This window comes from Microbacterium sp. Marseille-Q6648, assembly GCF_943181415.1.
Lineage (GTDB): Bacteria > Actinomycetota > Actinomycetes > Actinomycetales > Microbacteriaceae > Microbacterium.
In genome coordinates this window covers 1255169-1311957 of sequence record NZ_CALPBZ010000001.1, presented here as the reverse complement: position 1 = coordinate 1311957, position 56789 = coordinate 1255169, and the positions used below count along the sequence as shown (strand labels likewise).

52 protein-coding genes, 1 tRNA gene, 1 other RNA gene and 1 pseudogene (2 of these 55 running past the window's edge) are annotated in these 56789 nt (G+C 67.0%); 34 read left to right on the top strand and 21 right to left on the bottom strand.

Annotated features, from left to right (window positions below; all coding sequences use genetic code 11):
* The 4 genes from NFR93_RS06250 to dinB all read right to left on the bottom strand — a co-directional run.
* Positions 1-294, bottom strand: partial view of a hypothetical protein gene (locus NFR93_RS06250; RefSeq protein WP_251450920.1) — the start only. It extends 369 nt beyond the left edge of the window; only the first 294 of its 663 coding nucleotides appear in the window; the start codon lies at positions 292-294; its stop codon lies beyond the left edge, outside the window.
* Positions 278-742 (bottom strand): MarR family winged helix-turn-helix transcriptional regulator, encoded by a 465-nt coding sequence (locus NFR93_RS06245; RefSeq protein WP_251450918.1) that lies wholly within the window; start codon positions 740-742, stop codon positions 278-280. The genes NFR93_RS06250 and NFR93_RS06245 overlap by 17 nt, the downstream gene beginning before the upstream one ends.
* Positions 743-762: 20 nt before the next feature.
* Positions 763-1125 (bottom strand): hypothetical protein, encoded by a 363-nt coding sequence (locus NFR93_RS06240; protein ID WP_251450916.1) that lies wholly within the window; start codon positions 1123-1125, stop codon positions 763-765.
* Positions 1126-1186: 61 nt separating this feature from the next.
* The gene (gene dinB, locus NFR93_RS06235; protein WP_251450914.1) at positions 1187-2383 is read right to left on the bottom strand and encodes a DNA polymerase IV; all 1197 of its coding nucleotides are present in this window, start codon (positions 2381-2383) and stop codon (positions 1187-1189) included.
* 69 nt (positions 2384-2452) lie between these two features.
* On the opposite strand from dinB, the gene NFR93_RS15980 reads away from it, so the two are divergent.
* Complete coding sequence (locus NFR93_RS15980) at positions 2453-2578, top strand: hypothetical protein (RefSeq protein WP_285814545.1); 126 nt, start codon at positions 2453-2455, stop codon at positions 2576-2578.
* On the opposite strand, the gene NFR93_RS06230 is transcribed toward NFR93_RS15980, so the two are convergent.
* On the bottom strand, positions 2541-3764 hold the full coding sequence (locus NFR93_RS06230; protein WP_251450912.1) for an MFS transporter: 1224 nt from the start codon (positions 3762-3764) through the stop codon (positions 2541-2543). The two genes, NFR93_RS15980 and NFR93_RS06230, sit on opposite strands and share 38 nt — an antisense overlap.
* A gap of 116 nt (positions 3765-3880) precedes the next feature.
* On the opposite strand from NFR93_RS06230, the gene arsA reads away from it, so the two are divergent.
* The gene (arsA, locus tag NFR93_RS06225; protein ID WP_251450910.1) at positions 3881-5659 is read left to right on the top strand and encodes an arsenical pump-driving ATPase; all 1779 of its coding nucleotides are present in this window, start codon (positions 3881-3883) and stop codon (positions 5657-5659) included.
* A gap of 65 nt (positions 5660-5724) precedes the next feature.
* Here the strand turns inward: arsA and NFR93_RS06220 are convergent, their stop codons facing one another.
* Positions 5725-6654 carry a helix-turn-helix transcriptional regulator gene (locus tag NFR93_RS06220; RefSeq protein ID WP_251450908.1) on the bottom strand — a complete coding sequence of 310 codons (930 nt, stop codon included), beginning with the start codon at positions 6652-6654 and terminating at the stop codon, positions 5725-5727.
* Between the two features lie 126 nt (positions 6655-6780).
* Between NFR93_RS06220 and NFR93_RS06215 the strand changes: the two genes are divergently transcribed.
* Positions 6781-7767 (top strand): aldo/keto reductase, encoded by a 987-nt coding sequence (locus tag NFR93_RS06215; RefSeq protein ID WP_251450906.1) that lies wholly within the window; start codon positions 6781-6783, stop codon positions 7765-7767.
* 52 nt (positions 7768-7819) lie between these two features.
* Complete coding sequence (locus NFR93_RS06210) at positions 7820-8692, top strand: aldo/keto reductase (RefSeq protein ID WP_251450904.1); 873 nt, start codon at positions 7820-7822, stop codon at positions 8690-8692.
* Between the two features lie 141 nt (positions 8693-8833).
* On the opposite strand, the gene NFR93_RS06205 is transcribed toward NFR93_RS06210, so the two are convergent.
* Positions 8834-9385: a GNAT family N-acetyltransferase gene (locus NFR93_RS06205; RefSeq protein WP_285814544.1), complete on the bottom strand. Its 552-nt coding sequence runs from the start codon at positions 9383-9385 to the stop codon at positions 8834-8836.
* Between the two features lie 598 nt (positions 9386-9983).
* Here NFR93_RS06205 and NFR93_RS06200 point away from each other — a divergent pair.
* The 6 genes from NFR93_RS06200 to NFR93_RS06175 all read left to right on the top strand — a co-directional run bounded on the left by NFR93_RS06200 (position 9984) and on the right by NFR93_RS06175 (position 18882).
* On the top strand, positions 9984-11693 hold the full coding sequence (locus NFR93_RS06200) for a DUF349 domain-containing protein (protein ID WP_251450902.1): 1710 nt from the start codon (positions 9984-9986) through the stop codon (positions 11691-11693).
* A gap of 587 nt (positions 11694-12280) precedes the next feature.
* The gene (locus NFR93_RS06195; protein ID WP_251450900.1) at positions 12281-13336 is read left to right on the top strand and encodes a hypothetical protein; all 1056 of its coding nucleotides are present in this window, start codon (positions 12281-12283) and stop codon (positions 13334-13336) included.
* Between the two features lie 593 nt (positions 13337-13929).
* A complete protein-coding gene (locus tag NFR93_RS06190) occupies positions 13930-14742 on the top strand; it encodes a hypothetical protein (protein ID WP_251450898.1) in 813 nt (270 codons plus the stop codon).
* 317 nt (positions 14743-15059) lie between these two features.
* The gene (locus NFR93_RS06185) at positions 15060-17213 is read left to right on the top strand and encodes an exonuclease domain-containing protein (RefSeq protein WP_251450896.1); all 2154 of its coding nucleotides are present in this window, start codon (positions 15060-15062) and stop codon (positions 17211-17213) included.
* Between the two features lie 137 nt (positions 17214-17350).
* Entirely contained in the window at positions 17351-17758 is a 408-nt protein-coding gene (locus NFR93_RS06180) for a hypothetical protein (protein WP_251450895.1), read from the top strand.
* Positions 17755-18882: a hypothetical protein gene (locus NFR93_RS06175; protein WP_251450893.1), complete on the top strand. Its 1128-nt coding sequence runs from the start codon at positions 17755-17757 to the stop codon at positions 18880-18882. The genes NFR93_RS06180 and NFR93_RS06175 overlap by 4 nt, the downstream gene beginning before the upstream one ends.
* Before the next feature lie 505 nt (positions 18883-19387).
* Here the strand turns inward: NFR93_RS06175 and NFR93_RS06170 are convergent.
* The 3 genes from NFR93_RS06170 to NFR93_RS06160 are packed head-to-tail and all read right to left on the bottom strand — an operon-like array spanning position 19388 to position 21561.
* Positions 19388-20257: a hypothetical protein gene (locus tag NFR93_RS06170; RefSeq protein ID WP_251450892.1), complete on the bottom strand. Its 870-nt coding sequence runs from the start codon at positions 20255-20257 to the stop codon at positions 19388-19390.
* 9 nt (positions 20258-20266) lie between these two features.
* The gene (locus NFR93_RS06165) at positions 20267-20785 is read right to left on the bottom strand and encodes a hypothetical protein (protein WP_251450890.1); all 519 of its coding nucleotides are present in this window, start codon (positions 20783-20785) and stop codon (positions 20267-20269) included.
* On the bottom strand, positions 20782-21561 hold the full coding sequence (locus NFR93_RS06160; protein ID WP_251450888.1) for a TIGR04255 family protein: 780 nt from the start codon (positions 21559-21561) through the stop codon (positions 20782-20784). The genes NFR93_RS06165 and NFR93_RS06160 overlap by 4 nt, the downstream gene beginning before the upstream one ends.
* 299 nt (positions 21562-21860) lie before the next feature.
* Here NFR93_RS06160 and NFR93_RS06155 point away from each other — a divergent pair, with 299 nt between their 5' ends.
* From NFR93_RS06155 to NFR93_RS06140, 4 genes are all read left to right on the top strand, one after another.
* Positions 21861-22160, top strand: coding sequence for a hypothetical protein (locus NFR93_RS06155; RefSeq protein WP_251450886.1), 300 nt, complete (start codon positions 21861-21863; stop codon positions 22158-22160).
* 196 nt (positions 22161-22356) lie between these two features.
* The gene (locus NFR93_RS06150) at positions 22357-23034 is read left to right on the top strand and encodes a hypothetical protein (RefSeq protein ID WP_251450884.1); all 678 of its coding nucleotides are present in this window, start codon (positions 22357-22359) and stop codon (positions 23032-23034) included.
* Positions 23035-23356: 322 nt separating this feature from the next.
* Positions 23357-23971, top strand: a complete 615-nt coding sequence (locus NFR93_RS06145; protein WP_251450882.1) for a hypothetical protein — start codon at positions 23357-23359, stop codon at positions 23969-23971.
* A 209-nt stretch (positions 23972-24180) separates the two neighbouring features.
* Positions 24181-24663, top strand: a complete 483-nt coding sequence (locus NFR93_RS06140) for a hypothetical protein (protein WP_251450881.1) — start codon at positions 24181-24183, stop codon at positions 24661-24663.
* Positions 24664-24905: 242 nt separating this feature from the next.
* Here NFR93_RS06140 and NFR93_RS06135 read toward each other — a convergent pair whose 3' ends face one another.
* On the bottom strand, positions 24906-25550 hold the full coding sequence (locus NFR93_RS06135) for a hypothetical protein (protein WP_251450879.1): 645 nt from the start codon (positions 25548-25550) through the stop codon (positions 24906-24908).
* Positions 25551-25704: 154 nt separating this feature from the next.
* On the opposite strand from NFR93_RS06135, the gene NFR93_RS06130 reads away from it, so the two are divergent.
* From NFR93_RS06130 to NFR93_RS06120, 3 genes are all read left to right on the top strand, one after another.
* Positions 25705-26640: a pentapeptide repeat-containing protein gene (locus NFR93_RS06130; protein WP_251450877.1), complete on the top strand. Its 936-nt coding sequence runs from the start codon at positions 25705-25707 to the stop codon at positions 26638-26640.
* 104 nt (positions 26641-26744) lie between these two features.
* A complete protein-coding gene (locus tag NFR93_RS06125) occupies positions 26745-26996 on the top strand; it encodes a type II toxin-antitoxin system Phd/YefM family antitoxin (RefSeq protein ID WP_251450875.1) in 252 nt (83 codons plus the stop codon).
* Positions 26993-27253 carry a Txe/YoeB family addiction module toxin gene (locus tag NFR93_RS06120; RefSeq protein WP_251450873.1) on the top strand — a complete coding sequence of 87 codons (261 nt, stop codon included), beginning with the start codon at positions 26993-26995 and terminating at the stop codon, positions 27251-27253. The genes NFR93_RS06125 and NFR93_RS06120 overlap by 4 nt, the downstream gene beginning before the upstream one ends.
* A 163-nt stretch (positions 27254-27416) precedes the next feature.
* Here the strand turns inward: NFR93_RS06120 and NFR93_RS06115 are convergent, their stop codons facing one another.
* The gene (locus NFR93_RS06115) at positions 27417-30158 is read right to left on the bottom strand and encodes an AAA family ATPase (protein ID WP_251450871.1); all 2742 of its coding nucleotides are present in this window, start codon (positions 30156-30158) and stop codon (positions 27417-27419) included.
* A gap of 458 nt (positions 30159-30616) precedes the next feature.
* Here NFR93_RS06115 and NFR93_RS06110 point away from each other — a divergent pair, with 458 nt between their 5' ends.
* The gene (locus NFR93_RS06110; RefSeq protein ID WP_251450869.1) at positions 30617-30997 is read left to right on the top strand and encodes a hypothetical protein; all 381 of its coding nucleotides are present in this window, start codon (positions 30617-30619) and stop codon (positions 30995-30997) included.
* Here the strand turns inward: NFR93_RS06110 and NFR93_RS06105 are convergent.
* On the bottom strand, positions 30979-31488 hold the full coding sequence (locus tag NFR93_RS06105; protein ID WP_251450867.1) for a DUF4166 domain-containing protein: 510 nt from the start codon (positions 31486-31488) through the stop codon (positions 30979-30981). The genes NFR93_RS06110 and NFR93_RS06105 overlap by 19 nt on opposite strands.
* 62 nt (positions 31489-31550) lie before the next feature.
* On the opposite strand from NFR93_RS06105, the pseudogene NFR93_RS16055 reads away from it, so the two are divergent.
* Positions 31551-31931 (top strand): annotated as a pseudogene (locus NFR93_RS16055) (SRPBCC family protein); the annotation flags it as partial.
* A 250-nt stretch (positions 31932-32181) separates the two neighbouring features.
* Positions 32182-32850, top strand: a complete 669-nt coding sequence (locus tag NFR93_RS06100; protein WP_251450865.1) for a DUF4166 domain-containing protein — start codon at positions 32182-32184, stop codon at positions 32848-32850.
* 68 nt (positions 32851-32918) lie between these two features.
* Here NFR93_RS06100 and NFR93_RS06095 read toward each other — a convergent pair whose 3' ends face one another.
* The gene (locus NFR93_RS06095) at positions 32919-33563 is read right to left on the bottom strand and encodes a GNAT family N-acetyltransferase (RefSeq protein ID WP_251450863.1); all 645 of its coding nucleotides are present in this window, start codon (positions 33561-33563) and stop codon (positions 32919-32921) included.
* On the opposite strand from NFR93_RS06095, the gene NFR93_RS06090 reads away from it, so the two are divergent.
* The gene (locus NFR93_RS06090) at positions 33562-34014 is read left to right on the top strand and encodes an NUDIX domain-containing protein (RefSeq protein ID WP_251450862.1); all 453 of its coding nucleotides are present in this window, start codon (positions 33562-33564) and stop codon (positions 34012-34014) included. The genes NFR93_RS06095 and NFR93_RS06090 overlap by 2 nt on opposite strands.
* 321 nt (positions 34015-34335) lie before the next feature.
* Complete coding sequence (locus NFR93_RS06085) at positions 34336-35451, top strand: Fic family protein (RefSeq protein ID WP_251450860.1); 1116 nt, start codon at positions 34336-34338, stop codon at positions 35449-35451.
* 87 nt (positions 35452-35538) lie between these two features.
* Here the strand turns inward: NFR93_RS06085 and NFR93_RS06080 are convergent, their stop codons facing one another.
* On the bottom strand, positions 35539-35769 hold the full coding sequence (locus NFR93_RS06080) for a hypothetical protein (RefSeq protein ID WP_251450858.1): 231 nt from the start codon (positions 35767-35769) through the stop codon (positions 35539-35541).
* A 367-nt stretch (positions 35770-36136) separates the two neighbouring features.
* Positions 36137-36331 carry a helix-turn-helix domain-containing protein gene (locus tag NFR93_RS06075; protein ID WP_251450856.1) on the bottom strand — a complete coding sequence of 65 codons (195 nt, stop codon included), beginning with the start codon at positions 36329-36331 and terminating at the stop codon, positions 36137-36139.
* 93 nt (positions 36332-36424) lie between these two features.
* Here NFR93_RS06075 and NFR93_RS06070 point away from each other — a divergent pair, with 93 nt between their 5' ends.
* Genes NFR93_RS06070 through NFR93_RS06060 form a run of 3 tightly spaced genes read left to right on the top strand, consistent with a single transcriptional unit; the run spans position 36425 to position 38903 of the window.
* Complete coding sequence (locus tag NFR93_RS06070; RefSeq protein ID WP_251450854.1) at positions 36425-37045, top strand: hypothetical protein; 621 nt, start codon at positions 36425-36427, stop codon at positions 37043-37045.
* An 8-nt stretch (positions 37046-37053) separates the two neighbouring features.
* On the top strand, positions 37054-38274 hold the full coding sequence (locus NFR93_RS06065; protein WP_353049900.1) for a site-specific integrase: 1221 nt from the start codon (positions 37054-37056) through the stop codon (positions 38272-38274).
* Positions 38271-38903, top strand: coding sequence for a hypothetical protein (locus NFR93_RS06060; protein ID WP_251450850.1), 633 nt, complete (start codon positions 38271-38273; stop codon positions 38901-38903). The genes NFR93_RS06065 and NFR93_RS06060 overlap by 4 nt, the downstream gene beginning before the upstream one ends.
* Before the next feature lie 299 nt (positions 38904-39202).
* Here NFR93_RS06060 and NFR93_RS06055 read toward each other — a convergent pair.
* Positions 39203-39287 (bottom strand) — tRNA-Ser (locus NFR93_RS06055).
* Positions 39288-39488: 201 nt separating this feature from the next.
* Between NFR93_RS06055 and NFR93_RS06050 the strand changes: the two genes are divergently transcribed.
* Both NFR93_RS06050 and NFR93_RS06045 read left to right on the top strand, forming a co-directional pair.
* Positions 39489-40940, top strand: a complete 1452-nt coding sequence (locus NFR93_RS06050; protein ID WP_251450848.1) for a dicarboxylate/amino acid:cation symporter — start codon at positions 39489-39491, stop codon at positions 40938-40940.
* A 130-nt stretch (positions 40941-41070) separates the two neighbouring features.
* Complete coding sequence (locus NFR93_RS06045; RefSeq protein WP_251450846.1) at positions 41071-41805, top strand: hypothetical protein; 735 nt, start codon at positions 41071-41073, stop codon at positions 41803-41805.
* 39 nt (positions 41806-41844) lie between these two features.
* Here NFR93_RS06045 and NFR93_RS06040 read toward each other — a convergent pair whose 3' ends face one another.
* From NFR93_RS06040 to NFR93_RS06030, 3 genes are read right to left on the bottom strand one after another with little or no spacing between them, the layout of a single operon-like run.
* Positions 41845-44127 carry a transglutaminase TgpA family protein gene (locus tag NFR93_RS06040; RefSeq protein ID WP_251450844.1) on the bottom strand — a complete coding sequence of 761 codons (2283 nt, stop codon included), beginning with the start codon at positions 44125-44127 and terminating at the stop codon, positions 41845-41847.
* Positions 44114-45421, bottom strand: a complete 1308-nt coding sequence (locus NFR93_RS06035; RefSeq protein WP_251450842.1) for a DUF58 domain-containing protein — start codon at positions 45419-45421, stop codon at positions 44114-44116. The genes NFR93_RS06040 and NFR93_RS06035 overlap by 14 nt, the downstream gene beginning before the upstream one ends.
* Positions 45422-45428: 7 nt before the next feature.
* Positions 45429-46439, bottom strand: coding sequence for an AAA family ATPase (locus tag NFR93_RS06030; RefSeq protein ID WP_502846259.1), 1011 nt, complete (start codon positions 46437-46439; stop codon positions 45429-45431).
* Between the two features lie 253 nt (positions 46440-46692).
* Here NFR93_RS06030 and NFR93_RS06025 point away from each other — a divergent pair, with 253 nt between their 5' ends.
* From NFR93_RS06025 to NFR93_RS05995, 7 genes are all read left to right on the top strand, one after another.
* On the top strand, positions 46693-47151 hold the full coding sequence (locus NFR93_RS06025; RefSeq protein ID WP_251450840.1) for an LpqB family beta-propeller domain-containing protein: 459 nt from the start codon (positions 46693-46695) through the stop codon (positions 47149-47151).
* Positions 47151-48833 (top strand): DUF5671 domain-containing protein, encoded by a 1683-nt coding sequence (locus tag NFR93_RS06020; RefSeq protein ID WP_251450838.1) that lies wholly within the window; start codon positions 47151-47153, stop codon positions 48831-48833. The genes NFR93_RS06025 and NFR93_RS06020 overlap by 1 nt, the downstream gene beginning before the upstream one ends.
* A 23-nt stretch (positions 48834-48856) precedes the next feature.
* An RNA gene (gene ffs / locus NFR93_RS06015) (signal recognition particle sRNA small type) lies at positions 48857-48953 on the top strand.
* Positions 48954-49025: 72 nt separating this feature from the next.
* Positions 49026-51158: a phosphate acetyltransferase gene (gene pta / locus NFR93_RS06010; protein ID WP_251450836.1), complete on the top strand. Its 2133-nt coding sequence runs from the start codon at positions 49026-49028 to the stop codon at positions 51156-51158.
* Positions 51155-52375, top strand: coding sequence for an acetate/propionate family kinase (locus tag NFR93_RS06005; protein ID WP_251450834.1), 1221 nt, complete (start codon positions 51155-51157; stop codon positions 52373-52375). Before pta ends, NFR93_RS06005 begins: the two co-directional genes overlap by 4 nt.
* Positions 52376-52477: 102 nt before the next feature.
* Complete coding sequence (locus tag NFR93_RS06000; protein WP_251450832.1) at positions 52478-53263, top strand: HAD family hydrolase; 786 nt, start codon at positions 52478-52480, stop codon at positions 53261-53263.
* Positions 53260-55773: a glycoside hydrolase family 65 protein gene (locus tag NFR93_RS05995; RefSeq protein ID WP_251450830.1), complete on the top strand. Its 2514-nt coding sequence runs from the start codon at positions 53260-53262 to the stop codon at positions 55771-55773. Before NFR93_RS06000 ends, NFR93_RS05995 begins: the two co-directional genes overlap by 4 nt.
* On the opposite strand, the gene thiD is transcribed toward NFR93_RS05995, so the two are convergent.
* A protein-coding gene (gene thiD / locus NFR93_RS05990) for a bifunctional hydroxymethylpyrimidine kinase/phosphomethylpyrimidine kinase (RefSeq protein ID WP_251450828.1) crosses the window boundary here: on the bottom strand, positions 55656-56789 show its 3' portion. It continues 432 nt past the right edge of the window; the window shows 1134 of its 1566 coding nt (coding positions 433-1566); the start codon falls outside the window, past its right edge — the gene reads right to left on this strand; it ends in the stop codon at positions 55656-55658. The two genes, NFR93_RS05995 and thiD, sit on opposite strands and share 118 nt — an antisense overlap.

The following is a 56789-nucleotide window of genomic DNA, read 5'->3' as shown; positions in this document are numbered from 1 at the left end:
CCCCCAGATCCCCAGGATGAGGAAGGCGATGCGCACGGTCGGCCACCGGTGGACGATGAGGTCGATGATGGGGATCTCGACCGCAGACAGCACGATGAAGATGATGAGGATGGTCTGCACGGGGCGGTGGTAGGAGTACCCCATCGCGCCCGGCGCGATCGCCGGCCGCCGCGCGATCGCCCGGCCGATGCTCGCGTAGATGCGCAGCTCCACCGCCAGAGCTCTGCGTGCGAAGGACAGAAGCCGGCGAGTGTGGTTCGGTGCGAGGTCCTGGCTGTCAGCGGTGCGGGTCATGCGGCACCTCCTCGCGCTGCTCCTCGATCAGCTGTCGCAGGCGTGCGGTGACCGCGTCGAGTGCGCGGTCCAGGGTCTCGCGATCTGCCGGATCGACGGCCGCGGACAGTGCCGCGCTGAGGTGCGCGTGCTCGCGCGCGGTGGTCCGCATCAGTTCGGTTCCGGCCTCGGTGAGCTCCACGAGATGCGCGCGGCGGTCGGTGGGGTGTGACACCCGATTCACGTGCCCGGATTCCTCAAGGGCGTCGACGAGTCCAGTGATGTTGCGCGGCGACACCCCCAGTGCGGACGCCAGTGCCTGCTGCGTGCTCGGGCCGTCGTGATGGAGCGTCCAGAGCACGGCCATTCGGGCGGGCGACAGGGGCGTGCCGGCGAAGGCGCGAGCCATGTCGCGCTGGAACAGCTCACTGACGAGAAGCAGTCGATCGAGGAGGAGCGGTTCGGGCATACTGTTACCCTACTTCACTATTACCTCGGTTCAGTAGGTCGTTCGAAGGTCGCGGCTTCGGCGGGCTCGTGGGGAAAGGCTGGAGTGAGCGTCCAGTCGGTCGCGTCGGCGAGACGTCGCATCAGCTCGATCGCTTCCCGCCGGGCTGCGGCGAGACCGGCGACGGCGTGCACGTCGATCGCGAGAGGCGGCGGCTCGCCGAACTTCGGAATGTCGATCTGGATCCAGAGGCCGTCGGCGACGGCGATGGTCGGACTGGCTGTTCCGCCACCCCGGACGGGCGCCCCGAGAGTCCGCGAGATGACGGCGAGCGCATCGAGCTTGTCGACGGCGTCGGCCGCGACGATCGTGGCCACGGCAGCGGAGGGCGGGTCGGGGGTCATGCGCTCAGTCAACCACCGGATGCCGCCGGCGGGGGTCGCCCCGGTCGATACCGACCACGCGTCACTCGTGCTCGGGCAAGAGGGGAGTCGACCACCCCGGATCGCGGCCGAGCTGCGTGGCGCGCGCGACCGACGCCGGTCCGAAGCGATCGCGGACCGCATCGAGGACGGTGTCGAGGCGCACGCCCTCGTCCCAGTCGATCGGAAGCTCGGGCTGCATGCTGTCGGCACGGCCGAGTTGCGAGAACGAGACCCCGATGAGGGTGATGCCTCGTTGCGCTATCTCGTCCCGGGCGCCGTCGAGCAGACGCCGTGCGACCGCGAGCAGCACCGACGTGCGGTCGGAAGCGGCCCGGATCGAGTGCGACCGGGTGGCCTTGGTGAAATCGCCGAAGCGCAGGCGCAGCACGACCGTGCGGCACACCCGGTCGTGCTCGCGCAGGCGCCGGCCCAGGCGATCGACGAGCTGCGTCAGGATCACGTCCAGCTCATCCTCGGAACGGGGCCGGCTGCCGAGAGCGCGTTGCGAGCCGATGGAGCCGCGACGCCGTGTGCCGTCGACGGGCCTCGGATCCCGCAGACGGGCGAGGGCGTGCAGGTGCGCGCCGGTCGCTTTGCCCAGCAGCCGTTCTGCGGCGGCCTCCTCGAGCTCCGACAGCTGACCGACGGTGCGGATGCCGAGCCGATGCAGCTTCTCGGCCGTCACCGCACCGACGCCCCAGAGGCGCTCGACCGGCAACGGCAAGAGGAATGCCTCCTCGCGATCGGGCTCCACGACCAGCAGCCCATCGGGCTTGCTGACCGCGCTGGCCACCTTCGCGAGGAACTTGGTTCGAGCGACGCCGACCGAGATCGCCAGCCCCACTTCGTCGCGCACCCGCTCGCGCAGTCGCACCGCGATCTGCTCGGGGGTGCCTGAGATGCGGCGGAGACCCCCGACCTCGAGGAACGCCTCATCGATCGAGAGGCCCTCCACGAGCGGCGTCGTATCGCGGAAGATCGCGAACACATCGCGGCTCGCGGCCGAGTACGCCTCCATGCGTGGAGGCACGACGAAGGCATCCGGACACAGCTCGCGCGCCTGCCGCCCGCCCATCGCCGTCCGCACTCCGCGGGCCTTCGCCTCGTAACTGGCCGCCAGGACGACCCCGCCGCCGACGATCACCGGACGCCCCCGCAGCTCGGGGGCATCGCGCTGTTCCACGGACGCGTAGAAGGCGTCGAGATCCGCGTGCAGCACGGTCGCCTCTCCCCGCATCGCGCCTCCCGCCGATCGCCCATCCGTGGGGAGCCTCGCACCAACGGACGACATCGGGAAGGCACCGCCGTGAGGCAGCAGCGCTTCCTGCTGACGCGGGAGCGATGGGAGGAGCGGCGGCAGGACCACCTGCGACTTCTCGGCGCCCCCGTGGAGCTCACCGGATTCGAGGCGCTGCGCGCTCACCTCGACTGACGAATGCGGCGCCGACAGCCCCGGCGGCGGCGACCGCGGCGAGGACGCCCACCGCGGCGGTAAGGCTGATCGCGCCGATCCATCCTGCGAGCGGGTACGTGATCAGGAAGCAGGCATGGGATGCCGCGAACTGCGCGGTGTAGACGAGGTTGCGGTTCGCGGGTGTGGAGGCATCGGCCAGCAGCCGGGAGGTGGGGGTGTTGATGAGCGAGGTGCCCGCGCCCAGGGCCGCCCAGGTGAGAAGCACCATCCACCACCCGACGCCGCTGGCGACTGTGAAGACCGTCACGCCGATGGCGAGACCGAGCCCGGTCATCACGACGACGACCCCGGCGGTCATGGTGCGGGTGACGCCGAACCGTTCGACCAGCCGGGGAATGTTCACGGCGATCAGCAGGGAGCCCACGCCGTACGCGCCGAGGGTCACCGCGACCGCCGCGTCGTCGAGGTCGAGCACGCTCTTGGCGTAGACGACCGAGTTGACCAGGACGAGCGCGGTCGCTGCGGCGACGACGATGTTGGTGAACAGCACGAACCGCAGGCTCGGAGTGCGGGCGAAGACCTTCGCGCCGACGGGCAGGCGTTGCCAGAACGTCGACGTCGCGGCATCCGAGGATCGGGGAGGGAGCCGGGCGATCAGCACGAGGAGGGCGGAGCCGGCGAAGCCGAGGGCGGTGCCGATGAACAGGTTGCTGTAGCTGATGAGCGTCAGCAGCGCCGCCGCGATGACGGGGGACAGCAGCGCCTCGAGGTCGTAGGCCAGGCGCGACAGGGCGAGGGCCCGGGTGTAGTCGTTCGGCTCCGGCAGGACGCTGGGGATCAGGGACTGGAACGCGGGCGTGAACGTCGCCGACGCGGACTGCAGCACGAAGACGAGGGCGTAGATCTGCCAGGTCTCCGACACGAACGGCAGGATCGCGGCGATGGCCAGCCGGATCAGGTCGGCGCCGATGAGCACCGCCTTCTTCGGCAGACGATCCACCAGCGCCGCCACCAGGGGCGCGACGCCGACGTACGCGACCATCTTGATCGTCAGCGCCGTCCCGAGCACCAAGCCCGCCGCATCCCCCGCGAGATCGAACGCGAGCAGCCCCAGAGCCACCGTCAACAGACCCGTGCCGACCAAGGCGATCACCTGAGCGCTGAACAGCGCGCGATACGTCGGATTTCGCAGAACCTGGATCATCGAGCGCCGCCTGTCCGCCCGACGGTCGCCGGGCGTGCGTCATCTCGTCCCGAGGTGCGCGACGAGGGACGTTCGGCCTGGCCGGCCGGCGGTGGGGAGGAGAGGATGGCCATGAGATGAACTTCCTCGAGAATGTACCCCGATTTCTCTTCTTCACAGGCAAGGGCGGCGTCGGCAAGACCTCGGTGGCCTGCGCGTCGGCGGTCCGGCTGGCGACCCGTGGACGACGGATCCTGCTCGTCAGCACCGACCCCGCATCCAATATCGGCCAGGTCTTCGGCATCGCGACCGGCAACGCCGTGACGGCGATCCCCTCGGTCGAAGGCTTGTCCGCCCTGGAGATCGATCCCGAGCAGGCGGTCGAGGCCTATCGCGAGCGCATCATCGGTCCGGTCCGGGGGCTGCTGCCCGAGACGGAGATCGCGGGCATCACCGAGAGTCTGTCGGGGTCGTGCACCACCGAGATCGCATCGTTCGACGAGTTCACCCAGCTCCTGACCGACGACGCGGCGTACGGCGAGTACGACCACATCATCTTCGACACCGCTCCGACCGGGCATACGATCCGGCTCCTGCAGCTTCCGGGATCGTGGACCGAGTTCCTCGCCGGCGGCGGGGACGCCTCATGTCTCGGGCCGCTCTCGGGTCTCGACAAGCACCGCGCCACGTACGCCGCGGCGGTGGCGGCGCTCACCGACGCGGCTCGCACGCGGTTGATCCTCGTCACCCGTCCCCAGGCCTCGGCGCTCACCGAGATCGCGCGCACCTTCTCTGAATTGACCGCGATCGGTATGACCGGCGGTTTCGTCGTCGTCAACGGGGTCCTCCCCGCACGTGCTGGCGAGGAGCCGATCGCCGCCGCGGTACGCCGTCGCGAGACCGTCGCGATGGCGGCGATGCCCGCCGCAATCGCCGATCTGCCGCGGGACGTGCTGGAGCTCAAAGCCGGCAACGTCGTCGGGATCGACGCGGTTCGCGCCTTCTTCGAGCCGGGGTCCTCGCTGAGCAGTGCCGGGGACGCGGAGCACGGGAGCGAAGACGTGCCGGATGCTCCGCTGGTGACGCTCGTCGACGAGATCGAGCGCGACGGGCACGGGCTCGTGATGTGCATGGGCAAGGGCGGTGTGGGGAAGACGACGATCGCCGCCGCCGTCGCGCTCGCCCTTGCCGCGCGAGGGCACGACGTGCTCCTGACCACGACGGATCCGGCGGCCCATCTCACCGAGACGCTGGGTGGAGCCGTCGACCGACTCACGGTGGCGCGGATCGACCCCGACACCGCGCTCGAGCAGTACCGCGCCCGGGTGATGGCCGCCAAGGGCAAGGACCTCGACGAGGAAGGCCGCGCAGCCCTGGCTGAGGACCTCATGTCGCCGTGCACCGCCGAGGTCGCCGTCTTCCAGCAGTTCTCGCGCGCCGTCCACGACTCCCGGCGCACCTTCGTCGTCATGGACACCGCGCCGACGGGGCACACGCTGCTGCTGCTGGATGCCGCAGGCTCGTACCATCGCGAAATCGCGCGCCAGATGGGCGCGGCGAGCATGGCCTACTCCACGCCGCTTATGCGCCTCCAGGATCCGGCGCAGACCAAAGTGATCCTCGTCACGCTCGCCGAGACGACGCCCGTCCTCGAGGCTGCCGATCTGCAGGACGATCTGGAGCGCGCCGGGATCCACCCGTGGGCGTGGGTCGTGAACAACTCGATCGTCGCGGCGCACCCGGAGTCGGCGTTCCTGCGTACCCGTGCGCGGAACGAGGTCGCTCAGATCGCCCGCGTCCGTGAGCTGGAGGATCGGGTAGCCATCGTCCCGCTGCTGGCTGAAGAGCCGGTCGGCGTCGCTCGGCTGGCCGCGCTCACCGAACACCGGGCGGCGGATGAGCGTTACGGGGGCTGAGCCGAGTTGCGATCCCCATGGAAACGGGGGATCGCGCTGGTCGGATGCCGGGCGGGGTGGCGCTGCTACCCGCGTGGTTCCGCTGGTCGCGGGTCAGGTGCCGTTCCGGTGTCTTCGGCGGTGACGTCATGTCGGGGTGCGGGCGGGTCGGTGGTCGCGGCCCAGCTGGCGAGCATCTTGAGCGCGTCGTCGGAGGGTGATCCGGGTTCGGCCGTGAAGGTCGACAGCTGCAGTCCGGGGTCGGCGGGGAGCTCGAAGGCTTCGTAGGTGAGATCGAGGTCGCCGACGACGGGGTGGTGGATCCGTTTGATGCCGGTTCGGTGATAGCGCACGTCGTGCGCCGCCCAGAGGGTGCGGAAGGTCTGGGATCGGGTGGAGAGCTCGCCGATGAGGTCGGTGAGGCGCTTGTCGTAGGGGTTGCGTCCGGCGTCGCCGCGCATGGTGGCGACGAACTCCTGGACGACCTTGTCCCAGTCGGGGTAGAACTCTTGCGCTGCGGGGTTGAAGAATGCGAACCGGGCGCTGTTGGGGATGGGTTCGTCGAACACCGGCGCGTAGAGTGCGCGGCCGAGGCGATTGGCGGCGACATAGTCGTAGTAGTTGTTGCGGATGATCGCCGGGGCTTCGGTGATCGCGTCCAGGAGCCGTTGGATACTGGGCCGGAGCGTATCGCCGCCGGCTCGGCTGCGCGGCTTCCGGGTGACGGGGGAGGCGTTCGCGGCGCGGGCGAGATCGTGCAGATGAGCGGTCTCGGCGTCGTCGAGTTGAAGGGCGCGTGCCAGGGAGTCCAGGACGCTGTCCGAGACGCCGGAGAGATCGCCTCGTTCGAGGCGGGTGTAGTAGTCGACGCTCATTCCGGACAGCAGGGAGACTTCTTCGCGGCGGAGTCCCGGGACGCGGCGGTTGCCGCCGAAGGCGGGGAGGCCGGCCTGGTCGGGAGTGATGCGCGCGCGACGTGTGGTCAGGAACTCGCGCACGTCGTTGCGGTTGTCCATGCCCTCGACCGTACGCCGCCCCCGGCCGATGAGGGAGGTACTGGCGGTACCGGGCACATCGCCCACTGTCATCCGGGAGGCGGATGGCGTTGGCTGGGATCACCGACAGGAAAGTGAGGACGGGCGATGCATACGAGGACTCTGGGTCAGGGGCTGCAGGTCTCGGCGATCGGGTTGGGCGCGATGGGCATGTCGATGTCGTACGGTCCGAACCCGGGTGACCGCGACGACATGATCGGCGTGCTGCGATACGCGGTTGATCAGGGTGTGACGTTCATCGACACCGCGGAGGTGTACGGCCCGTACGTCAACGAGGAGCTCGTGGGGGAGGCGATCGCTCCGATCCGCGACCAGGTCGTGGTCGCCACGAAGTTCGGGTGGGACATCGCAGACGGCCAGATGCGGGGCACCGACTCCCGTCCCGAGCAGATCCGCCGCGTCGCCGACGCGTCGCTGCGGCGGCTGGGGGTGGAGGCGATCGATCTCTTCTACCAGCACCGGGTGGACCCTGCTGTTCCGATCGAGGATGTCGCCGGCGCGGTCGGCGAGCTTGTCGCGGCAGGCAAGGTGAAGCACTTCGGGCTGTCCGAGGCCGGTCCCGGCACCATCCGTCGCGCGCACGCGGTGTTCCCGGTGACCGCGGTGCAGAGCGAGTACTCGCTCTGGACTCGCGACCCCGAAAACGGTGTTCTGCAAGCGTGCGACGAGCTCGGCATCGGCTTCGTGCCGTTCAGCCCTCTCGGGAAGGGCTTCTTCACCGGCACCCTAACCCCGGATGCCACCTTCGCGCCCGGCGAGATCCGCGCACGTGTGCCGCGGTTCGAGGCGGAGAATCTGGCCGCCAACCAGGCGCTCATCGACCATGTCACCGCCCTCTCCGCCACCCGGGGTGCCACCCCCGGCCAGGTCGCGCTCGCGTGGCTGCTCGCTCAGCGCCCCTACGTGGTCCCGATCCCCGGCACCCGACGGCGCGAGCGGATCGACGAGAACGCCGCCGCGACGAGCGTCGGTCTGTCCGCCGACGACCTCGCCGACCTGAACGCCATCATCGACCGGCTGGGCGTCGCCGGCAACCGCTACGACGACTCCGGCATGGCCATGGTCGGACGATGACCGGGAACGACACCGTGCCGCCAGGCGCCATCACCACTCAGGAGGCATCTTCATGGAACTGACACTCAACAACGGCATCCGGATGCCCGCCCTGGGTTTCGGAGTATTCCAAACCCCGCCCGACGAGACCATCGGGGCGGTGCAGACCGCGCTGGAGGCCGGGTACCGGCACATCGACACCGCCGCCGCGTACGGCAACGAACGCGAAGTCGGCGAAGCCCTGCGACGGTCGGGGCTCGACCGTGGCGACGTGTTCATCGAGACCAAGGTCTGGATCAGCGACTTCGGGTACGACCAGACCCTGCACGCGTTCGACAAAAGCGCCGGCAAGCTCGGCGTCGACACCCTCGACCTGTTCATCCTGCACCAGGCGCTCCCCTCCCGATTCGACCTCACGATCGACGCCTACAAGGCTCTCGAGACACTCCTCGCCGACGGACGCGTCCGCGCGATCGGGGTCAGCAACTTCATGTCCGATCACCTCGCCGCGCTCCTCGAGCATTCCGGCGTCGTGCCCGCGGTGAATCAGATCGAAGTGCATCCCTACTTCGCACAGCGCGACGTGCAGGACGCGGATGCCGCTGCAGGGATCCTCACCCAGGCATGGTCCCCGATCGGCGGGATCACCGCCTACCGCGAGGGCGGAGCCAACGCCCTTCAGGACCCCACCATCGCCCGAATCGGGGCGGCTCACGGCAAGACGCCTGCGCAGGTCATGCTGCGTTGGCACCTGCAGCAGGGCCGCTCCGCGATCCCCAAGTCGGTTCGACCCGATCGCATCCGCGAGAACTACACCGTGTTCGATTTCGCTCTCACCGAGGCAGAACTCGCAGCGATCGACGCGCTCGACACCGGCATCCGTCGCGGCCCCGAACCCAACCAGATCACACTCGAAACCTACGGACGGGAGATTCCCGAAGCATGACCGCGACCCAGTCAGACGGAACACGCGCGATGACGAGTCCGCTGGCCAAACAGACCACCATGCGCGTTCACCCGCGATAGGCCCGAGCGCGATCGTCATCGCGTCGTCCGCGGACATGGTGTGGGCCACGTCGGCACGGGCTCAGCCCGCGAGGACAAGGTCCTTTCGGTAGAAGAGCGAGTCCCCGTGCTCGGCATCGGACTGGACGCGCGATGTCTGAACGAAGTCGAGCTTCGCCATGACACGTCGCGAGGGTGCGTTCCACTCACGGACCGTCGCCCACAGTCGGGTGTACCCGAGCGACCCGGCCCAGGCGATGATCTCTCTCCCGGCCTCGGTCGCCAGCCCCTGTCCCCACTCCTTGCGGAGGAACTCGTATGCGAGCTCGGGCTCGCCATCCTGGCCGTGGACGTTCGCGATGAGACCGCAGTAGCCGATCGCCTCGCCGCTGTCCTTGCGGACGGCAGCCAGCAGGCCCAAGGAAGCTGACCGGTCGTCACGCCGGATCCGGTCTTCAAGGTCCTCGATGCTCGGGCGGCCGTCGGATGAGATTCGGCGGTGCGGGGGAACACGAGCGTCACGCTCCATCCACAACTGCCGTTGCATGGCGGCGTCGGCTGGCAACCACCGACGCAGCACCAGCCGGTCTGTCTCGAGCACCGTCGTCCCAGACGGCACCCTCGGAGAAGTCATGCCGCCCATGGTGCCCCATCGGGCTTTCGGACGCACGGAGACCTGTGCCGTTTCGGCTACGTCCGAAGTGGCATTGAGTCGCGATCCCTTGGAAACAGGGGTTCGCAGGAGCGGAGGATAGGGGATTCGAACTCTCATTTTCTGAGGCACGAATGGGCCGTTTTGCCGCGTAATTCCGCCGTTCTCAGCTCCCGCGCTCGCGGCACAGTTGCATGAATCTGCCTTCGAAAACACGGCGTGTCGCGAGTAAATGTGCCTTAACTGTGCCACGAGCGGGTGGAGCCTCCGGCGCCGGGTATCACTCTTCCCGCGACGGCAAGGGGCCAGGGCGGTGCTGTGAGCCGCGTCCGGTGACAGTGTCTAGCAGGCCACGCGGGACCCCGCGTCGGGTCTCGCTGGGGATCCGTAAACGCGCATTGCCCGCGAACGGGACCCATCCGTGCGTCATGTGAGCTCCTATCCGGCCGCCGTCTCGATTCCGTTGTGCACGACGGATCGGAGGACCACGGTGGACGCCGCGACATGATCGCGTCGCGCGGACGTACGCATCTGTGACGCAACAGTTGACGACTTCGCTTTTCGTCGCCACGATCTGCTCATGGGGAATGGGGAACGCGATCCAGCTGACGTAAATGATGCTTCGGGAAAACTGATCTGGGGATTCGACGAACACGGGCAGCGGGTGACTCATAAGACCTCATCTCGTCCACGAGAAGGGTTCGTCGCGCCCGGACATGTGAGCAGCAAGACGGTCGACGAAGACCATGCGCACTATTACGAACGCCGCGAGGATGGCCAGCCGGGACATCACGACATGCGCCGAGGGCCGCGTCTATACCCGGGCGTAGAAGACGACTGGCAGGCGAACGCCGCGGCGTTCCAGAGGATCGTGAGCGAGGCTCGTGCCTTGGGGTCGTCGACGGACTGGCGATCGACAAACGCACGGCTCCGCGAACTACGCGAACAGATGAAGAACGTCGGTCCGGTGAAGTCTCGCGCGGAGAAGGATGGCTACTGGGATTCCTTCAACGCGGCGCAGAGCCAATTCCGTGATGCACAGACGCGTCACCGTGAGGAACGAGAGCGCAATGAAGCTATCGGGCAACGTGAGAAGGAGCGCATCGTCTCGCGTGCCGAGGACCTTGCTACGTCGAGCGACGTCCGTGCTGCGAGCCAGGAGATGCGGCAACTCGGCGACCAATGGAAGGCGGCTCCGCGAGCGTCGCGCGAAGTCGAGGATCGTCTCTGGAAGCGGTTCAACGACGCAAGGACTCGACTCAGAACCAAGAGTGACGATGAGAGACGGCAGCGCGAGTATGCACAGGGTCAGGCCAAGGCTGCGAAGGAGCGGATTGTCTCGCGCGCGATGGGTCTCGTTCACTCGTCCGACCTGCGCGAGGCTAGCCAGCAGATGCGGGCTCTGACCGAGGAGTGGAAGAAGGCTGGTCGAGCGTCCCGAGATGACGAGGATCGCCTGTGGCGTGACTTCTCGAAAGCGAAGGATGCTCTGTTTGCCAAGTCGAAAGCGGAACGAGACAAGCGCGACCGCGACGCTGCTCAAGCGAAAGCCACGAAGGAGCGGATTGTCTCGCGCGCGATGGGTCTCGTTCACTCGTCCGACCTCCGCGAGGCTAGCCAGCAGATGCGGGCTCTGACCGAGGAGTGGAAGAAGGCTGGTCGAGCGTCCCGAGATGACGAGGATCGCCTGTGGCGTGACTTCTCGAAAGCGAAGGATGCTCTGTTTGCCAAGTCGAAAGCGGAACGAGACAAGCGCGACCGCGAGGCCGCTCAAGCCAAGAGCGCCAAGGAGAGTCTGATCGCGCAGATGCGAGCGCTGGGAAGCACGTCGGACTTCAAGAGCGCTCGCGACCAGGCGCGTGCGCTCTCAGACGCGTTCTTCGCGGCGGGCTCAGCAGGAAGGGAAGACAACCAGCGCCTCAAGGAGCAGTTCGCGTCGGCGAAGCAAGCGCTATTTGACGCGATCAACCGTGACCGAGAACGCAAGCAAGCCGAGTGGCAGCAGCGCAAACGGGAGAAGATCCAGAACGTGGAGGAAGCGATTCGACGCACCAACGAGTCGATCTGGCGGACCGACGACGCGATTCGAAGCTCATACTCGCGACTCCAGCAGCAAAGCACGCGACCCCAGCCGTCCTTTACTCACCCGCACTACTGGGACATTGTCCGCAGACAGTCTGAAGCGCGCGACCGGATCGAATCGAAGATTCGCAGTATGGAGATGAAGCGCTCGTCGCTGCAGCAGAAACTGATCTCCCTGAGTCAACGACGCGACGAGCTTCTGCGGTAGCCGACGGCAGCGAACCGCGTCCTTATCTCACAGATGTCGGCGGCGACTCGAAGGCTCTGGGGTTATCGCAATCGTCGTGTCGGATCGCTAAACGAGCACTGCCCTCTGAGCGAACCTTGACGTCCGTCATCGATCCGCGCACGCGCAGTCGACGCCAGAGGACCGATGCGCGCTGGGACGAGGCGCGCCCGCCGCCAGATGCCGACATCGCACACGAAAGCTATGTGAGCCGCATCCGATAGATTGCGACAAGTGATGACTGGTTGTCTAGCGCGCGATACGCCGCTCATTCGAGCCTGGGAGGCAGCTTGGCCATCTATGTGACGACGGACACTCCTCTCAATATCGGGCCGAGCGACCCGCGAGTGCAAGATCTTTGAGAAGGACGTCGCGAACTTCGTGGCGCGCCTCGACTCATCGAACAACTCCGTCCACCCGTAATCACTTGGCAGCAAAAAGAGCCCCACGAAGCTCGACGTCGCCGCAACGAATGCGAGGGAGTCGCACCCGTTCAAGTGGATATGGCGTCGTGTGCTAAGGGCGAGGCAGCGGTGAAGGAACCGGGATGAGTCCCATAGCGTAGTGCCATGTCAGCGGATCGGAACGTCAGAGCAACGTCGTGGATTGCCGCTGTGGCGGCGGTCGCTGTCGTGCTCCTAACTGCGATGAGCCGCTCCAGGACCGACTCTGCTTTGACGACCGGACCGCGGGCCAAAGGCACGACAGCAACAGCCGTTGAGAGGGCGTCTCTGCAATCGGACGTAGGAGCGTCGGCCCCGAAAGACGGCTTCGAAACTCAAGACCGTCTACCGAGAATGTTCCCTTGGCTCTCGCTTGGATGTGCTGTCGTGCTCACCCTTGTCGGTTTGGGCGTTCTGGCTGTCCCAGCGTGGCCGGCCGCATCGCCGGCCAGCGCTGTGACTCCCATTACCGTATCGCTCGACGGCGATTACACGTCTGCCCAAGTTGCATATCTCTCCGGGGTGCCCTGGGTCAGCCAAGGAAGCGGCGTTACGTACACGGACGAACTCAGAGTCAACGTCGTAGGTGCCGCTGAGCTCGTGGAAGTGACCGTAACGCTCGGTCCTGAGGCGCGTCCGTTCCTAAAGAACTTCAAACGGGGTGTCACCTTTGCACCGGATGGAACAGCAACGCTCACGAGGGCTCTCTCGACGGCTGTCGAAGGTCAGCACAACCTGGCTGTTTTCGACATCGAGCCGCAGTTCTCCCGTGCCCGCGAGTTCGGGCAGATACGAGTTCAGATACCTGCGATCGATGTGGAGGCGACGAGGGTGGGTTGTCCTCGATACGCGATCTTCGCCGATCAGTCAGCAAGTTGGGAAGCGCCGGTTGGGGATTTGAACAATACGCCCGTCAACTCCGCCTGGTTCAGCTTCACCACGTCCGAGGAGAAACGGTTGGATGCCCTACCGTGCTTGGCCCGAACGGTAGTCGGACAGTCCGAGAATGCAGCGGCCTTCACCACGATGGAGCGAGTCATTCCAATTGAGGGTGAGCGGATTACCGGCGGTAGGCTCAACACAATCGGCGGGATCCTGCTGGGCGCGGGTCTCGGTTTCCTCGCAGCGGTATTCGGCTATTTTGACGTTCGGCGTCGGAGCGATCGCCCGACCCGGATCTAAAGCATTTCGTGCCGCGTCGACCAGTTCCTCTTGCATGCCGGGCTACTCACTCCGATGTGTCTCCAGGAATTTGCTACGCCGGCAGCGGTCCTCCAGCGGTGCCAATGTGGTCCCGATGTATAACCGGGAATCAGTGATCCGCATTCGTCCAGCGCGCGGATTGGGTGGCTCCCGGTCGGTCGCGAACGCGCGGTTGGCATGGCAGTGGAACGGGCTAACAGCCGCCCGCGACCGCCCCCATGCGCGGGGTGCGCGAATAGGGATCCCTGTACGCAGCTGTGCCCCAATAGGGGGACAGCTGCGTACGTTTGGTCAGAGAGCCAACGCTAATGCGATTGGCCTGCTGAGACTCAGTCGGAAACTCAAGCTGGGAGTGCTTGCGGGCATCGCCCAGGAGTACCCGGGACGCGAAGACTCTGATGCCTCGACCGATCGTCTCGGATGCGGTGGGAGGGCGGGATCGACCGCACCGACCGGTCCTCGCGCGACGTTACGATCTGATTATGACGGGAGCTAGTTCGACGGGCACACCCCAAAGCCGTGCAGCGCAAGGGAAGGCACTTCGGCACGCCAGGAGGACGGCGCGGATATTTATGGCCGCGATTCTCGTTATCTTTCCGCTCCTGTGCGTTCTACTGGTGAACAACGTCCCGACCGTCGAACTTCTCTTCGCAGTTCTTGGCGCCGAGGCTCTTCTCGCTTTCGTTCTGTTCTTGGCGGCGCGTACATGGCATCAGTGGCGGAGCAGCTGGGGTCTGCTGGCAGCGGCTGCCGTAGCCGTACTATTGCCCCCTTTGTTTATTGACGCGACCAAGAGCACGTTTCTGTCGAGCCAGACCCTGATGCGCATAAACCTTCTCCTGATATGGGCTGTTGTTGCGATCACTGCCTGGACGCTACTGGACCGCTGGCGCCGCAGAGCAGTAGCAACGGACCGGGGCACCTTCGTTGCGGTCGCTATCGGCGTTGTCGCAGCAGTCATTGCAATTGGTCCGCCGCTTCCGGCAATGGCGACGGTGGGGAGCGCAGAGGATTTCGTCATGACCTATCGCGTGAAATGCGACCGTGTCACGACCATCATGGATGATCGCTTGTTCGAGCTAGAAACGGGCGTCGGCACCCGCTACGTTGGCAAGATCGACGCCAATACGGTGACCTTTTCCGATGTGCCGAGCCACGTGATGTTCCGAGTGCAGATCTATAACACGACTGAGTACACCGTTAAGCTCAACGGCGAAGTGATGGATTCGGCTAGACCGATTCTCGACGCTGGCAACACCGGTTGGATCGATCGGAGTCTCGGTCAGGGCTATGGTTCTATCCTGTCCGAGCTTCTGACGGCCGGGATCGTTCAATCGAAAGGTGTGACACTAGCGTTCGAGGAGAAGTGCCCGGACATTTCTTGAACCAGCACAGTCACTCGCTAGTCCGGCTTCCGAGATCCTGACAGATCGGACTGTACAGCCTGGCGCCCGTCGCAAACCCAACCGAAACGGCTGCCGCCCGTCCGCTGACCAACGATCCACATACGCGCATTGCGCGATAGCGAGGCAATTGCGCGCATCGATTCGGCGACGGGCGGTAAGTCGTGTCTCCGCGCGGCGCCGTAGCACCCGGGCTATAACGAGGAGCGTCGCCGGCATCAGGCAGGATGTGAGCAGGCCCGAACTCACTCTGGGTCTCCGTCTGGGGGCGGAAGTGGACTGAGATCGGATGAGGACGTATGGGGTTGTTCGACTGGTTGTTCGGCAAGCGGGAGACATCTGGGGCTACTACCAGCGCGCCCGCGCGGCTGGCGGATCCACCGCAGAATGGTGTGCCGCATTTCGCGATTATCGATGTGGAGACGACCGGGCTCTCGCCTCGCCAGGACCGCATCGTTGAGCTCGCGGTGGTCCGCGTGGACAGCGAGGGCCAGGTTGTCGATGAGTGGTCGACGCGGTTCAATCCGGAAGGTCCTGTCGGTGCGACCCACATCCACGGCATCACCCACAACGACGTCGCCGGTGCGCCTGTCTTTCGTGACGTCGCGCCGCACCTGATTCCCTTCGTCGCAGGCGTGCCGATCGCGGCGCATAACGCCAACTTCGACCTTGCGTTCCTGCGTGCGGAATTTCAACGAGCGGGCTGGGATGCGCCGTGGCTTCCGGCGTTCTGCACGCTGGACGGCAGTCGCGACTATCTTCCCGAGTTGGATCGGCGCCGGCTGGCCGATTGTTGCTGGGCGGCGGGGGTCCCTCTTGAGCATGCCCACTCCGCGCTGGGCGACGCACGTGCGACGGCCGGGCTGCTTCGCTTCTACCTCACCCAGACAGGTCGCCGTCAGAGCCAAGCGCTGATCGCGCTCCGCAACGAAGCCCGTGGCGTCACGTGGCCTGCTGGTCCCTCACGCGCCCCCGACACAGCCTTGTTTGACCGGTCCGACAGTTCGCGGGATCGTCCGAAAAGGATCACTCCTGCCAAACCAAAGCATCCGCCTCTACTGCGGCAGATGACCGCTGTCAGTCTTCTCGAGGCTGTGGAGGAGGGTGCGCCGGAGGGCACGCTTGCGTACCTCGAGACCCTTCTCGACGCGCTTGAAGACGGTGAAATCAGCGACGAGGAAGCCGGCGATCTGGGTGAGCTGATCGGTGTCTACCGACTCACCGATTCCGACCTCCGCGCGGCCCACCGGGCATTCATCCTTGCGCTCGCCCATAAGGCGGTCGACGACGGCCACGTCTCCGCAGACGAGCGCGAGGAGCTGCATACCCTGTGTGATGCGCTCGACGTGCCTCGTGCAACCGTGAATGAGTTGATCGCGCACGCGTCTTCGGCGCGTGCCGCGAGAATGAGCGCTGGGCTACGCCCTCTCCCCGATGACTGGAGCTTCGGGGTGCCTCTGCGAGTTGGCGACAAGGTCGCCTTCACCGGTTGCGACGACCGGCAGCGGGACCGATTGGAACGTCGCGCCACCGAACTCGGCGTTCGCGTCATGAACAACGTGTCCAGGCTCACATCCATGCTCGTCACGGACGGGAGCATGGACGGCACGAAACTCGCCAAGGCCCGAGAAGTCGGGACGCGAATCGTTCACCCCGACACCTTCGAAACCCTCCTCGCACACCTTCAGCCCGCAGCCCCCGCCGAAGACCGCCCGCGGACCACCGCGCCAACTCGACCTGCTGGCACCGCAGCCGGGACGCCCTCGCGCAAGACGGAACGATCAACGAGCGCGGCATCTCCCAGTGTCGTGCGCACCTGGGCACTCGCCAACGGGTTCCCCGTAGGTGTCCGCGGCCGGATCTCCAGTGAGATCTGGGACGCCTTCGCAGCAGCCCACGCCACGGACACCACCCCTGTGAACGACAATCGCATAGACGCGCGGATCGACGCGTTCGAGTTCCAGGGCGAGCCCATGGCACCTTTCGGTGAATGGGCGTACGCACCTATCGTCCCAACTCAGGCGATGGGACTCACCGGTGGCGACGACATGCAACTTAGTCGCACACGCGAGTACCAGGCGAAGGTGCGGGACGCTCTCAACAAGTGGGAGGAGGCCGAAGACGGGGAGCTCATGGCCCTACTCGTCGCCGAACCCCACCACCCACTCATCGTCCACGCAGTGCGAGCAGATCTCTTGGTAGGTCGCGAACGCACCATCGCGGGATACCTCCCGGAACCTCAGTCAGCGATCTTCCACGAGTTGGTCAAGTCAGCGATGGACATCGGCGCGATTCCCCTCATGAAGGTCTATGCATCTGGAGGAACAGTCGAGCAGCCAGAACTCGACCTTCGGCTCATTCATCTCACCGACGACCCCGAGACTCCGTCCGTCACCGACGAAATAATCGCCCGCACAAACGAGAGACGCGCAAGCGAACTCGACAGGGCGTAAGCAAGCGCTGATCTTGGGCATGTGCCGAACGCGACGCGTTCGATGTCACAATCTGTGATGCCTGATGCGATGGCCCCTGCACGCGGCTCGGCCACCTCCTTCGATCAGATGTCGGCGAGGCCGGATAGGTTCGGCGCGTGGGGCAGTCGAAGGATCAGCAGATCAAGACCGTCGTCGTGGGCATGGCGCTTGGCGTGCTCGCCCAGGATGTCGATGCTGTCACCAGCGCGAAGATGAAGCTTGAGTTCGCTTTCAATCACGCGTGGAGGCGATGGTCAAAGGCGCTCCACTTCCCGAGCATCAAAGGTCACGACCCTGGCAACCTGTTCTGGATTGGGCTGGGCAAGTCCGAGAGGCGTCAGGGCGTGTGCGCTGCGTGGGCGAGTGGCCGCTGGTGTCAGCCGTACGTCACGTATGAAAGTTGGACCGTCGATGAGGCGCTCGACCTGATTGCAGACTCCCGCGTCACGGCCGAGGACTGGATCGAACTTGGCAGGCTCTTCGTTGAGGGCTTCAGGCCCGAGGAAGTGCGTCGATCCGAATGAGCGCGCACCCGGCCTACCTGACGTTCGAGCTCGCCGAGCGATCCGACGGCTTCAACTATGACTACCGGATGCGGTGCGCGTGCGGCGAGACGTCCGCGCTCGCGGCCGACGACTATCTCGCGGAGGCACGGAGCGCGCGGATGAACTGCGCGCATTGTGGCAGGGAGATCCACTTCGGTCGGGCCGTAGCCGCGCTGCGGGAGGAGAACGACCCGGCGCTCCAGGACAATCTCGTCTCTACTTTCGCCTGGTATCACACCAGCACGTCACCCGATTGGCCCTCGCCGGACTATGCGGCCCAGTTCGAGAATCAGCTGAAGTGGGTCGAACGCGATTTTGGCATCAGCCGAGACAACTACCTCGCGCGGCAAACGTCCAAGGCGTTGCATGTCGGAACATACGAGGCCGGGATCGAAAACATGCTTCGCCGCATGGAGTACCAGAACGACGGTACGAAGCAGTTCTACCTTTACCGCGTCGCCCTTAGGCTCACGCCGGGGCGCATTAGCGCCGGCTACCGCGACGAGAATCACGCTGTCGCGTCGGACATCAGCGTGGCGGAGATCAGTGATGCCGGACTCGATGCAGTTCGCTATCTCAACGTGCATGAAGCCATGGGTACGTTGTCTCTCGCCGTGGTGCCGAGCGCCATCGCCGCAGTGCAGTGCATCCCCATCCCCATCGCCACGTCAGAAGTGATCACCGATGATCAGCCGGCGGCGGTGCGAGCAACCGTCGAAGACGTGAGGAACGCCACCCGCAAGCTTCGTACCGCCGAGGAGGCGCTCTCCTCGATCGAACCTCGCGTCCAACGGATGATGGTTCTTGGAATGCGACCTGATCCGGACGGCGCTGCCAAACGAATCGGCAAGCTCGAGCAGAAGTACTACCGGACCTGGCACGACCTTCAGGAGCGGCTAGCGACCGAGTACCTGCCCAATGTCTCTGCCGTCATTCGCCGAGACTTCAACGATGCCGTCGCGGGGTGGCGTGACGAAAACGCGGAAGTCTTCGTACAGCGGTACCGGCCGCTCGCTTCGCTGTTGGAACGCCCGTCCGAGGCGATCGCGGAGGTGTCGACCCAGGCGTGGAGGTTCGTGGGAGGCGCGCAAGCCTCGCTGTAGTCGTCAGCCCGAATGAGTGATGCACTGGACTCCGCTAGTCGCGATGAGCCGCCGCCGTAAATGCAACTCAACGCCGAGGTTTGATAATCGTGAGTGCTTGGTTTTCTCGTTGACGCTCAGCTCCGTAGCCACCTGTGCCAGAGACCGTCAAGTACCACGTTGTCAGCTTCGCGCGGGTCAACCGCGGACTGCGGGGATCACCAGAGCTGCGGTCGGTCCTGACGGAACATGGCTGGCACGTACGCGGGAGGCTGGAAGGCTAGCTCGACGGCGCGCAGAGCCTCTCAGAGGGTGCGCTGCGGGGTGAAGGTGACATCACTACGCTTGGCCGATGACCGCCGCGTTCTCCTGAGTAGACCTTGCGGCCTTGGTTGTAGCCGTCGCCGCGCTCGTCGTCAGGAGTTCGTGGGAGAGCTCGTCCGCAGTGGGTTCAAGGCCGATCCCTGATCGAGCTTCTCGCGGACCGCGAACGAGGCGTGAGCGATCACAGCAGACCTAATGGTTTTCAATATGGCGTTGGCTCCGAGAGGAAGTCGATGTCGAGTTGCTCGGATCGTCGAGCTTTCGAAAGCGGGAACTCATCATCGGAACTGACCTCGCCAACGATCTCCCGAACGGCGTCGCGGACTGAAGCATCCTCGGCATCCTTGACCCGGGGCACGCACCTCGATGCCAGGACTTCAGCGAGGGTTGGCCACAGCACCGCAAGCCGAACAGCGTCGTTCTCGACGAGAATCGCCGAGCACAACTCGTCGAGCTGCGACGGAAGCCTCCCCACGTTTGACAGGTCTGCATCCTCCGAGACGGTTGGGAGGCAACCAGCCTTCACAATCACGTGGAGGGTGAGCGACACGGGCAGGACGCTCCAGTCCACCGCCTCAACACGGACCTCGGCTACGCGCTGCATGACCTGGCCCAGCGGACTGTTGGGGTTGTCATACTTCGATCGAATTAGGTTCTGAACGGGCGCTAGCCAGGGTTGAACCTCATCCGGGACGGCGAAGCGGCCGAACCAGCGTCCAACTGCGAGGCCGAATTCTCGAGCCTCCCGCAAATCTTCCGGCCCTTGGCGGACCGGCTCGAGTGTGGCAGCGAAGTAGCTCTTTGGGACGGACACGATCTGAGCGAGGTCTGCAAACGCACCCCCCTCCGATGCAGGTACGAGAGCAAATCTGGGGTTCTCCTTCTTCAGAGCTCCCCGGAGCACTACTTCGTCCAAGAGCTGAACGACGGGCGCGAGTTGGATGAACTCGCGCTTGGGTTGAACGATGTCACAGCTCTGCGAAACGATTACATACTTCCCGCTGAGCCCCGCGACTTCGTGGATATCGAGTATGTGCCCTTGGCGGAGCAGACGAAAATGATTGCTTTCCATGCGTACTGATCAGGCACCCGCCGCGTAGATGGATGCGGGGCGATTGATGTCGTCGTCGGATGACGCTCGACCGTAACGTTCGCGATCCAACATCGCGAGCAGTTGTAGACGCTCATCTGGCGCGCCAGCGGCTCGAATACTACGAACCTCACGAAGGAGCTCGGCCAGGTGCTCCTCATTCTGGGAAGCCATGTTGCCCCCGGCAGCCCAGAGATGCACCGTCCGACGCGATACGCCGAACAGCTTCGCCGTTTGCTCCCAGGTGAATGAGCTGCTGGCTCGCAACTCGGCGATGAGCTGAGCGTGTGATGAGGACGCGACTGCAGCAACCGTCTCAGCTGGTTGGCTAGCCGCGATCATGCCGTCGGTGGCGTTCGACGAGGAGCCTGAGGGAGAGAGAAAGGGTCGGACAACGACCGAATCTGACCCTCTCGCCACTGGGACTGACGTACCCAACAGGGCGAGAGCGGTCAGCCCGATCGCTGACAGCGTGAAGACGCGGGGACTGAGTTCGACCACCCCGTTCATGCATACCTCTTCGTGAACTCTTCAGTGGTTAGCGCATGGAATTGGCCGCTGGCAATGCCTGAGAGATGCTCGGCGCGTTCGCAAATCGAGTCGACGGCAAACGCGACTCTCGACTCGTCGTATGCGTCGAGATCCAGAATCCAGCTCATTTCTTTCACCGGCGCCAACGTAGGGTCTATCGACTCATTAGCACCCACCTGCGCCGATCGAACCAATAACGACGTGTTGTCAAAGCGGTAGACGGACTCCGTGATGGTATGCACCAAGACCGAGCCCTTGGGTGCGTCTCCCAAGCCGCCGAGCACTGACGGAGCAAAACGCTCACTCAAGCGTGCAAGGTCATCGGCGCCCACAATTCGATTCGTGTACCTGTATCCGATTCGCGTGATTACGGGAATCTTGGCCGACTCGTTGAGCGCTAATAGCGCACTGCGCAGACGAGCAACAAAAGCACCGTGTCCTTGATAGGCGCTCGTCTCCAGCGCGATGAAGCTTGCACCTAGCGAGATCGTCCAATCGTCAGCCGCCGAGGTGAGCCTGTGGACAAAGCCGTTGGCCTGTTGCTGAGGTCCAGCCGGTGTGAAGACGAGCTGCACTTCGGGCTCCCGACGCTTCAGAGGAAATGAGTCGCTGAGCTGGCGCGCCATCGCAGTGGCGACGCTCTCCAGGTCAAAACTCGATAGCTCGGGCCATCGAACTTGAACTAGGACTCGGGCCAGCGGTGCCTGCGTGAGAAGGGCCGGGACGTCTGAGGGTGATTCATTCCGGTTGGTCACGCTTCACACTCTACTTCACACGCCCTGAGCGCGGCGACGGGCACTCCGAGCCGGGGTTGAGATCGAGTGGGAAGTCGACGATCGCGGGGAAGCGGCTGGGCGGCAACTCGTTCGTCGGTGGCAAGTAGTCACGTGCCTCAGTCACCGCAGCTGCAATCGTCCGCGCGATCTGAGGCGAACGGAGTTATTCGCGGCGCACTACCCTCCGAAGTAGCCCGATTGCGGGTCGTTGATTGCGCACGCGCAACCTCGCTTTGCGTTGCTTCAGCATCGTTCTCGAGAACGGGTACCCTCAGGTCATGACTGACGTAGGTGCCAGTGGTCGCTCTGTGCCAGCTCCCCTCGACGACGCGGCGCGCACGCAAGTCTTGAACTCGGTGGTCGCGCAATATGCGCGTGACGGGTGGTCAGTCGAGACGAATGCTGGATTCCAGGCAGTCGTGACAAAACTCGTCCGTATGGGGTGGTTCTGGAATACCGTCCTCGTGATCGTCACCGGTGGGCTGTGGCTCATCTACCTGATCTACCGGGCGTTGAACCGCAAACGGGCGACCGTGGTGCTGACAGTTGATCAGTACGGGAACATCAGTCGCGCGTAGGGCGGTGCCGCATCGAGCGGCGCCCGCTTGGAGAGAGTCGAGCGGTTATCCGCACTCTCGTGTAGGGCATCGTTGACCTCGTCTGGGTCGTGGTTTGGAATCGCCAGCGACGGTCTCGTCCGCCCACAGATGCATCCGCCCTTCACGCAGAAAAGACCTTTGGCCGTAGTTCCCATCGGACACTAAGGTGAACGGCATGCGGAATGCCCTTCCCGCGACCGTCGGCGTCGCGGCGCTAATACTCCTGATGTCGGGTTGCGCGGGGCCGACCTCCGACTTAGCGGAGTCGGTACCACCTACACTCGCGGCGATTCCACCTTCTACGCCCACGGCGATTCCGTCTCCAACACCCACCATAGATGTGGGGCCAGTTGAGCTATCCACTGAGGAAGCTGGTCAGCGATACCTCGGAATTGTCTGCCAGCGCAACGTCGCCGGCACCGGTCTAAACGAGGCTTTCGCCGCGCAAGAGGACACTTTTCTGAACGGTGGAGAGGCAGATGCAACAGCGGTCAAGGCCGCCGCTGCCGAGGCTCTACGCGTGGGGCGTTTGTCAGTGGAACTTCTTGACGACTCGTACTACATGTGGCCAGCAGAAATTCAGGACGACCTGATCGCGATCCGGGACGCTCAAATAGCTGAGGCAGCTACTTTGAGCGCCATTGTCAACGCTGGTCGGTTCGAAGACGCGTACTACGCCACATGGCCCATCGACCCTCGTCCGGGGGCAGCACAGGAGATCCGATATCAGCTCGGGCTTTCAGCGGATACTGCGGCGAGTTGCCAGGGCTTCGAGACAGCCACGGATTCTCTCCACGCCGAGATGACCAACCGCCTGGAGTACCTTGCAGGCTTTGAGACGGCGGAGGACTGACGCGCGAGTCGACTCACCGAACCGAGACCCGGCGGGCGAGTGCGGGCGGTTTGAGCGCGCAGATTGGGGACATGTCCACGTCGTGACCGGGCGCATTCATGGACTTTCGGTCCCGCCCGGTCCCAAGAGCTACCCTCGATCAACGTCGCGCGTCTCAGATCCCTTAGGTCGAAAGGGGCGGGGGCGGCTGGCCAACCCCAACCGAGCGCACACCGTTCGGAAGCCGGTCCTCGTGCGTTCGCGGCCAGAGCGCCCTCGTCGACGTGGACGAGGACGTTCCGCTTGATCACGCACAGGTCGTTCACCATGGTGGAATGGCCGCGTGAGTGCTCTCCCTTCAGAACTCGATGGCGATGTCTTGGAGCGCAACCCGGCATATCGGGCTGCGCTCCTCGGCTTGACCACGAAGGTCCTTCCCAACGGCGCGCCAGACTTGGTTCGGATCTACCGCGACAGTAAGGACCTCGCCTACCGCAACAAGATCCTCACGCTCCTCGCTGACTGTGACCGCGTCGACCTGGCGTATTTCTTCGCGGAGGCCTATGCGCGGGAGAGATATCACTCGATGAAGCTGTTCGCGTTGCGGGGATTGGCGCAGTTCGCGACCGAGGCTGAGATCGACGCGCGTCTCGCCCGCCTCCGCCCGTCGATCGCGAAGGTTGGGGAGTCCACGCCCCTCAATTTTGTCGAGTACGAGATCCTGCTCGGCCCTTTCTGCCTTCCCTACTTGGTCGACAGATACGGATACTCGTCGCTGCGCGCGACCATGTCGCAGGTGCAGGCTCAGTACAACGAGATGCCCGAAGCCGTGAAGGGACTTATCACGACCGACGATGCCGGGAACGTCATCGAGCTTGTCGCCCACGACGAATACCGACTGCGCATTGATGCGGCGATCTCCGAGGTGCAAGAGCGCGGGCGGGATATCGGTGGGTGAGACGGCGGAGGGGCCGCTCAGATTCCCGCAAGCCGGTGCACGATTCCCGGTCCCTCAGCGGACGGTCGCCGACCCGCGTGGGTTCGCAAAGGAATCCGTGTGCGCATGATTGCCGGGCCGGGCCGGCGCTGGCCACACCGAGAACGACGGGATCGGACCCGTGCCCGGCACGGCAACCTCGAAGGCGCGAGCCCTCGTAGTCTGTCGTCATGAAGCAGTCGACGATGAGGCTGTACTGGAAGGTGATCGCCTGGGGCGCGGTGATCGGCATCGCGCTGGCGACCGGACTCCTCACCGTCTACTACCTCACGTTCGCTGGCGAGTTCACGTGGGCCACGTTCGCCGCCGCTGTCAAGTGGGGCACGGTACTCGGTCTGCTCACGACAGGGATGGTGATCGCGGGCACCATCGCGACAGCGCGACGTCTGGACAGGTCGTACGGGAAGGCGCTGTTCCTTCTCACAAATTTCCTCAGCCCGCTTGTCGGATGGGTTCTGTTTGGGGCGGTGAATGGCCTTCTGGTCGGGTTGGACTTCTTCTTCGGATTCCCAGTGATCGCAGGCGTGTCCAGCGTTATCGCACTTGTTGTCGCTGCACTCGCCACCTTCTTCATGCCATCGAAGCGACTCGATGAGGACACCGCCGGTGACGGCTCGGACATCCTGCCGCAGCTTCAGCGGCACGAGCAATGATCCCCACGTGAGACGGCCCGGCTGAGCAGCCGATCCCTGAGATCAGCGACTCTGCCAGCGCGGGCGCAGGCGCGTCTGCGTGACTCGTGATCTCTGTTCCGGTTCCCGAGCGCCAGTCCGGAGGGAGTAACGGGACTTGAAACCGCGACCTCCGCTCGAGTGCCGGTCCTTCACCGCTCTTCGCGCGGGAGCCGTACCTAGCGACCGCGTCTGAGCGCGTGCGGATGGGGCCCGTTGAGGGGTCAGCGGAATGCGTCGAGGGCGCGCCGGTAGCTGTCGTTGTCGTCGCGGGTGGCGTCGGTCATCAGCAACGCGTTGTTGGTGAGCTTGCGCGAGTACTCGCCCTCGCAAGGGATGGTCACGACTTTGGTCAGCCCGGCACGCCAAGCCCGGATGAGCGCATCGAGGTCTCGGTGCTCCGGCGAATGCGTCATCCTCTCCCGCATCGACGAGAGGTGAACGTCCATGCTGCGGCGAGACCAGTCCTGATAGCCGTCGTCGTCGAGGACCGCGTCGTCGAATTCGTCCCGCCATGAGGGCCCGACAATCTCGTGGAGGATCCTCTCGTGTTCGGGTGATCCGTGCGCGGTCTGCTGGAGATGTTCGAACTGACGGGGATCTTGGTCACGGCCGGCGTGCTCCGCCGCAGCGTGCCACAGGCGCGGCCACGCCCGCTCCCACTCGACCCGTTCGGCAGCGGACGGACCAGATCCACTCGCGCGAGCAGGCGCATCTACGAGCAGAGGAGGGAGGTCTGTCCCTTGCAGGTGCATGTCGTGGGCCTCGCGGATCCACAGCAACTCGAGCAGTGCGTGGGGTCTGTCCTCGACGGTGATCCCCATGTCGTGCGGCCACGGGTTGCCAGGGATCGGTCCGCTCGATCGCATCAACGCTCCTGTCCAGTCACGGCAATCATGCCCAAACCTCCGACCCGCCCGCATCCGGTCCATAAGCGGGCCGACAGTCCGGTCGATCGAGGTCGCGTGCGGCTCTCTAATGGTTTGGGTCGTCGTAGTCTTCGTTCGGAGGATTGGGGGGCGGATGCGCCGGGTGGACGCGTTGCGCTATTGGCGGGAGCGGTGGAAACAGCCGGAAGCCCGGGCGGCCGCTCGTCAGATAGCCAGCGAGCTTCAAGTGGGCCACCTACGGACGGTTTCCCCGTTCGGCCGTGTGGAAGGTCGCGTCGATCTCCGGGGCCTGCAGGTGGACCTGTTGGCTGCGACGCACAACTCGATGCTGGAGCGGGTCACCGCGCGCGACGGCGAATGGTCTGCTCTCGACCTCACGGGTGCCGGCCTGTCGGGGATGAACTGGTTCAACCTTCAGGTCGCGGATTGCGTGCTCGACGACGCACAGCTGGACGACCTGCGCTGCTGGGGCGTCGAGGTGTCGGATTGTTCCGCCCATCGTGCGTCGCTGCGGTCGGCACAGATCGGCAGCACAGTCGGCGCGTATAGGCGTTCGCGATGGCACCGCATCGAGATGCCGGGCGCCGATGTCCGTGGCCTAATCGGCGACGTCGCGCTGACGGACGTCGACCTGAGCCGCGCGAAGGTCAGCGCCACCGACCTCGGCCGGTCCGATCTCATCCGGGTGCGTTTCGCCGGGCGCGTCGGCAGCCTGACGATTGGTGCGCGTCGCGTCGAGGAGGGGTCTGGTCCCTGGGCACTCAGTGGTGTTGATCTCTCAGGCGCTGACCCCATCGGCCTGCAACTAGTGGGCGTTGACTACGGAACACCCGCCGTCGATATTCACCTTCCCGATGACGACCGGCACTGGATCATCCGCGACTGGCGGGAATTCCTCACGCTCGTGGCATCCAACGCGCCGGGCGACCTTCAACGAGAGGTTGAGATCTGGGTGGACTTCGCACGAGGATGCCTTGGACCGCGGCAACGATGGGGCTTCACGACTGTCGCCGACGCCGCAGCGTACGGCGGAGAGCCGTTCGCGGAATACCTCGATTCCTGCCGATAGCCACGAACTCTCATCCCGCCAATGTGGCACGCCACTGCGCGACTGCGGGTCCCCTGGCGTACGTGGAGTGGTACGCTATCCGGTACTACTTAGGGGGTTTGTGCGTGTCTGCCATCACCGCGTCTGAAGCACGGAAGAGCCTGTTTGGTCTGATCCAGCAGGTCAACGACGATCACACGCCTGTCGAGGTGGTGTCTCGGCGCGGCAACGCGGTGATCATGTCGAAGGATGATTTCGACGCCTTGACCGAGACCGCGTACTTGCTGCGCAACCCGGCGAACGCGGAGCGACTGCTCGAGGCCATCGAGCGTGCGCGCAGCGGAGAGTTCGAGTCGCACGACCTGCTCGACGCGTGACGCGCGCGCTCGCCTTCGACCCGAACGGGTGGGAGGACTATGTGTACTGGCAGACTCAGGACCGCAAGACGCTGAAGCGGATCAATCTCCTCATCGCCGACGTGCTCCGAGATCCCTTCGAGGGGATCGGCAAGCCAGAGCCGCTGCGCCACGTCTTGTCCGGCGCGTGGTCCCGCCGCATCGACGAGAAGCATCGCCTCGTCTACTACGTCACCGATGGCCACATCGTGATTCTTCAGGCTCGTGACCACTACTGACTGAGCGCCGCAGCCTTTCACCGCGGGGTCGGCAACGGTGGGCACGTGGGGGGCGTCAGGTGCGAAGTATCCATGGCTCTGCCCGCGCTCGGTGATCGCCGACCTCGACCGCTCATATGACCGGCCCGAAGGCATGCGCGATGACCGGGCGTGTAACGCGACGCTATATCCCCACCCCACCCGCTGGCGCTGGCGCCGCGACGACGGGCCCGGTCTGGCTCGGCGGGGCGGGACTGCGTGCCGCACGCCACAACTCCGCCTCGGCCGCACGCACGGCATCCTGCAGAGTCAGTTCGGGTGTGCCGCGCAGCATCGTTTCTGCGGCCCTCAGCCGGGCGGCAGGCTCGGTTCCGGCCACGACGACCGCAACGTTGTGCATGCGTCCGCGGGTGAGTCCGACGTAGAGTCCGGCGGCGTCGACACCGGGCCCCACGATCGACGCGTCGGCAGTCTCGCCCTGCACGCCATGGACAGTTGAGGCGTAGGCAAGCTGCAGGTGCTCGAGGGCATACTCCGTCGTCACGCGCCGCCATTCGCCGCTGTCGGTCGTTGACATGAGGTCGACGCCGTGGTCGTGGACGGCGCGCACGATCCACTGGGCGCGGTTCTCGACGCCCGCTCGCTGGTCGTTGCGGCGGGTTTGGACGGTGTCGCCGACGAGGATTCGTTGCTCGTCCATGCCCCACGCGACGGTGCGGGGGTCGAGCTCGCCCAGGTCGACGCGACGCTGCTGAATAGCATCGTTGATCGCGTCGGCCTCGGCGTTGGTGCCGGTCACCAGGGTTGCTCGAAGGCCGCGGGCGTGCCAGTGGAAGTACGCCTCGACCATGCGCTCCCGCGCGGCGTCATGATGGTCGGCCCGTTCGAGATGACCGGACTCGGCGAGGTCGTTGGCGACATCGAGTGCGTCGTCGTGATCGCGGGCATGGCGCAGCCGCAGGGTGAGCGCAGCGTAGTCCGGGTCGCGGAACCGGTGCACCGTGTCGAGTTCGACGGATGCTGTGGCGTGCCGTATCGCGGACGCCATCGCCCCTGCATGGCCGACCGGGAGTGCCTGATGGGGATCTCCGACGAACGCCACGCCCGCGCGCAGCTCGAGCGCGAGCTCGGTGAGGAGGTTCGCGGTTCGCAGATCCACCATGCCGGCTTCGTCGACGACGATCCGGTCGCCAGGACGCAGCGCGTGTCGAGTCGGACCGGTGTAGACCTTGCCTGTTGCGTGGTCCGTGTCGCCGACTCGCAACCGCGTCCACACCGTCGCCCCGGCCTCATCCGCGCCCCACCGGTATCCGTGGTCGGCGAGCAGGGCATGGATGCTGGAGGCCGCCGCCCCGACTTCGCGTGAGGCCACGGATGCCGCCTTCCGGGTAGGGGCGACCACCAGCATCCGCCGCTGTTGCGCGGCCAACGCTCGCGACGCCGCACGCAGCATGGTCGTCTTGCCCGTACCCGCGGGCCCGATCACCGTGACGAGCCCACCGAGTCCGGCGATGGCGCAGGCGGCGACTCCCTGGGAGTGATCCAGCGGCGGGATCTGCTCTGCCGCCATGACTGCGAGTAGTTCGTGGGGAAGCAGCGACCGGCCCGGTTGTGCGAGCGCGTCGAGGCGGCTTCCCAGTCGGATCTTGTCCCGCACGGTGTTGTTGGCCATGAACGCCTTGACGTGCGGGGGAGTGGCCTCGGCGACCAGCCTCGTCGCAAGCTCCTGAGCCCTGGAGGTAATGGCTTCGATCACCTCGTCGAGCTCACGCCGCGCGGCGACGACACCCGTGCGTGAGAGCGCGCGAATGGCTCCCGCCCGGATGTCGTAGGCGCTGAACCGCCCGCCGCGTGCCGCCGAACGCTTGTCAGCGTCGACGATCGCGGCCGCGGCGAGCAGCTCCGGATCGAGAGCCTCGATCCCCATCGCGGGCAGCGAGACGGGTGCGCGGTCCGCGACCAGCTCCGGGTCGATCGTGGCGATCTCGTCCCGCACGCGCGATGCCCACGCCGCCTCGTCCAGATCCGTCGGCTTGTTGGGGCGCGACAGTGCCCACGCGTGTCGATCGATCTGGTTCAGCACCTCCACGCTGGGGGACGCGCCGGCGTTGGCCGCGATCCATTCCTCGACGAGTCGGGCGCGGTTCGCTTCGATCTGAGCGGAGCGACGCGACAGAGGCCGTACAGCGCCGGCAAGTTCTGAGATCTCGCCCGCCCCATCGAGGGTGTAACCATGGCGGGCCAGAGCGGCGAGCCACATGGGGTCGGTGCGGGAGGCGAGTTCACCCTCCGCGTTGACGACGGTGTGCAGTTTCATCGCGACGCGAGAGTCGAGATTCGACCACTTCCCGTCCTCGCCCAGCACCTTTACGTTGAGCCACAGGTGGCGGTGGACGTGTGGGTCGAGTGCCCGTGAGCGACGGTGCTGCAGTTCAACGACCTCGAGCCGTGCGATGTCCTCTCGGATGGCACCGCCGTGTCCGCGGCGAGCGTTGAGCTCGGTCTGCCAGGTGGCCAGGATGCGGTCCCGGAGCCGGTCCTGCAGCGCCTCGAACTCCGCGGCGAGTTCCGGATGCAGCAACGCGGCGACGCTGAAGGACTTCGGATGGTTGATCGTTCCGTCGAGCACCAGGTCAGCGTCGGGACTGAGCCGCAGGCGGCCACGGTCCTCACCGCTCACCGGGTCATGGCCGGTGAGCCAGACGCGCAGGCCACCCGCGGTGAGGTCGTCGGTCGTGATGACGCCGTGTTCGACGACGAAGCGCTGAACGGTCGAATCGGATGCCGCACCGTACGCCTCAAACGCCTCGAGCCCGGCGGAGTGACGAACGTGTGAGTCGCAGGTTCCCTCGAGCGCGTACGCGATCGCCTGCCGTACCCCACGCGATCCGGCCCCTCGTTTCCACCGCTCCAACCCGCCCCGCATGCCGCCAAGCTAGGTTGGTTTTTCGTGCTTGTCCAGGTATTTTTGCTGTCTGCAGGTATCTGTGCCGAAGTGCTCCGATAGGGCGTTCGCCACCTCTGGTGCCTGCGTGCATTGCAGTTGTCCTCTACCTCTTCGGTCCACACAGTTCTCGTCACGTAGCTGTTGAGCGCGAGACGTGCGTCGCTTCGCCACGCGCGTGTCCTGGCGTTTGTCTCGCATCCGTTTCGAGCGCCGTCCTTGTCCCGTATGACGCACCTGAACGCGAAGGCCAGCGCGGGCAGGTCATACGGACATCGGCCACTCCGAGCGTGCCGAGTGTTGCGGATGGCTGACATAGAAGGTCTGGCGTCGCTCTGGCCGACCGGCTTACGCGGAGAGCTGTCGACCTGGACGGCGGCGTCGCGGGCGAGTCAGGAACGACGGCAAGCTGACTCAGACTCGCCGGGCATACTGTCGTCATGACGAACCGCGAAACGGCTGTGAGGCGCCCGACGGCTCTCCGGTTCGATCTCGCGATTGTCTCAGCGCTGCTGGGTGGCGCACTGGCCATATACGGAGCGTTCAGCGGGGTCGCACCCATGCTGCAGCGGCGCGCACCATGTTTTTACGCGATCACCCCTCCCGCAGAGTTCGACAGGTACTACGAAGGCGTCAGCGCGGCCGGGCCGCAACTATCTCTGCTCCCGTTCGGCGCGCAGTGCTCGTATGTCGTGAACGCTACCGGTGAGTCCGCCATGTCAGCGATCCCGCTGTGGCCCTCGTTGATGATCATCGGCGGCTTCGCGCTGTTCGTCGTCGGCGTCACGATCGCGATCTTCCGCTATCGCCGTTCTGACTGAAGGATCCGTTTGCGGGCTGACGCTGGAGCTGCGATGACGGCTAGTTGAAGGCTGGCCTCGAGTCCGCGTCGCTTACCCAGGCGGTCACGAAGTTCACCGTCGACGACCGTCAGGGTGTCTTCCATGACCCGGGTCCGGCGGGCATAGTCGAAGGTGCGCACGGCGCTGAGGCTGCCGTCCGCGCGGGGTCTGTTCGTGACGGTGAAGGGGACGTTCTGTTCGAGTTCGGGAAAGAGGATGTGGCGCCAGGCCATCAGCGCGAGCACGGGGCAAAGCGCTCGGTGTCGGGATCCTGCCACCGTATAGAGGCCGGATGCGCTTCCAACCCATCCGTGAGGGATCGGGCCGAAGTACTTCTGCAGGTTCGGATCGAGGAGGTGAAACTCCGCACCCAGTGCCTGCTGGTAGACAGACTGACGGGGCTCGACGGATGGAGCGCCGACGTGGGGGGGCGTCGCGCCCGTCGTGGGCTCCTGCCCTTCGACCGTCACCAACCCGACGCTAGTCACCTTCTGTAGCGGGGCCCACTGCACGCACGGGTTAGCCTCGAGGGGTGGCGCGCCGGGGCATCTTCGTGGAGATCGATATCGATGCCACCGTTGAGCAGGTATGGGCGCTGACCCAGGATGCGCACCGGCACGGGAGGTGGGATCTGCGGTTCTCCCGCATTGAGCCCACCGGTCTGGATGAGTCCGGCGCGAGCCGTTTCACTTACACGCGCCGTGTTCCGTTCCACACGGTCGCAGGGGTCGGCATCAGCCTCGGCGAGCGATCGCGACCAGACGGGACCCGGACCTCGGCGTTGCGATTCTGGACCGCGGATCCGCTCTCGCCGATCCGCGCCGGCCGTGGATACTGGCGCTACGCGCCCATCGGCGCTGCGACAACGCGATTCACCACCGGCTACGACTACGACCCCGGATGGGCGCGAGTCTTCGACCTCGTGGCGCGACCGATGCTGGGGTGGGCGACGGCGTGGAGCTTCGACCGTCTTCGCATCTGGGTCGAGCGTGGTGAAGAACCGGAGAGGTGGCCGGTGCACAGTGTGCTCTTCTTCTGGAACCGCGCCGGCCCCGCGCATCCCGCTGTCGCCGAGCGCCCATCGGCGGAACCCGACGAGACGACCACCTCCGGGACGCACCCGCTACCCTCGCCACACTCGCCGACCCGGCCGCGGCAATCCGATGACGTCCATCTTCGAACAAGCCATGGGCGCCGACTTCGCGCGTTTGCATCCCATGCTGCAACGCCGCTTCAGCGTCGGGTTGGACCGAGGCGAGGCGTGCATCGGCCATGGCGTGATGACCCAGATCCGCCGTGGACCCTGGTGGACCGTCCCGTTCCTGCAGATCGGACGTCTCCGCAACATCCTCATTCCCGACACAGGAATCAACGTTCCGTTCGTCATTGAGAACTATCCCTACCGCGACCCCCTCGGCCGTGAGACAGTCACCTTCGTCCGCGAGTACACCGTCCGTGACCATCGGCGCCGGTTCGACGCCACCATGGTGCTCGACGCAGGGCGCATCGTCGATTACCTCGGCACCCACCAGCACCTCGCCGTCGACCTGGATCTGACTGTCGATGACACCGGCGCCCTCATCCTCACCTCCGACGCACAACGCTTCTACGAAGGACCGATCGCGTTCCGGTTCCCGATGCTGTTCAGCGGCCGCGCACGCCTCCGCGAATCGTTCGACGAGCGAGACCGCATGTTCCACGTCGACCTCGAGGTCCACAACAAGCGATTCGGCTTCCTCTTCGGCTACAAGGGCTCCTTCACCTGCGACTGGACCCCCGCAACCGACGCCCCCGACCGCCTCAAACCCAAGCGCCACGAGACCCGCACCTAGTCAAGGACCGGCCCGCCGACGCGGGAGTGCATTCGCGCAAAGGGATCCCTTTGGGGACGTGACGAGCGTCAGTTGGTGCTGACCAGGATCCGGTCGCTTCGCACCATTCGTGCGTCTGTGATGTCGGGCGCTCCCGGGTCAAGTTTCTCCGTGCCGTCGAATTCGAAGCCATTGCGGCGATAGAACGCGACCGCCCGGGGGTTCTCCTTGGCGACCCACAGGACAGTTGGCCGGTCTGCGAGAGATGCTTGGAGGAGCGCGTGGCCGACCCCGGTCCCATACGCCGCCGCTGAGACGTAGATCGCGTATAGCTGCTGGTGCCCAGGGAACTCGTCCTGCTCTGGTCCCAGCGGGATCCCGGCCCAGCAGAACCCGAGAATCTGGTCCTCGGATTCTGCGACATGCACGGTCCACCGATCACTCCGATCGCTGAGCACCTTTACCCACATCTGGTGGCGACCGCGGATGTACTCCTCGCTGAAGAATCCGTCGGGAAGCAACTGCGTGTACGCCTCGCGCCACGTCTGTACGTGGAGGTCTGCGACGACCGCAGCGTCAGATAGTCGCGCGTTGCGAATGCGGAAGCTCATGCCAGCATTCTGCCCGCCGCCCACGAGCACGTCCGCGTCCGCAATACCGCCGCTCGCCACACCAGCGAAACTGGGGCGGACCGCCGGTCGGGCTGCGGGTTCGCTCGGTAGGTTCGTCTGCATGCCCATCTCGCCTTATGTCGCCTCACTCCGCAAGCGCGTCGGGCCCGACCTGCTTCTGCTGCCGGCAGTGACCGCAGTCATTAGGAGCGGCCCGCGGTTTCTGCTCGCGCGCCAACGTGACTCCGGTCTTTGGAGTTTGATCGGCGGAGGGATCGAGCCCGGCGAGGAACCGTCCGCGGCGTTGATGAGGGAAGTGGTGGAGGAACTCGGTGTCACACCCGTCGTTGGGAGGATTGTCGGCGCCTACGGCGGCGAGGCGCTCGAGGCCGTCTACCCCAACGGAGACCGTGTTAGTTACGTGACCGTCGCCTATGAGTGCACGCTTCCCGACGACCGAGTAAACCTCGATGGGGACGAGCTGCTCGAGGTCGCCTGGTTTGTTGCTTCTGCCATCTCGGCGCTCCCTCGGCACGAGTGGATCGATCGTGTTATCGACGATTGCTCGCGCTGACCGAACCGCGCACGGCCAGGGATCCGCTTGTGACCGGCGGCAGATGCCTCGCTTGACGATGCTTAGGGGTTGCGCTGAGACGGCAACTCGCGGTGCGCTCAGTGCCAGCCCCCGCATTCGCCGAGCGATTTCCCGTTCCGGGCCATCCCAACTTCTGTCCAGCACGACTATCGTCCGGGTATTTCTGTTTGTACAATCTAAACAGAAATAGGGAGAGGCTAAGTTGTGGTTGTGGGGAGGGAGCGTGGCCACTGGCCGCCGCACGGGAGCGAGGTGGTGCACTGGCGCCAGGAGCGTCGCGGCGGGAACAGGGAGGACCGGATGCTCAGCGAGGTCGCGACTTCGCTGCCTCCACTGATCGCCGACCTTGACTACGTCGTCCCTGCAGATCTCACACAGCTCGGCGAGCGTGCGCTCGTTGCGCTCGGGGCGATGGACGGCGAGGCAACCGGGCAGCCAGCGGCGATGGCGCGCTTCATGATCCGCAGCGAGTCAGTAGCGTCCTCAAAGATCGAACGCGTCTCGGCGAGCACCGCGGACTTCGCGCGGGCGCTGGCCGGCCAAAAGTCGAACTCTTCGGCCGTGAGTATGGTCGCGGCCAGCGCTGCACTTTCCACGATGGTCGCGGCCGCGGGATCACGCGGCACCATTCAGCGAGCGGACATCCTGACCGCCCACGAAGCGCTCATGCGCGACGACCTTCATGAAGGGCCCTACGCCGGTCAGCTCCGCGACAGCCAGAACTGGATCGGCGGCAGCGACTACAGCCCGCGTAACGCACTGTACATTCCACCCGGTCCCGCTCTTGTCAGCGAGCTGCTCGACGACCTGATCGCGTTCGCGAACCGGGATGACCTGCCGACCATGGCGCAGGCGACGATCGCCCACGCGCAATTCGAGTCGATCCACCCCTTCGGTGACGGCAACGGCCGCACCGGTCGAGCTCTCATCGGAGCGATCCTCCGCCGGCGAGGCGTCACACCCCATACGGTCGTGCCCGTCGCGAGCGGCCTGCTCGCCAGGCGAGACGACTACTTCTACGCGCTGGGCAGCTACCGGGTTGGTAATGTCCGGCCGTTGCTCGAGCTGATGCTTCGTTCGGCGGTCGCTGCTGCCGAGGAGGGCAGGGTGTCGGTGCAGCGGATCAAGCAATTCCCGCAGCAATGGATCGAGCAAGCTGACGTGCGCCGAGGTTCAACGGCGGCTGCACTCATCCCGGCCTTCTTCGACAACCCGGTCATGAGCATCGCAGACGTGGAGCGGACCGCGGGCCCCGCCTCGCCGAAGCTCTACGCGGCGCTAACCCGCCTTGAGGAGGCGGGCATCATCCAGGAGATAACTGGCCGCAAACGGGACCGGGTCTGGGCGGCCAGCGATCTGATGGCGGAGCTTGAGGACCTCGACAGTCGGATCGCTGCGGCGATGAAGCAGCGCTGATCGCGCTGGCTTGATGCGCTCGGTCGACGAGTAGGTCGGCGACGCGCCGCTTCGTCGAGCACTATCTCTGAGCATGCGGGAGATGGACTACTCCATCGTGAGTTCCGTCACGTGGTCGTTGTACCGCCAAGGCACGTGGAACGGGGTCAGAAGCGCCCCATGGGGAAATTCTGGCGACACTTGCTCCTGAAATTCCATGGCCTCCTCCGCGCTATCGAAGACACCCAGAATGTTGTTGTCCGCCCAGCTGTCGTGATACACGATCCAGATGTCGCCGGAGTTCCCATGCTGCACGGAGCGGCGCCGCTGGTCAGTCACACTTACACCAGAGTGCGTCGCTGGTAATTCGTGAGATGGCCTTCCGTCCTCTGCTAACGGTTCTCCTCGCGGTGGTGATCATTCTGCGAAAGTACCAACCGCGTCCGTGCGGACACGGTGGCAACGCGCCCGCGAGGCGTGTGGTCACATTTGGCTGTCGGCAATCGGTGCTGCCGCCTGCGGAACTGTGGTGCTGAGGACGACGGCTCGACCCCGAACAACCTCAGCCGCAACAGGCGCGGGGAGTTGGGTGCCCTCATGTGGCATCGCCCAATCCTCGACCTCAGGACTTTCTGGAGCGCTGCTTGATGCGCGAATCGGCACGCGCGCATCACCCAATCTCATAGGGCAGCTGCCGCCTGCGGGACTATGACGCTGAGGGTGGGGGTTCGACGCCGAACACTCTCAGCAGTGCCGCGCGGGGGATCATCCGGCGCGGGCCGAGCTGCACAGTCGGTATCGTCCCGCGCTCTACCCCGAGCTTGATGGTGCGGTACTCCACGCCGACCAGCGCGGCGGCGTCCTTGTACGTGAGGGCGAGTGAGTTCTGCGAGCGGTTCATGTCTCTCTCCTTTGTGAGCCACCTTTGTCAGCGCATGGGCACACCGTAGCATTATCTTGAGCCAGATGTGACATGAATGTGTCATGACGCGGCTTGTTCGGTGAAAAGCCGCCTGGGATACTGGCGGGCATGGTGCGGGTTCAAAATGTCGACGTCAGCGACCAGCGTGTTGACGTCGGCAACGGTGTCAGCGTGCCGGCGACGTGGACGGTCGTCATCGAGGGCGAGTCGGGAGTGCCTGGTGCCATCCAGGTGCATGTCGCTTATGACCCGACGCTGAGCCGGACCGTAGCGGACGAGGTCAGGGTGTTGCGCGCCGGGGACGGGGACGAGGTCACCAGCCTGACGCTTCGCGAGGTGCGCGTGCAGTACGCACTCCAAGCCAGCGGCCTCGAGGTTTCCACAGTCTCGGAGTACGGCCACCCGCCGGCGACCGGCGCCGAGTACCTTCGTCGCATGCAGGAGCGCACCGACCGCGATCTCACGGCGAGCGTCGTGGACGCGTCGACGACGTACCGCCTGGCCGTCACCATCAACCTGCCGCCGCTGAAGGCCGTGGCCGACTGCCTCGGCGTGAGCCAGAGCACGGCAACCCGCTTGATGAATCGCGCGCGCATGGAGGGTCTCGCCCCGGGTGTCGACCTTCCTGATCCGTCAGCTACAGGGCCGATTGTCGGGGCGTCCGCGCCCGGCGGGCCGATCATCGGACGGTAGGTGAACCCGTGTCTCGCCGGTCTAATCAGGATGGAACGGTCTCGTCGTATGTGACGACGACGGGCGAGACGAAGTACCGGATCGCGTACTGGGTGGATCGCGCGGACGGCGATGCCTCCCGCCGCTTCCGACGGGGTTTTTCAACGGAGCGCGAGGCTCTCAATGCGCTCACCGAAGTGCAAGTAGACATCCGCCGAGGCGACCACGTTGAAGAGACACGTGAGAGCCTGAACGGCTACGCAGAGAAGTACTTCGATTCTCTGCGCGTGAGACCTACGACCCTCGCTGGATACCGCAAGCATTTTCGCGTGCACGTTTTTCCGTCAACTGTCGGGCGCACGCCGATCGCTGCTATCTCGAAGGATCAGCTGAATCGCTTCTATCGACAGCTCGAGGCAAACGGGCGGAAAGACCGTGGACACGTGGGCGAGCCGCTCGGTGCAGCTACGGTGCGTCACATCCACGTGCTGATCTCGCAGGTCCTGCAGCACGCGCTCGAGGACGGACTCATCCGATTCAATCCCGCGAAGCGTGCCTCTCCGCCCACCAAGCTGGAGGCGGCCCCGCCTGAGATGGCGACCTGGTCCGCGGAGGACGCCCGCCTCTTCCTCGACTGGTCGGAGTCGTCAGGGGACTATCTGTGGCTGGCGTGGCTCACCCTGCTGGGCACGGGGATGCGGCGGGGGGAGATCCTGGCGATCAGGTGGAAGGACCTCGACCTGGAGAACAACGTCATCACGATCGCGCGCGCGATGTCGTACGTCAAGGAGGCGGGCAAGAAGCCGATCATCGACTTCAAGGCGACCAAGAGCGGCCGTGTACGAAATGTCGACATCGACGTGCGCCTTGCGGGAGCGTTCCGGGCAAAGCGCGACATGCTCCGTGCTGTCTCGCCGGAGCTGGCCCGCGGCGAGCACCTCATCTTCTGCAACCGGTACGGCCAGCCGCACAACCCGACACAGTTCTCGCGACAGTGGCGTGAGCGCGTCCTCAAGGCGGTGGCCGCTCACCCGGATCTGGACGAGCTACACCTGCACGAGCTGCGGCATACCCACGCCACACTGCTCCTGCGGGCCGGTGTGCACCCAAAGATCGTGTCTGAGCGGCTCGGTCATGCCGACATCCAGACGACGCTGAACACGTACTCACACGCCGTGAGGACGCTCCAGAGGGGCGCCGCAGACCTCGTTGGCCAGCTTCTTGGGCCGCAGGCTGTGGAGCTCGTGTGAGCTCAGACGATAGCGCGACGGGCCGTCGGGGGCTGTGGATCGCAGCCGCGGCAGGTTTCGGGGGCTTTGTGATCCTGCAGATCACGCTGGCTGCGTCGCGCGCCAGCACCCTGGGTGACGCGGCGGTTCCCATGACGGTCGTCATCATCGGAGGGTTGCTGATCGCGATCACCGTGGCGATTGCTTTCTCGGTCAGGCCGCAACGGCGACGCTTGCACGCCCTGCGAAACCTCTTCCCCGATTCGCTCGTCCTGCCAGTGCTTCATCCGCAGGAATTGGTCGACTCGCTGAGGTGGCTCGGCCTCAAGAGACGGCGGCTGGGCGACTACGGCGTCATCGTGGTCGACGAGGCGGGCATCTCGCTCTGGAAAGGCAGCGAAGCCCCCGTGCGCGTATTCGAGTTGGACGCAGCACGCGTGATGCAGGTCGACCTCGGGGTGGCAACCGTCAATCGGCCGATAACGGTCATCGCCCTCACTGTCCATGATGCTGAGGGTCAACCGGTGTGGATTCCGTTCGCCCCCACCTTGGAAGGATGGCGACTTCCCTTCGCACGGCTCGACCACCGCGCGCTCGAATCGATCTGTCAAGAAGTCAAGACGCGAATCGTCGGAGAGCTACCGAGATAAGGCACGGAGGATACGCCGGACTCGGTGATCTTGATTGAACGCCCTAAGCACCCGGCGGGGCCGCGGCCGGTCGGCGACGACCCGAACGTCGCCCAACACGACCGTCGGTCCCTCCGACTCCGTGACAGACGAGGGGCGCATGAGCCCAGGCTCAATGCAAGGGAGCGCTGCCTACTCGCTGTCTGAGCGGCTCTTCAGAGCTGGATTTTGAGCAGCGAAACCGACTTAACTGTGCCACCAACTGTGCCACGAGACGAAAATGGGGTCGCGATCCCTTGAAAACACTGGGATCGCAGGCGCGGAGGATAGGGGATTCGAACCCCTGAGGGCTTGCACCCAACACGCTTTCCAAGCGTGCGCCATAGGCCACTAGGCGAATCCTCCAGCAGCCCCGGAGGGCCGCCGGACAGTCTACCTGGTCGAAAGAGTCCCGATGAATCGGGAATGAAACCGGTCATCGCCCTGGTTGTCATCCCGCGTCACATCAAGCCCCGGCATCCGACAATCGGCCTAGCCTCGACCGGGTCGCCTCAGCAGAGTGACGCATCGACCCCGCCAGCCGTCCGCTGACTTCGAGAGAGAACTATGAGCTCCACCCCTTCGACCGCGCGCCCCGCCGCCAAGAGCGCACCGCGACGCATCCTGACCTCCTTCGGCTTCCAGATCACGGCCGCTCTCGTGCTGGGGGTCGTGCTGGGTCTGCTGGCCCGCAGTATCGGGCCGGGCGCCGACGGCGCCCCGAACGCGCTCGCGGCGACTCTCGACACCGTGGGAAGTTCGTACGTCACGTTGCTGAAGCTCGCGGTCGTTCCGCTGATCTTCACCGCGATCGTCGCGAGCATCGCGCAGCTCCGGCGGGTCACCAACGCCGCACGCCTGGCGGGACAGACCATCCTCTGGTTCGCCATCACGGCACTCATCGCGGTCACCATCGGCATCGTGCTGGGAGTGGTGATCCAGCCGGGGGCGCGCGTCGACCAGTCTCAGCTCGTCGCCGGCGAGCCCTCGAGCGTGGGCACCTGGTGGAACTTCCTCGTCGGCATCATTCCGCAGAACTACCTCGGCCTGACGGTGTCGACCTCGATCGACCCCGAGACCGGTGCGGCGGCGTCGAGCGTCGGCTTCAACATCCTGCAGGTGATCGTCATCGCTGTCGCGGTCGGCATCGCAGCCCTCAAGCTCGGACGCCGCGCCGAGCCGTTCCTCGACGTCACCGAGTCCGCGCTGAAGATCATCCAGCGCGTGCTGTGGTGGATCATCCGCATCGCACCGCTCGGCACCCTCGGCCTCATCGGCGCGGCGGTGGTGAAGTACGGCTGGGAGAAGCTCACGACGCTGGCATGGTTCGCCGGCGCCGTCTACATCGGTCTCGCTCTCGTGCTGTTCGCCGTGTACCCGATCCTGGTGCGCGCGCACGGACTCTCCATCCGCCAGTACTTCTCGGGTGTGTGGCCGGCCGTGCAGCTCGCGTTCGTCAGCCGCTCGTCCATCGGCACCCTTCCGCTGACGGAGCGGGTGACCGAGCGCAACCTCGGAGTCCCCCGCCAGTACGCGTCCTTCGCGGTGCCCCTCGGAGCAACGACGAAGATGGACGGCTGCGCAGCCATCTATCCCGCGATCGCAGCCATCTTCGTGGCCCAGTTCTTCGGCATCGACCTCTCGATCTGGCAGTACCTGCTGATCGTCATCGTCTCGGTGGTCGGCTCGGCCGCCACCGCCGGCACCACCGGCGCGACCGTCATGCTCACCCTGACGCTGTCGACACTCGGACTGCCCCTCGAAGGAGTCGGACTGCTTCTGGCCATCGACCCGATCCTGGACATGGGACGCACCGCGGTGAACGTCGCGGGCCAGGCGCTCGTGCCGACGATCGTCGCCCAGCGCGAGGGGATCCTCGACCGCCAGCTCTACGACGCTCCGCGCGGCGACGTTCCGTTCGCCGACGACTCGTCCGAAGACGACGGTGCGGACCAGGACGAGGTGATCGCCGGTGCCGGGCCGGATCCGGTCGGGGAGCGCTCAGCTTCGACCCGCTAACGTGAGCGAGCACGAAATTCCGGTGTGGCGTTACGCGTGAGATTTCTGATACAGATGTATCGTTCTCGTTCCCTTGGGGAGGGGCGGGATGGTGGTACCCGCATCGCCGTCTAACCGAGGAGCATGAACAATGAGAGCACGCACGTCCATCCTGGGCGCCATCGGCGCCGTCGCCGGCCTGGCCCTGGCCCTGACCGCGGGGGTACTCCCCGCGAGCGCGGGCAAGCCCGGCACCGGCGGCGGAGAGTCCGCCGCCACCTCGAGCACGACGTGCGCGTCGATGCACGGACGCACGGTCACCGCATCGTGGGTGAGCGAGGTCGTCACGATGAAGGCGGGCGAGACGCTCACCGCCAAGGTGTCGCCGGCGTACACCGGAGACAAGATCATCCTCTCCGTCGGCGTCAGCAGCACCGTTTCGCTGAACGAAGCGCCCGCCACCAGCGGAATCGCCTTCACCGCGCCCAGCAGCACCTCGTACGGCCTCGGATGGTCGTATGAAGCGGCAGGCACTCGGCCTTCCAGCCTGACCTGGTCGTTCACCTGCTCCTCCGGTGGAAGCACCGGCGGCAGCACGGGAGGCACCGTCATCACCGCGGATGCCGACAAGGACGGCGTCGCCGACTCGGCAGACAAGTGCGCCGGCACCTCGCTGCCCGACAGTGTGCGGCCGGCATCCGGCTATTACTACGCCAACAGCCGCGGCGTCTTCGTCAACGGCAACGGCACGTCCTCGGCGTACACCGTCGTCGAGACCGCCGGCTGCTCCGCCGCGCAGATCGCCAAGTCGCTCGGACTCAAGGGCAAGGCCGCTCAGTCCGGCATCACCCTCACACAGCTGAAGACGTGGGCCGATCGCTACTGATCGCCTCACGCCGTCGACGCCCTGCGCCGCCGCCCCGGATCAGATCCGGGCGGCGGCGTAGGCCGTTCCGGGGCGGATGATGAGCGACCGTGGAGCCACCGTCGCCAACACGCGACGCGGTCCGTCGGCCCCGGCCAGCAGCGCGCTGCGGACGGCGGATGCGGCATCCGGGACCCCCTCGCCCGCCCACATCCGCGAGCGACGCGGCGCATAGCTGGTCCGCTCGATCGCCTCGACGAGTCGCCTCATCTCGTCTGCCGGCACGCCGTGGGCCTCGACCAAGCGGCTTCCCAGCGCTCGCGGCGACTCTGCGGCCGGCACCGGGATGCCGACATCGATCGCCGTCTCCTGCACCAGGATCCACGCCGCGGCCACATCGCCCTCACGCGCCGCCGACAGCTGCCCGCGGCGTCGGAGTTCGCGCACGGCGGCCGGGAGAGTCAGAGCGATCAGGACGACGACGAGCACCAGCAGGGGCGGCCAACCGTCCTCGCCGGTGGTCTGCGTGCCGGTGGCTGTCCCGCCCTCGTCCGCATCCAGACCCGGGGCCGCGCCCGTGGCGCTGGCCGTCGGCGACGCGCTCGGCCCGTCCGTCTCTTCCGGGCCGCCGTCCGCGTCACCGGGGGTTTCGGGTGCGGAGCTGAACGCGGTGGGGGAGCCGAGGCTGTTGGTCGGCTCGAACGCCACCCAGCCGACGCCGTCGAAATACACCTCGGGCCACGCGTGGGTGCGGCTCGTCGACACCGAGTGGACGGTCTGCCGATCGATGGCGTCTGTCGTCGGAGCTCCGGGGAGGTAGCCGACGACGATCCGCGACGGCATCCCCAGCGTGCGGGCCATGAGCGCGAACGCCGAGGCGTAATGGATGCAGTAGCCCTCGCGCACCTCGAGGAATCGTGCGATCGCCTCGGCGCCGCTGCCGTCGAAACCCTCCTCGACGGGTGCGAAGAGCGAATAGCGGAAGTCGCCGCCGCGGAACCACTGCTGCAGCGCCGCGAGCCGGTCGTAGTCCGTCTCGGCCTCGGCGGTCACCTCGCGGGCGAGGTCACGGATGATCGACGGCAGCCCCGCCGGCACGCGCGTGGTGCTGTCCGGCTCGCCTGTCGTCGCGGACGGGGGTCGGGATGCTTCGCGTGCCCGGATCTGCTCGAGCGTCGGACGCGGCACCTGGGTGACCACCTGGTACTGCTGTCCCTGACTGCTCGCGGTGCGGGCCACCAGCGTGCGGTTGTACGGCACCGCCCCCCACTCGCCCTGGACTCCCGTCACCTCCGTCGCCGGATACGACACCGGAAGCCACGTGGATGACAGATTGCGCACCTCGATGGTGGTCGTCTGCTCGACGGTCTCGATCCCGTCGTCGACCCCCAGAGGTCCGAACCCGTCCGGATCCGTCAGGGGCACGGTCCGCGATCGGTCGGGCAGCCACACGTCGCCATCGAAGTCGGTGAGCGTCGTCGCACGCAGGTACGGCGGCGCCGGGGCGTTGCTGCGCACCAGCATCACCTCGACTTCGCGCGGACGCCGCAGGTCGCTGCCGAGCTGGAGCGACGCGTCGAGACCGATCCCCGTTCCGTACTCGCCGGCGCCCCCTTTGATGACCGGCTGCGGAAGGGCCGGTGTCACCACCAGGGCGACGACCACCGCGACGGCGCCGATGCCGAGAGCCGTCGCCGTCGCTCCCGTCGGCCCGGCCGTCTCGCGACCTGGACGCGGCGGCGCGAGCGGTTCGCGCGATCTCGTCTCGGCGCGTACGAGATACAGGATCGCCGCGGCCAGCAGGACGAAGGCCGACACATCCGGTTCGACCGGCACCGCGATCGCCGGGATCAGCGAGACCACGATCAGGGCGATCGCGGCCACGAGCGGCATCCGGGCCGTCAAGACGACGTGGTCCACCACGATCGTGAGCAGCCCCGCGGCGCCCACGATCAGGAATCCCAGCGCCGATGTCGCCTGCATGGGAGCGACACCTTCGACGATGTCCTCCATGGCGGCATCCAGCAGCCGGGGTACGAGCTGCACCGAGTCGACCGTGGGGATGACGCCGAACAGCGAGTCGTCCCGAAGGAACACCACACTCATGAAGGCGACCCACAGGACCGCCTCGATGAGGCTGACGGCCACCGCGGGAAGACGCAGGCGCCGCGCGGCGAAGCCGGCGATCAGCAGCGCCGTGATCATGACCACCGTTCCCAGCAGCCACGCACCCGGCGTCACGACCCGCAGCAGCGGCATGAGCGACGCCAGCAGCGCCACGAGGACGCCGACGGTCAGACTGCGCTCGCCGCGACGGCGAGCGCGCGGCTCAACGGAGGACATGATCGGGATCCAGGCGGTCGGCTGCGCCCCGTTCGGGTGAGCGCTGCTCGGTGACCCGGTGGTCGGCGCCTCCGTGGACGACCGACGACCAGACGTCCACGAGGTCGGCGTCCGGATCGAGTCGCGCTGCGTGCCAGCCGTCGCGCGCAGCCAGATCGAGCGCGTCGCCGATCGGCGCCACCGCGAGCAGGACCGCTGTGGCCGCGTGGTGCACGATCGGCCCGAGCGCGTCGACGTCCGAGGGGTCGAGCCGCCCGACGATGACGACCACGGGGCCGGTCAGCGTGCCGGCGAACACCTGCGCCAGGCGCCCCAGCGTGTCGTCTCGCCTGGCGGTGAGCACGGCGAAGTCGGTGGCGAGATGATCGATCTCGGCGACCTCGCCACCGTCGATCCTCGCGGTCAGAAGCGCGCCGTCGCTGTCGGCGATGTCGACGCCGTACCCGTCGCGCACGAGCCGGGCGGCGACCGACACGCACGCGGAGACCGCAGCCTCGAACCCGTCGTCGCCGCCGGGTGCGCTCATCGCGTCGGGCGACCAGCGCAGGACGCCGCGATCCAGGATCACCGTCGCTTCGGGCGTGGATTCCTGCTCCTCCTGACGCACCATGAGCTGGTCCCGGTGCGCCGTCGCCCGCCAGTGGATGCGCCGCATGGAGTCGCCGGGCGCGTACGCGCGCGGCGACAGATTGTCGGAACCCTGGCCGAGCTGCTCATTGGTGACGTGCAGCATCCCGCCGGTCTCGCCGGCGAGGTTCGGCAGCGCGGACAGCTCCACCACGGCCGGCGCCACCGTCACACGGGTGCGCGCGCCGAGCACGATGCTGCGGCGGACGAGCCCGAACGGGTCACCCACCCGCACGTGCAGGGGGCCGATCGCGTGCACGCCGCGGTGGACGCCGCGGACGTGATACGTCAACTCGACCGTCCGTTCCGCGCCGCGAAGGCCCGAGGAGAGGGCGGGGAACACCCCGCGCGCGTCGCCGGCCAGCCCGTGCGGAAGGGAGTCCTGCCACGTGCCCGCCGCCGTCGGCATGGCGCTTCGCGCGCCCACCTGCACCGTCACGTCGGCTCCGCCGCCCACCGGTACGGTGTCGGGCTGCAGGGCGCGCTCGACGCTGTCGGTGCGCTGAGTCAGGTAGAGGGCGACCAGGCTCGCGGCCACGGCCGCCACCAGCAGCATCCCGAAGTAGATCAGTTCCACCAGGCCCAGCTCGCTCGCCCCGATGAAGGCCGCGACCGCGAGCGCGATCGCCCCGGTGCCCCGGGGAGTGAACGGCCACAGGCGCTTCATGATCGGGTCACTGACGCGATGCGACCGGGACCCGCACGCCCGCGATGATGCGATCGAGGACGCCCGTGACGGTCTCGGATGCGCTGCGTCCGCGCCCACCCCCGGCCGTCCGCGTGGGGATGAGGCGGTGCGCGAACACCGGCACGAGCAGCGCCGAGAGGTCGTCGGGGATGACGTAGCCGCGGCCGTCGAGCGCCGCCCACACCTTCGCCGCCCGCACCAGCTGCAGGGTGGCGCGGGGGCTCGCCCCGAGGCGGAGGTCGGGGTGCACGCGGGTGGCGTGGGCGAGCGCGACGGCGTATTCCTCGACCGCGGGGGCCACGTGGATCGCGCGGGCCCACGCGATCATGTCCGACACGATCTCGGACGTGACCACGGGGGTGAGCTGGTCGAGGGGGTTCGTCGTCTCGCGCTGGCGGAGCATGAGCGCCTCGGCCTGCGCATCGGGGTAGCCCATCGACAGGCGCATCATGAAGCGGTCCCGCTGCGCTTCGGGAAGCGCGTACGTGCCCTCCATCTCGAGCGGGTTCTGGGTCGCGACCACCAGGAACGGCTGCGGCAGCGGGTGGGTGTGGCCGTCGACGGTGACCTGGCCCTCCTCCATGGCCTCCAGCAGCGCGGACTGGGTCTTGGGGGAGGAGCGGTTGATCTCGTCGGCGATGACGATGTGAGCGAAGATCGCCCCGCGCTTGAACTCGAACTCGCGGTCGACGGGGTTGAACACCGAGACCCCGGTCACGTCGCCCGGGAGCAGGTCGGGGGTGAACTGGATGCGGCGGACCGTGGCGTCCACCGAGGCGGCGAGCGCTCGGGCGAGCATCGTCTTCCCGACGCCGGGGACGTCCTCGATGAGCAGATGCCCCTCGGCGAGGAGGCAGACCAGCGCCCCGCGGACCGCGTCGGGCTTTCCGTCGATCACGCGACCCACGGAGTCGAGGATGCCGCGGGTGCGAGCCAGGAACGCGTCCGCCGTCAGGGGGGTTCGCACCCCGGCATCCGTCGTCGCGGTATCAGTCACGGTGACCTCCCCGGTCTTCCCCACAGGCGGACCGAGGGTCGAGCCGACCTCGGGCGACTTCGCCCACTCCGATCGTAACAACGCACGTGCGGCGGTGGGCCGGGGGCGCGAACGCGGCAGTGGGCCGGGTGGCCCGACGCCGGGTGGGCCGGGTGCCCCGACGCCGGGTGGGCCGCTGCGCCGGCCGGCACGAGTGCGGCGTGCCGGGGCTTTGGTCCCGCGCGGCCCGGGGCGCCGGGTGGATGATGGCGCCATGAGCGAAGATGCCCGGCGGTCCCGCCTCGTCATGATCGCGCTGCTGGCGACGGTGGCTCTGGTCGTGGTCGTGGCCCTGATCGTGGTGTTCACCCGCGGCGGCGCGGCGCAGTTCGACGAGGACACTCCCGAGGGGGTCGTCCAGCGGTACAGCCAGGCGGTGGTCGAAGGCGACACCCGGACCGCGCTCGAGTACCTGCCGCCCGATGTGGCGGAGGACTGCGAGCGGGTGACCCCGGGCACCGAGGATCGCCGCGTGACGCTGCTGCAGACCACCGAGCGCGACGACAGCGCGCGCGTCGAGGTGCTCATCGCGACGGTGTACGGGACGGGGCCGCTCGGCAGCGACGAGTACGAGACCGAGGGCGTGTTCGAACTGGTGGCCGCCGACGGCGGCTGGCTCATCGAGACCGCCCCGTGGGAGCTGGCGATCTGCTTCGATTCGGCGGCGAAGTGATGTCCGGCATCGTCCCCCCGGATCCGGCGGCCGAGCCGATGGTGGAGCCCGACGCCGCGCCGGTGCCCGCCCCGGTCGCCGCCCCGACCGGACGCGCGCAGTCCGCGGTCCGTCGCGTCCTGGTCTACGTCATCCTGTTCGCCCTCGTGATCGTCACCGCGAACGGCCTCGCGGGACTGCTCGAGATGCTGTTCTCGACCGGCCGGGTGCTCTCGGGCGGCGACGACCTGCTCGCCCGCTCGCTCGCGTTCACCTTCATCGGCGGCCCGCTCCTCGGTGTGCTGTGGTGGTGGCAGCGTCGGCGCTTCGCCGACCCGGCCGAGCGCTCGTCGCTCATGTGGGCGCTGTACCTCGCGGCCATGTCGACGGTGTCGCTCATCGTGGCCACCGTCGCACTCGCGCAGACGGTCACCGACGCGATCGACGGGCGGTGGCAGCCCGGCCCGCCGGCGATCGGGCTGGTGTGGGCGGGCGTGTGGCTGTGGCACCGGTGGATGCGGCGCAGCGCCCGCACCGCGCCCACGCGTCTTGCGACCGTGCCCGTCGTCCTCGGCGCGGTGTACGGCGTCGCCGTCGTCACGGCCGGCGCGGTGAACGCGCTCGCGACCCTCCTCGAGCAGGCCCTCGGCGGTGTCACTCCGGGGCTCGTCGGGACGTCCAGCTGGGGCGTGAGCGTCGCGCAGGCGCTGGTGTGGACGGCGATCGGGGCCCTCGTGTGGTGGGTGCACTGGCACCTCGACCGCGCGAAGGACGCGCCCGGCCCGTTCGCGGCCGTGATGCTCGTCTTGGTTATCGCGGTCATCGCCGCTGTCACCCTCTTCGCGGTCGGCACGCTGCTGTTCGTGCTCCTGCGCCTGCTGTTCGACACCGATCCGCTCGGCGAGATCCTCCGTCCGGTCGACACTGCGATCGCCGCGGCGCTCATCGGGGGAGTGGTGTGGGCCTTCCACGGTCAGGTGCTGGCCACCCGCCCGGCGCGCACCGGTCGCATCGCGCGGCTGATGATCTCGGCGGTCGCGCTCGTGGGCGCCGCCAGCGGCTTCGGCGTGATCGTCAACGCCCTCCTCGCCACGGCGAGCGCCTCGCTCGTCGACGACGACCCGCGCACCCTCCTGCTCGGGGGTCTCGCGGCGCTCGCGGTCGGCTTCCCGGTGTGGTGGATCGCGTGGCGGCCCACGCGCCACGTTCCCGACGAACACGCGGCCGGCACGGCGCGACGCGTCTACCTGGTGGCCGTGTTCGGTGCCAGCGCGATCGTGGCGATCGTGACGCTGCTGCTCATCGGCTACCGCCTGTTCGAGCTGCTCCTCGGCAGCGGAGGCGGGTTCATCGAGCGGATCCGCGCGCCGTTCGGGCTGCTGAGCGCCACCGCCCTCGTGTTCGCCTACCACTTCGCCATCTGGCGACGGGATCGCCGGGTCGTCCGCGCGACCGCGCCGCGGGTCGCGGTGGGACGCATCGTCCTCGTCGCGACCGACGCGCCCGCCGACCTCGCCCAGCGTCTGCGGGTCGACACCGGGGCCGCGCTCACCGTGTGGCGGGCGGCGCCCGCCGTCGCAGGAGGCGTGGACGAGAGCGTCCTCGCACGGCTGCACGAGCAGCTGGCGGGTGTCGAGGCGTCCCGCGTCCTCGCGCTCGTCGAGCCGGACGGGGCGGTGCGGGTGGTGCCGCTTTCGGAGTGAGACCGACGACGGGTTACACTGGTGGCAGCTCTCCGCGAGGCGGCATCCAGGCCAACTCCCCCAGGACGGAAACGTAGCAAGGGTAACCAGGCTCTGCCGGGTTCGCGGAGAGTCTTAATTTCCGGCCTGTGAATGTCCCCACCGGGCCCGCGCACCCGTCGCCGGTCAGGCGCCCGCGTCTAGGCTGGCTGCGTGGCGCAGAGCATCTTCATCACGTCGGCCGAAGGACACTCCGGCAAGTCCACCGTCGCGCTCGGCGTCCTCAGCACACTGGCGCACGCGACGCCTCGGGTGGGGGTGTTCCGCGCGATCGCGCGATCGACGGAGGAGCGCGACTACGTCCTCGAGATGCTCCTCGAACACGACGGCGTCGACCTCGAGTACGACGAGTGCGTCGGCGTGAGCTACGACGACGTCCGACATGATCCGGATGCCGCGCTGGCGACGATCGTGGAACGCTACAAGGCCGTCGAGGCGCAGTGCGATGCCGTGGTGATCCTCGGCAGCGACTACACCGACGTCGGAAGCCCCGCCGAGCTGGCGTACAACGCCCGCATCGCCGCGAACCTCGGCGCCCCCGTGCTGCTGGTCCTCGGCGGCCGGGCCGTCCAGGGGCAGCCCGAGCAGCTCGGCTCTTCGATCCCGCGCACCGCCGCGCAGATGGGGCAGATCGCCGATCTCGCACTGTCAGAGCTCGCGCACGGTCGTGCGGAGCTGTTCGCGGTTGTGGCCAACCGCGCCGACGAGGCGGTGCTCGACGAGATCGTGGCCGCCATCGCCGCGTCGGTCGAGGCCGCCCGGGGCGGACGGGGGGTTCCGGTATGGGCCATCCCCGAAGACCGCTTCCTGGTGTCGCCGTCGATGCGCGACATCATGCGCTCGGTCGACGGCGAGCTGATCGGCGGCGACCCCGAGCTGCTGACCCGTGAGGCGCTCGATGTCGTCATCGCGGGCATGTCCATGGTCAATGTGCTCCCGCGCCTGCTCGAAGGCGCCGTGGTCGTGATCCCCGCCGACCGTTCGGAAGTGCTGCTGGCCACGCTCCTCGCCAACGCCTCCGGCACCTTCCCGTCGGTGTCGGGCATCGTCCTCAACGGCGGTTTCGAGCTGCCCGAACCCGTCGCCCGGCTCCTCGAGGGCCTCGGCTCGAACGTCCCGATCATCACCACCGCCTACGGCACCTACGAGACGGCGGTGCGGGTGATGAACACCCGCGGACGCCTGGCTGCGGACTCCCAGCGTCGCTACGACACGGCGCTGTCGCTGTTCGAGAACAGCGTCGACGCCGACGAGCTGCTGCGCGTCCTCGGCGTCGCGCGGGCCACCGTCGTCACGCCGCTGATGTTCGCCTACCAGCTGGTCGAGCGCGCCCGCGCCGACCGCAAGCGCATCGTCCTCCCGGAGGGCGGCGACGATCGCGTGCTGCGCGCCGCGGCGACCGTGCTCAAGCGCGGCATCGCCGACCTCGTGATCCTCGGCGAGCCCTTCGAGGTGCGCGCCCGTGCGATCGAGCTCGGCGTCGACATCCAGGCGGCCGAGGTGCTCTCGCCCTTCGACGCCCCGCACGTGCGCCGGTTCGCGGACGAGTACGCGCGCCTGCGCGCCCACAAGGGCGTGACCGTCGAGAAGGCGGCCGACACGGTGACCGACCTCTCCTACTTCGGCACGCTCATGGTGCACATGGGGCTGGCCGACGGGATGGTCTCGGGCGCTGCGCACACGACCGCGCACACCATCCGCCCCGCGTTCGAGATCATCAAGACCAAGCCCGGCGTCTCGGTCGTCTCGAGCGTCTTCCTCATGGCGCTCGCCGACCGCGTGCTCGTCTACGGCGACTGCGCCGTCGTTCCGGATCCGACCGCCGAGCAGCTGGCCGACATCGCGATCTCGTCGGCCGCGACCGCGACCCAGTTCGGCATCGAGCCGCGTGTGGCCATGCTGTCGTACTCGACGGGGGAGTCCGGCTCCGGCGCCGACGTCGAGAAGGTGCGAACTGCCACGGCGCTCGTCCGCGAGCGCGCCCCGGAGCTCCCCGTGGAGGGCCCCATCCAGTACGATGCCGCAGCCGACGTCGCGGTCGCCGCGGCGAAGATGCCGGGGTCCGCGGTCGCCGGGCGGGCGACGGTGTTCGTCTTCCCCGACCTCAACACCGGCAACAACACCTACAAGGCCGTGCAGCGCTCCGCGGGCGCCGTGGCCATCGGACCGGTCCTGCAGGGGCTGAACAAGCCCATCAACGACCTGTCGCGCGGCGCTCTGGTCGACGACATCGTCAACACGATCGCGATCACCGCGATCCAGGCTCAGGGAACGGCATCCGAATGACCCCCGTCCTCGTCGTGAACAGCGGCTCGTCCTCCTTCAAGTACCAGCTGATCGACATGGACGCAGAGACCGTCCTCGCCTCGGGGCTGGTCGAGCGCATCGGCGAGGGCACCGGCCGTGCCACCCACACGGTGCCGGCCCCGGCCGGGGGCGAGGCCACGTACACGGACGCCACCTACACCCGCGAGCAGCCGATCGCCGATCACACCGCCGGGTTCGCCGTCATGCTCGAGGCCTTCGCCCAGGACGGGCCGTCGCTCGACGACAGCCCGCCGATCGCCGTCGGCCACCGCGTCGTCCACGGCGGCGCGCGCTTCTTCGAGCCGACGCCGGTCACGCCCCTGGTCGAGATAAACATCGATGAGCTGAGCGTGCTGGCTCCGCTGCATAACCCCGCCAATCTCGCCGGCATCGCCGCGGCCAGGAAGGCGTTCCCCGACGTCCCCCACGTCGCGGTGTTCGACACGGCGTTCCACCAGAGTCTTCCCCCTGCCGCCTACACCTACGCGATCGACGCCGAGCTCGCGGCATCCCATCGCATCCGGCGCTACGGATTCCACGGCACCAGCCACAAGTTCGTCAGCGAGACCGCGGCGGCGCACGTCGGGCGCCCGCTCGACCAGCTGCGGCAGATCGTGTTCCACCTCGGCAACGGCGCGTCCGTCACCGCCGTCGACGGAGGACGCAGCGTCGAGACCTCGATGGGATTGACCCCGCTGGAGGGCCTCGTGATGGGCACCCGCTCGGGCGACGTCGATCCGGCCGTGCTGTTCCACCTCTCGCGACGGGCGGGCATGTCGATCGACGACCTCGACACGCTGCTCAACAAGCGCAGCGGCCTGCAGGGGCTCGCGGGCGTCTCGGACATGCGCGACATCGAGGCGGGCGTCGAGCGGGGGGATGCCGCGGCCGCACTCGCGTTCGACGTCTACATCCATCGTCTGCGCGCCTATGCCGGCGCCTACCTCGCCCAGCTGGGCGGCGTCGACGTGATCTCGTTCACCGCGGGGGTCGGCGAGAACTCCGCGCGGGTGCGCGCGGCCGCCGTCGAGACCCTCGGGTTCGCCGGCGTCGAGCTGGATCCGCAGCGCAATCAGGCCCGGGAGCGGGGCGTCCGGCGCATCTCGACGGACGACTCCGGCGTTGTCGTGCTCGTGGTTCCGACCAACGAAGAGCTCGAGATCGCGCGGCAGACCCTGGCCGTCGCCCGCGCGTGATCCGCGCGCGTTCTCGACGGCCCTCCACCGCGACTACGCTTGGCTCACGGCACGCTGAGGAGCCGCCCGTTCACCCGCATTCCGTCCGACGCCGGAGGTTCCGTGTCCGCTGACGCGCTGCCCGATCTGACCACGTACGACGCCGTCCTGTTCGACCTCGACGGTGTGCTCACGCCCACCGCCGAAGTCCACATGCACGCGTGGCAGACCATGTTCCAGGAGCTCTTCGAGGACTGGAGCATCACGCCCGCGTACACCGAGCGGGACTACTTCGACTACCTCGACGGCAAGAAGCGCTACGACGGCGTGGCGAGCCTGCTGCGCTCCCGCGACGTCGAGGTGCCGTGGGGCGAGCCGAGCGACCCGCCGACCGCCGACACGGTGTGCGGGATCGGCAACCGCAAGAACGCCTTCTTCGAGCGCGTGCTGCGCGATGAGGGGATCGCCCCCTACCCGGGCTCGCTCGAGCTCCTCGACCGGCTCGCGGCCGCGGGCACGCCCGTGGCCGTCGTCTCGAGCTCGAAGAACGCCGAAGAGGTCCTCGGGGTCGCCGGCATCCGCGAGCGCTTCCCTGTGGTCATGGACGGCGTGATCGCCGAGCGCGACAACCTCGCCTCCAAGCCCGCACCGGACGTGTTCGTCGAGGCGGCCCGGATGCTGGGCGTCGACCCGGCGACCGCCGCCGCCGTCGAGGACGCCCTCAGCGGCGTCCGCTCCGCCGCCGCCGGCGGGTTCGCGCTCGTGGTGGGCGTGGACCGGGGCGTCGGTGCCCAGGTGCTCTTCGACGCCGGAGCCCATGTCGTCGTCGAAGACCTGGCAGAGCTCCTCCCGGCCGTGGGAACCGGCATCCGACCCTCTGTCGACCCTGACGAACAGGCACGCGCATGATCGACCGCGATCGCTTTCCCGTCGACCCGTGGAAGCTCGTCGAGACCAGCTTCTCGATGGACGACATGGGAGTCACCGAGACCCTCTTCGCCATCGGCAACGGCTACCTCGGCCTGCGCGGCAATCACCCGGAAGGCCGCTGGGCGCACGAGCACGGGACCTTCATCAACGGGTTCCACGAGACGTTCCCGATCCGTCACGCCGAGAACGCGTACGGGTTCGCTGAGACGGGCCAGACCATCGTCAACGCGCCGGACGCCAAGATCATGCGCGTCTACGTCGACGACGAGCCGCTGTCGTTCGACGTCGCCGACCTGCGCGAGTACCGGCGAGAGCTCGACATGCGCGACGGCGTGCTGCGCCGCTCGCTGCTGTGGACCACCCCGTCCGGCAAGGACGTGCGCATCGAGTTCGAGCGCATGGTCAGCTTCGAGGAGAAGCACCTCGCGATGATGCGCGTCCAGGTCACCGTGCTCAACGCCGATGCGCCCGTCGCGGTCAACTGCCAGATCATCAACCGGCAGGACGGCGAGGACGTCTACGGCGGCACGCCCAGCGCATCTCGCAAGGCCGGGTTCGACCCGCGCAAAGCGGAGAAGATCGACCACCAGCGCGTCCTGCAGCCGCAGGAGTACTGGCAGGACGGTGCCCGCACCGCGATGTCGTATCGCGTGACGGAGTCGGGCATGACGATCGCGGTGGCCGCCGACCACGTCATCGAGACCGAGAACGAGTACAACCTGCGCCGGCTCATCGAGCCGGATATCGCCAAGGACGTCTTCCGCGTCGAGGCCAAAGCCGGCGTGCCGATCACGATCACGAAGTTCGTGAGCTACCACACCTCGCGCGGCGTTCCCGCGCGTGAGCTCGTGGACCGCTGCCGACGCACGCTCGACCGGGCCGCGGCCGAGGGCGTCGACCTGCTGCGCGAGCGGCAGCGTGCCTGGCTCGACGGATTCTGGGAGCGCTCGGACGTCGCCATCGGCGGTCAGGACGCGCTGCAGCAGGCGACCCGGTGGTGCCTGTTCCAGCTCGCGCAGGCCACCGCCCGCGCCGACGGACTCGGGGTTCCCGCCAAGGGCATGACCGGCTCCGGCTACAGCGGTCACTACTTCTGGGACACCGAGATCTACGTCCTGCCGTTCCTGGCCTACACGACCCCGCAGTGGGCTCGGAACGCCCTGCGCATGCGGTACCTGATGCTCCCGGCTGCACGCCGACGCGCCTTCCAGCTGAACGAGGCGGGTGCGCTCTTCCCCTGGCGGACCATCAACGGCGAGGAGGCCTCGGCCTACTACGCCGCGGGTACCGCGCAGTACCACATCAACGCCGACGTCTCGTTCGCGCTCGCCAAGTACGTCCGCGCCACCGGCGACGAGGAGTTCCTGCGCCGCGAGGGTGTCGACATCGCCGTCGAGACGGCCCGGCTCTGGACGACGCTCGGGTTCTGGCGCACCGTGGACGAGGTCGAGACGACATTCCACATCCACGGCGTCACCGGGCCCGACGAGTACACCACCGTCGTCAACGACAACCTGTTCACCAATGTCATGGCCCGCTTCAACCTCCGGTTCGCCGCGCGCACCGTCCGCGAGATGGCCGAGGTCGACGGCGAGATCTACCGCGAGATGGTGGCGCGGCTGAATCTCGAGGACGGCGAGCCCGAGGCCTGGGAGCGCGCCGCCGAGGCGATGCACATCCCCTTCAGCGAGGCCGCCGGCATCCACCCCCAGGATCACGTGTTCCTCGAGCGCGAGATCTGGGACCTCGAGAACACGCCCGACGACAAGCGTCCCCTCCTGCTGCACTTCCACCCGCTGGTCATCTACCGCTACCAGGTGCTCAAGCAGGCCGACGTCGTGCTCGCCCTGTTCCTGCAGGGGAACCACTTCTCGGACGAGGACAAGCTCGCCGACTTCGAGTACTACGACCCGCTGACCACGGGCGACTCGACGCTTTCGGCGGTCGTGCAGGCGATCCTCGCCGCCGAGGTCGGGTATCAGGACCTCGCGCTGGAGTACTTCACCGAAGCGACCTTCGTCGACCTCGCCGATCTGCACCACAACGCCGCCGACGGTGTGCACGTTGCCTCGGCGGGCGGGGTGTGGACGGCGCTGGTGTGCGGTTTCGGCGGCATGCGCGACCACTTCGGCGAGCTGTCGTTCGACCCGCGTCTGCCCGCGGCGTGGCCGTCTCTGTCATTCGTCCTCCACTGGCACGGCACGCGGCTCACCGTCACGATCGAGCGCGCGTCGATGACCGTGACCGCCGGCGACGGCGACCCGGTCGCGTTCAGCGTGCGCGGCAAGGGCTACATGATCGGCGGCGGCGAGCAGGTCGTGGTGCCGCTCGCCGATCAGGGTCCGGTCATGCCCGGGCGCCCGTCGCTGCGTCAGTTCGCGGACGTGCGCCGCGAAGACGGCTCGCACCTGTCGGCCTCCGTCCCCGCCGTCACCACGTCGATCCCGGTGATCTCGATGTCGGACGTCGAGCACGGATCCGACACCTGAGCGGGCGCGTGGGTGCTCGCCGCGAGCGGCGCGGCGAAGAATGCGAGCTCGTGGCCCATCGAGCGGCGGAAGGCGATGTGCATCAGGTCACGCTCCGACGGTGACGCCGCCGCGGCCACGGCGCCCGCCACCGCGATCGCCCGGTTCGTCGCGTCGGCGAACCCGGGGTCGCCGTAGGCGGCGAGCCAATCGCCGTACGGGTGCCCCTCGTGTCGGTGGGTGCGCCAGCGCCGGCCGAGGTCGTGATACAGCCAGAAGCAGGGGAGGACCGCCGCCACCAGTTCGCCGTATCGACCCGATGCCGACACCGCGTGGAGATGATCGACATAGGCGCGCGTCGACGGTGCGGCATCGACCTCGACGTCGCCGATGCGCGATCGATGGAGTCTCGCCTCCTCGACCAGCGCGCCCCGAGCGGCGTCGGTCCAGAATTCCTGGTCGTTCCGGGTGCGGGCCATGGCGCTCAAGCGCGCGAGGACCCGGGCGTACTCGCGCAGGTACAGCGCATCCTGTGCCAGGTACCACGCGAAGGCCTGCCCGGGGAGTGTGCCGTCGCGCAGTTCGATGACGAATGCGCATGCGTCCACTCCGGAGCGGATGTCGGCACACGCGGCCCACGCATCGGAGGCCCAATCGGCGGTGGGACGGGACTCGTGGAAATGGTCGATCGGGCCGCGTCCTCGCCCGACCTCCAGAGCGTCCGCGGCCCGAAGCGCTCCGGTCAGCCAATCCTTGGCGCGGGTGAGGGCGTCCGGCCACGACAGCCCCTGGGCGCGCAGGACGGCCATCGCGGACGAGAGCGAACAGCCCGTGCCATGGGTGGACGTCGTCGCCACACGCGGTCCGGCGAGTTCGAACACGGCGTCGGCATCGACGATCGCATCAGGGGAGCCTCCTGCCGGAAGATGGCCGCCCTTGACCAGCACAGCCGCCCCCGTGCTGTCCGCGAGGCCGCGCGCCTGCGCGAGTGCTTTCTCCCAGCTCGCCGCGGGCGGACGATCGACGAGCACGGCGAG

Excerpts from the sequence above, each read along its gene's own strand:
- NFR93_RS06245 (WP_251450918.1), bottom strand. The coding sequence starts at position 742 with ATGCCCGAACCGCTCCTCCTCGATCGACTGCTTCTCGTCAGTGAGCTG.
- NFR93_RS06240 (WP_251450916.1), bottom strand. The coding sequence starts at position 1,125 with ATGACCCCCGACCCGCCCTCCGCTGCCGTGGCCACGATCGTCGCGGCC.
- dinB (WP_251450914.1), bottom strand. The coding sequence starts at position 2,383 with ATGCGGGGAGAGGCGACCGTGCTGCACGCGGATCTCGACGCCTTCTAC.
- NFR93_RS06230 (WP_251450912.1), bottom strand. The coding sequence starts at position 3,764 with ATGATCCAGGTTCTGCGAAATCCGACGTATCGCGCGCTGTTCAGCGCT.
- arsA (WP_251450910.1), top strand. The coding sequence starts at position 3,881 with ATGAACTTCCTCGAGAATGTACCCCGATTTCTCTTCTTCACAGGCAAG.
- NFR93_RS06220 (WP_251450908.1), bottom strand. The coding sequence starts at position 6,654 with ATGGACAACCGCAACGACGTGCGCGAGTTCCTGACCACACGTCGCGCG.
- NFR93_RS06215 (WP_251450906.1), top strand. The coding sequence starts at position 6,781 with ATGCATACGAGGACTCTGGGTCAGGGGCTGCAGGTCTCGGCGATCGGG.
- NFR93_RS06210 (WP_251450904.1), top strand. The coding sequence starts at position 7,820 with ATGGAACTGACACTCAACAACGGCATCCGGATGCCCGCCCTGGGTTTC.
- NFR93_RS06205 (WP_285814544.1), bottom strand. The coding sequence starts at position 9,385 with ATGACTTCTCCGAGGGTGCCGTCTGGGACGACGGTGCTCGAGACAGAC.
- NFR93_RS06200 (WP_251450902.1), top strand. The coding sequence starts at position 9,984 with ATGGGGAATGGGGAACGCGATCCAGCTGACGTAAATGATGCTTCGGGA.
- NFR93_RS06195 (WP_251450900.1), top strand. The coding sequence starts at position 12,281 with ATGTCAGCGGATCGGAACGTCAGAGCAACGTCGTGGATTGCCGCTGTG.
- NFR93_RS06190 (WP_251450898.1), top strand. The coding sequence starts at position 13,930 with ATGGCCGCGATTCTCGTTATCTTTCCGCTCCTGTGCGTTCTACTGGTG.
- NFR93_RS06185 (WP_251450896.1), top strand. The coding sequence starts at position 15,060 with ATGGGGTTGTTCGACTGGTTGTTCGGCAAGCGGGAGACATCTGGGGCT.
- NFR93_RS06175 (WP_251450893.1), top strand. The coding sequence starts at position 17,755 with ATGAGCGCGCACCCGGCCTACCTGACGTTCGAGCTCGCCGAGCGATCC.
- NFR93_RS06170 (WP_251450892.1), bottom strand. The coding sequence starts at position 20,257 with ATGGAAAGCAATCATTTTCGTCTGCTCCGCCAAGGGCACATACTCGAT.
- NFR93_RS06165 (WP_251450890.1), bottom strand. The coding sequence starts at position 20,785 with ATGAACGGGGTGGTCGAACTCAGTCCCCGCGTCTTCACGCTGTCAGCG.
- NFR93_RS06155 (WP_251450886.1), top strand. The coding sequence starts at position 21,861 with ATGACTGACGTAGGTGCCAGTGGTCGCTCTGTGCCAGCTCCCCTCGAC.
- NFR93_RS06150 (WP_251450884.1), top strand. The coding sequence starts at position 22,357 with ATGCGGAATGCCCTTCCCGCGACCGTCGGCGTCGCGGCGCTAATACTC.
- NFR93_RS06140 (WP_251450881.1), top strand. The coding sequence starts at position 24,181 with ATGAAGCAGTCGACGATGAGGCTGTACTGGAAGGTGATCGCCTGGGGC.
- NFR93_RS06135 (WP_251450879.1), bottom strand. The coding sequence starts at position 25,550 with ATGCGATCGAGCGGACCGATCCCTGGCAACCCGTGGCCGCACGACATG.
- NFR93_RS06130 (WP_251450877.1), top strand. The coding sequence starts at position 25,705 with ATGCGCCGGGTGGACGCGTTGCGCTATTGGCGGGAGCGGTGGAAACAG.
- NFR93_RS06115 (WP_251450871.1), bottom strand. The coding sequence starts at position 30,158 with ATGCGGGGCGGGTTGGAGCGGTGGAAACGAGGGGCCGGATCGCGTGGG.
- NFR93_RS06110 (WP_251450869.1), top strand. The coding sequence starts at position 30,617 with ATGACGAACCGCGAAACGGCTGTGAGGCGCCCGACGGCTCTCCGGTTC.
- NFR93_RS06100 (WP_251450865.1), top strand. The coding sequence starts at position 32,182 with ATGACGTCCATCTTCGAACAAGCCATGGGCGCCGACTTCGCGCGTTTG.
- NFR93_RS06090 (WP_251450862.1), top strand. The coding sequence starts at position 33,562 with ATGCCCATCTCGCCTTATGTCGCCTCACTCCGCAAGCGCGTCGGGCCC.
- NFR93_RS06095 (WP_251450863.1), bottom strand. The coding sequence starts at position 33,563 with ATGCAGACGAACCTACCGAGCGAACCCGCAGCCCGACCGGCGGTCCGC.
- NFR93_RS06085 (WP_251450860.1), top strand. The coding sequence starts at position 34,336 with ATGCTCAGCGAGGTCGCGACTTCGCTGCCTCCACTGATCGCCGACCTT.
- NFR93_RS06075 (WP_251450856.1), bottom strand. The coding sequence starts at position 36,331 with ATGAACCGCTCGCAGAACTCACTCGCCCTCACGTACAAGGACGCCGCC.
- NFR93_RS06050 (WP_251450848.1), top strand. The coding sequence starts at position 39,489 with ATGAGCTCCACCCCTTCGACCGCGCGCCCCGCCGCCAAGAGCGCACCG.
- NFR93_RS06045 (WP_251450846.1), top strand. The coding sequence starts at position 41,071 with ATGAGAGCACGCACGTCCATCCTGGGCGCCATCGGCGCCGTCGCCGGC.
- NFR93_RS06040 (WP_251450844.1), bottom strand. The coding sequence starts at position 44,127 with ATGTCCTCCGTTGAGCCGCGCGCTCGCCGTCGCGGCGAGCGCAGTCTG.
- NFR93_RS06035 (WP_251450842.1), bottom strand. The coding sequence starts at position 45,421 with ATGAAGCGCCTGTGGCCGTTCACTCCCCGGGGCACCGGGGCGATCGCG.
- NFR93_RS06025 (WP_251450840.1), top strand. The coding sequence starts at position 46,693 with ATGAGCGAAGATGCCCGGCGGTCCCGCCTCGTCATGATCGCGCTGCTG.
- NFR93_RS06020 (WP_251450838.1), top strand. The coding sequence starts at position 47,151 with ATGTCCGGCATCGTCCCCCCGGATCCGGCGGCCGAGCCGATGGTGGAG.
- NFR93_RS06005 (WP_251450834.1), top strand. The coding sequence starts at position 51,155 with ATGACCCCCGTCCTCGTCGTGAACAGCGGCTCGTCCTCCTTCAAGTAC.
- NFR93_RS05995 (WP_251450830.1), top strand. The coding sequence starts at position 53,260 with ATGATCGACCGCGATCGCTTTCCCGTCGACCCGTGGAAGCTCGTCGAG.